This is a genomic window from Micromonospora sp. NPDC050417, from assembly GCF_044458865.1.
In the GTDB taxonomy this organism is placed as follows: Bacteria; Actinomycetota; Actinomycetes; order Mycobacteriales; family Micromonosporaceae; genus Micromonospora_G.
In genome coordinates this window covers 1-57,671 of the sequence record NZ_JBITIH010000028.1, presented here as the reverse complement: position 1 = coordinate 57,671, position 57,671 = coordinate 1, and the positions used below count along the sequence as shown (strand labels likewise).

Below are 57,671 nucleotides of genomic sequence, written 5' to 3'. Positions count from 1 at the left end.
CTGCGCGCTGGTCACCTCCCGATGGGTACCGACACCGTTTACCTTCGGTGCGCTGGTGCGTAGCTTCACAGCGTCTCCTCCCCGTCCAGCACGATGCGAGCGCGACCGTCGCCCTCGTAGTGATAGGTCAGCGTCAGTTGGTCGCCGGGCTTCACCCGGTGCCCGTCGGCGAACGCCCACCCCGCGGTGAACCAGTGGCTCCGGTCACCGCCGTCCCATGGCGCGGTCGAGAGATAGGTGGTGGGCCCGATCCGACCCTTGAAGAAGACGATGGCGGCGTTCACCACTCCGGAACGGGACACCGGCACCGTCACCGTGTTCGCGAACTTGCGTACGTCGGTGTGCAGGTCGAGGGTGTACAGCGGCACCGGCTCGGACATCCGTTCCCACTCCTGAACCTTCTCCGGACGCTCGTAGAACCCGGCGATCCGCTTGGTGTCCTCGTCCAGCATCGGCGAGAAGTCCATCCCGAACCGGTCCTGCCAGCGGTCGATGTGCTCGGGCAGGACACGGTGCCGCGCCCGCATGTCCTCCGGCATGTGGGCGAGGTAGACATAGGTTTCGAAGGACTCGGGAATGAGCCGGGCGTCCGGGGTCAGCAGCCGACGGCGGGCGTCCTGCAGGTTCTCCCAGATCACCATGTCGAGGCAGTCGTTGCCGACGATGTCGGTGGTCAGCACGGTCGCCCGCTCCGGCAGTTCCGTCGTCGTCGACCAACCACGGATCATCGTCACCCGGTCGGCGTAGCCGTTGTGCGCGATGACCTTGGAGGCGAGGTCTCCGGAGCGGGCGGGCTCAAGGGCGTACACGTGCCGGGCGCCCGCCCGGGCAGCGGCGATCGCCAGGATTCCCGAGCCGGTGCCGAGGTCCAGGACGACGTCGTCGGGAGTGACGGTCTCCTCGATCGCCTTGATGAAAAGGCCCTTGCGTAGCGGGTCTTCCAGGATGGCGATGTTCAGGTACGCCAGCCCGTACCCGCCGATCGGGAACATCAGGTCGGTGAAACCGTCCGGATCCTCCGTCGTCAGGATGCCCGTGTTCACCATGGCGGTCAGCGTGCCGATGAGTTCCTCGACGGCACGGTGACCGGTCAGCCTCGGACGCAGCCGCTGGATCCCCTCGGCCAGCGTGCGCGGCTCGTAGAACACGTCAAGCAGCGACATCGCGTGGTGACCGAACTCGAAGATTCGCCGGTCGTGGTGGATCCGTACCTGATGGGAACTGTCCACCTCGACGAGGAGTTCGGGAACGCGACGTAGCACGGTGCTGGTACCTACGGACATGTCAGTCCCCCATATTCTCTGCGTCAATTCCTTGATGGTCGTGCGCTGCGCCGCTGGCGGCCTGCACCAGTGCGTGCAGCAACGCGGGCCGGTAATCCCCCATGGAGCCCGGTTCCGACGTGTCGCCGGCGACCGCCAGACCCTCCACGGGCTCTACGACGGTGAATCCGTCGTCCCTGAGCTGCTGTACGTTGCGGCGCACCGCCGGTTTCTCCCACGTGGTGGCGTTGGTCGACGGAACGACGATCACGGGGCAGGAGAGCGCCATGAGCGTCGACGTCGCCAGGTTGTCCGCGATACCGTTCGCCAGCTTGCCCACGAGATCCGCCGTGGCCGGCAGCACGATCGCAACCTGGGCCCACTCCGCCAGCGACACGTGCGAGCGGGCGTCGGCGGGCATGTCGTCCCAGTCGACGTACACCTCGCAACCGGCCACGCGGCGGATCGAGTCCATGGTGACGAGCCGGGTGGCCATCGGAGTCAGGACAACGCGGATCTGGCGCAGCCGGAGCCGGCTCTTGAGCCACAGCAGGATGTGCGGCAGACCCAGCACCGCGACGGAGCAGGATCCGAACACCATGAGCCGGACCTCGCTCAGGTCCTGTCGCGCCCCGTTCACCGGCCGCCGTCCCCGAGCAGATCCGCCAGTTCGCGCCACCGCTCGGTCACGCTTGCCACCACCGGTGCGACGTGGGCCGCCGAGCCGACCGCGACGACGCCTTGCGCGTAGTGCTCCAGCAGCCTCTCCGCGACCAGCGCCGGGAGCCGGTCGGGGCGGAGATCCTCCGCCACGGTGGTGTAGCCGGCGAGGAAGCGGCGCACCAGGCCGGGAAGCCGGGCGCCGCCGGTGCCCACGGCAGCCGCCTCGACGAGCTCCGCGATGAAGAAGGCGAGGTCGCGGTCCGGATCGCCGACGCCGGCCTCCCGCCAACCCAGAACCACCGGACGGTCCAGCGTCACCATCAGGCCGGACGAGAACCGGCCGTGCACCAGGCAGTCGCGTCGCGTCGCCCGGCCCGCCGCTGAGGCGGCCGCCGCCAGGACCCCGCAATCGCCCTTGACCAGGTCGGCGCGTGCGGCGGCCACCTCTGCCGTGACCGGGGACGCCGCCGTCAACCAGGCCGCGTGGCGCCGGACAGGCAGGAACGACACCTCGGCCACCGGTACGGAATGCACCCGGCCGAGGAAGACGCCGAGCGCCTCGCACGCGTTCTCCCATGGTCCCGCGTCCGCGTCCGGGGGAGCCCCGAACAGGGCGTCACACAGCAGTGCGGGGGAGGGGAGCGCCTGCCAGGCCGCCAGATCAGGCTGGACAAGCTCGGGCAGTGACGCCACCGCCTCGCCACTCGGTACCGCGCCGGAGACCTGCCGCAGTTGGCCGGCGTCCAGGTAGTCGCCGGGGGCGAGGGTCTGTTCGAACCATCGATATCCGTGCGCGGAGCGCACACAGCGGCGTGCCACGAACGGGCCGTCCATCGAACGTACGGTTGTCGCCGTCGCGGCACCGGTTGTCACAGCGGCACTCCGAGCAGCGGTCGAGGCGCCTCGTACGGGCGCTCGATCGACAGGCCCTCCTGGCGGAACCGCTCGGCGACCGCTTCGACCCGGCCGGCCAGGTCCGTGACACCGCGGGAGTGGGCGGCGACGAGTCCCTCCGCCACCAGGGTGCACCGGTTCTCGCCGAAGCTCACCGTACGCCCGCGCACCTGCGGTTCGACCGCGAACGAGATGCCCGGCAGCAGCGGCTTGACGAAGCACGGCCGGTCGTCCCTGAGCCTGCCCGTGAGCTGCCCATGTATTTCCGGCACCACGGATTCGTGCTGGAGCCAGTCGACCTCGCGCAGGTAGAGCACACCGGCGTCGCGGCGGACGTAGGCGGTCGGATGGTTGGCCAGCTTGAAGTTGAAGGGGATCTTGCGGCGGTTCAGTGCGGTCGTCACGACGCGCATCACGTCCGGTGCCGCTTCCGGCCCGGCCAGTGTGAAATAGACGCGGACCATCGTCTGCTCGTCGGACTTGTGCGGGGGGCCCTCGTCGCCCACGGCCATGTACCAGCCGAGCACCGCATAGCGCCGGCACGGCGGCAGGACGACCGAGACCTCGGCGTCTACCTCGATCGGACCGTCGTGGATCATCTCGGCGGCCGTTGCCAACACCGTGATGCCGTCCTTCTCGACCAGCCAGTCACCGCCACGGACCCCACGGATGCGCCACCCCGGCACGCGGTACCCGCCGCCCGTGTTCGCCGCGTGGATCAGCTCCGTGAATTCGTAGTCCTCGTGGTCGACCAGGGCGGCGGCCACCTTGCCGCCGCCGATCAGCAGACGGGCGGCGGCGTCGTCACCGGCGTAGTAGGTCAGGTAGATCACGCGGGACAGGTAGGACACCACGGGGTAGTCCGACCGCGCCTCCATGTCGCGCGGTGGCGTGAGTCGGCCGAACCGTGGATGCGAGAAGGTGCTCTCGTCGAGGATCACCACCTCGTCGGCGATCCGCCGGACGACGTCGAGGTATACCGTCATTTCATGATCACCTTTGGGGTCGGGTCGGCGATGAGTCGCTTGCCGTACAGCAGGCACAGATGACCGACCTGGGTGAGCATCCCGAGCTGCTGCAGTCGCATCGCGGCCTGGAGTAGCAGAGCGACGCCGGCATACCGCAGGATGCGCAGTTCGGTGTCGCTGGGAATGCCCGCGAGCGTGCGGTAGGCGTTCAGGAACGTACGGGCGTTGCGCCGCGCCGCGTTCAGGACCTCGCCATTGCCGTGCCGGCGAACCGAGTCGACCAGGAACTGGCCGACCAGGTAACCGACGTCGTAACACGGGTCACCGAACCCGGCGAGCTCCCAGTCGATGAGCCGCACCGGACATTGCGCCTCCGGGCCGCGCGGAAAGAGAATGTTGTCGTCGCGGAGGTCGTAATGGACGATCGTGTCCGGCCGCCACTGCTCGTGCAGTTCACGGAATTCCGGCTCCAGCTCCTGCATGACCCGCAGATACACGTCGAAGTCGAGCCCCGCGCCGTGGGCATACTCGTACGGGGTCAATAGCGTGGATGTCGGCACCGGGGGATGGAGCAACCACTCCGGGTATTTGCGGTAGGCGTCCTGGATCGGCGCCTTGTGCAGGTCGGCGAGGGCGGCGGCCAGGTTCACCAGGTGCCTGATGTCGACCGCCGGATCGCGCTGTATCAGTTCACGCAGACTGTCGCAGTCCTTGACCACGTCCAGGGCGATGGCGCGGGTGCCGGCGCTGCGCCCGACGATCTGCGGCACCGCCTGTCGGGCCCGAGGCGTCAGCTCCAATTCCTGGAGCATGCCCAGCACGATCCGCTCGTAGTCGTTGTCCAGTTCCGTGTCAGTGTCCGGGAACTTCACGAGACGCGCCGTGCCGTCGTCGAGCTCCACCATGAGAACGACCCGCCGCGAGGCGCACCGTTCCACCCGAACTATCCGGTCCTTTGTGAGGCCCAGCATGGCCAGCACCGTGTAATCGGGCTGGAAATTCTCCACGCTGTTCCCGATTTGACGCGGTGCCGGGCGCCGACCCGGGCGCGGGGTGAAGAAACCCAGCGCCCGGGCGCGCAGAAGCTCGAGTGCCCCTGTACTTTCAGTCATGGTTTTGAATTAGCAGTGGGTCGCAGGCGTGACGACGACGGAAACGAAAGTGCCCTGGACGCCCTCGTCCGGGTTCATCCCGACCTGCTCCTCGAGGAACTTCTGGAGTTCCTCGGGGGAGACCCCGGCCAGCTCGCTGAACGACGCGTCGATCGAGTCGATCGCGGCGGCGGTGTTGGACTCGTCAGCCTGGATCTGGCTGATGAGGTCGTCGATGTTCGGGGCTGGTGCGGTCATTCCGTTCCTCCCATTCAGAGTGTCAGCCCGCGATGGGCTGGCGAAAATCATCCTGGCACGGCATCGCATGGCGAACGCGTTGGACGCAAGCGGGCCGCCGTTCCGGGACCGCCGTACACGATGATTGAGACAGCAATGTGCCACGGCGGCGCGAAAGTCGCCGTCGTGTCGCGAAGATGTGGAGAGTGGACGCGCTCGGGTGCTACACCGAATCGTCGTCGCGATGCAGAATGGACCTGTGCAATTGCTGGAGCATGGCACCGGGCTGCACCCCGAGATTGCGGTCCAGCATCCGCCAGAATTCCTGGTACGCGTTCAGGGCCGCGCCGATGTCGCCGGAACGGTAGTAGGCGCGCATCAGGTGGGCCCAAAGGCCCTCCCGCATCGGGTTCTCCGCCAGCAGGGCACGGATTTCCGGGATCAGGAGCCGGTGTTCTCCGAGGCGGAGCTGGAGCGACAGCAGGTCCTCGTGGGCCACCAGTCGGAGCTGGTTGAGGGCGTCGAGCTGTGCCCGCAGGATGTCGGCCACCGCCAGATCGGTGTGCCCGGCGTCGCCCCGCCACAGTCCCAACGCGAGTCGCAGAGTTGCCGCGGCGTTGGTGGTCGCCCCGGCGCGGGTTTCCTCGCCCGCGTGGCGTACGAGGCGCACGAACACGTCGGCGTCCAACTCCATCGGGTCGACGCGCAGGCGGTATGAACCGCCATCTGACTGCCCGCCCCGCTTGACCGACGAGAGTCTCGGCACGTTCGGATCGGCGAAGTCGAGCGCCTTGCGTACCCGGGCTACGTAAGATCGAATATTCGAACGCGCCGAGTCCGGCGGGGTGTCCCACAGCAGTTGACTCAATTGCGTCTGGGTCACAAACTGGTTTGCCCGCAACAACAAAATAGCAAGCGTACCTCGGGCCTTGTTTTCCGAGAGCCTCCGCTCGACGCCCTCGTTACGGCTCGGATCGGCGCTCCAGACCACCACGGGGCCGAGCAGGCCAAATCTTAGCGCGGGCGAGTGGCCGTCCCATACCACTGGTCTCGGAGTCCGGTCATCCGTTGACCCGAAAATTTGCACTGGTGGTGACGCAATTCCGTGTCGGCTCACGTGACTTCCCCCGTCGTCGTGTCTGCGAGCTTCGATGTAGATTGCAGCGCCGGCGCAATAGATCATACATGTCTCTTCACCTACCGGGGCGGCCCAAGCCTGCCTCGGAGCGGGCATGTAGGTTGATTTCCCCAGCTCAGCCGGTGTTTCAGGAACGTTTACTTTGTTAATTGATCTTCGTCTTCGCCCATTGTGGCTGTGAGCGTGGACTTGGCAGAAACGGCGTACGTGGGACCAGGTGGCAAATTGGACGAAAGGCCACACGGCGGGTTGGGCTGTGTGCCTCGGGAGACGGCGGATGCCGTGTGGGCTGACGGCAACCGGATCGCGGCGACAGGGGGCGGTGGCTGCGGCGATGGCGAGGCGGGTGGGCCGGGTGCCGGCGAGGGTGACGGTCGGCGTGGTCAGCATGATCGCGAACTCCCAGGTGCCGGGGCGGCGCCGTGGGTCTCCGCCCGCCGTTTCGGCGGATACGTCTGCCGATCGATGAATACCCGCCTGCGCGGTCCGTGGGCCTGAAGAGCGCGCCGCGGCCGGCAGTTCCGCTCCCAAGCTGCCGGAATGCTGCCGCCACGTGTATCGCCATCTGCCGCCCCTGCCGATGGGGCTGGTGTGTCGATCCGATCGGATTTCTCCTGCTGTCGCTGTGCTCCGCCTGACCGAACCGGTCTGACCGGCAAGCATCGAGGCGGGGACCCTGGCATATGGGGAATCCGTGCGGGTGATCGCAGTAGACATACCTTCGGATCATGACAACAAAGCCTGCCGCGAGGTCGGTCCGGCAGTCGCGCTCACTTGTATCGCGTAGCATCCGCAACGGTCTGAACGCCACCCCCGAGACCACTCGCAATGCGTACGCCATGCAATGTGACGAAATGATGTGGCATTGACATCAGTCGTTGTGCATGTTTAGCTCTTTTGTGCCGACGTCGATCAGGTCGATAGGCCGTCTCGGTCTCCGTTTCCCGAACCGTCACTCAGGCTGGTGGAACCCGTGTAGCCCGACGTCGGGCCGGCCTGCTGCCAAAAACCACCCGAGGTGAAGGAGGAACACATGCTCCGCGCTGCTGTTGCCGCATCAATCGCGTCTCTGTCGCTCCTCGTACCGAGCACCGCACACGCAAGCGAAGCCCCGCCGCAACTCGCTGTCTCGCCAGCTACCGCGTTGACGGACGGCCAGACGGTGGAATTGGATCTGGCGAACTTCACTGCGGGCCACACCGTATTTCTGGTGCAGTGTGGTTACACCGGGCCGGTCTGCGACATCGGCGCGGCCGCACTGGCGACGGTGGACGAGAACGGCAACGCCACGTCGACCTTCACCGTTCGCCGTGAGTTCACCGGATTGGCCCCCGATCAGACGCCCGCCTCAGTGAACTGTGCGGTCACCGAATGCGGCATCGTGGCGATCGACGAGAGTGACCCCACCATCGGCGCCGAGGCAGTCATCAGTTTCGCCTCCTGATCGGCACGCCGTTCCGACGCCCAGACCTGCCGGATGGCGTCATGAACCGTGCCTAGTCTCTCGACCGGGCGCCGAGACGATTCTCTCGGCGCCCGGCAGCCGGCAACTCGTCCCGCTGCTCGAAGAGGTCCGCGTGCCCAGACCAGCCCCACTCCGTCATGCGGACACGGCAGCTTCCTCGGCGGCGAGGCGCGCGGATCGGGCGGTTCCCCACTCACCGAGCGGCCCCAGGGCTTCGTTGAGCGACCTGCCGTGTTCGGTGAGGGAATACTCCACCCTCGGCGGGACCTGGCGGTACACCTCGCGGTCGACCAGCCCGTCCTCCTCCATCTCGCGCAGGTGCTGGATGAGCATCTTCTCGCTCACGCCGGGCAGGCCACGCTTCAGCTCGCCGAAACGGCGCGCGCCATAGCTGGCCAGTTCCCACAGGATGAGCGACTTCCACTTTCCCGACACCACGTCCATGGCGGCGTCGATGCCGCAGATGTACGGCCCGCGTCTCGCACCCGCTGTCATCGGATCCTCCCGAGATATCCCTGGTCCCGCCTAATACTTACCTCGAAGTGAGTATTGAACAAATTAGTAGGTACTTGTTCGACAGGGGAGTGCGGGCGGAGCATTGCCAGCGGCGCGCCAGTTCGGACCATCGGACAAAGTCGAAGGAAGACCTGATGACCTGCAACACCACGTTCCTGGGACTGGGGGCGATGGGCGGTGCGCTCGCGACGGCCTCGCTGGACGCCGACAGAACCATCATCGTGTGGAACCGCACACCTCATCGGGCAGAGCGCCTCGCCGGGCGCGGTGCCATCGTCGCCCGCACCGTCGAGGAGGCCGTCGAGGGTGACGGGGTGATCGTGGCATGCCTGCTCGATCACCGATCGGTGCACGACGTGCTCGATCCGGTCGCCGCGCGCCTGTCCGGTCGTACCCTCGTCAACGTCACGACCACGACGCCGAGCCAGGCCCGCGACCACCGCCTTCGAACAGCACCGCCCCCTGCTCGACCTCTGGGGCGAGAACAGTTACTTCGGGACCGACGCCGGCATGGCTTCCCTTTATGACCTGGCGCTCCTCGCTGGCATGTACACGATGTTCGCCGGCTTCAAGCAGGGGGCGGCGATGGTCGGGTCGGAAGGGGTGCCCGCGAGGGAGTTCGCCAGCCGGGCGGCACCGTTTCTCGCGGCCATGACCGGGTCCTTCGCAAGTGCCGCCGCCATCATCGACGCCCGGGACTACGCCGGCGAGGGCCAGCAGAGTCTGGAGTTCACCCAGGTCGCACTCGACGCGATAGTGCAGGCGAGCATCGACCAGGGGGTGAGCGTCGAGGTGCTGCGTCCCGTGCACGACCTCGTACGCCGGCAGATCGATGCCGGGCACGCATCGCAGGGCTCCGACCGTGTTTTCGAGGAACTGAGGAGCGTCCGATGACCCCCACAGCCGACCTCAGCCCGGTGACGGTGATCGGCCTTGGGCCGATGGGCCGCGCAATGGCTGCCAGGCTGATCGCAGCCGGGCATCCCGTGACGGTGTGGAACCGTACGCCGAGCCGTGCGGCGGACCTCGTCGCCGCGGGCGCCACCCTCGCGCCCACCCCGATGACCGCCGTCGCCGCGAGCGACCTGACCATTTTCAGCCTCACCGACTATCAGGCGATGTACGACATCCTCGGTCCGACGCTCGCCGACGACGAGCACCGGGATGTCCTGGCTGGCAGGGTCATCGTCAACCTCAGCTCCGACACCCCCGAACTGTCCCGTGTGGCCTCGGACTGGGCGGCGAAACACGGGGCACGCTTCCTGACCGGCGGGGTGATGGTGCCCGCTCCCGTGGTCGGAACCCCGGACGCGTACGTGTTCTACAGCGGACCCGAGGACGTGTTCGAGACCCACGAACCGGTGTTGAGGTTGATCGGTGAACCGAGGTACCTCGGCGTTGACCCGGGGCTGGCACAGCTCTTCTACCAGGCGTACCTGGACGTGTTCCTCAGCACGCTGTCGAGCCTGCTCCACGCCACGGCGCTCGTCACCTCGGCTGGTGTCCCGGCGGCGGAGTTCCTGCCCGGTGCGCTGACCTTTCTTGCCGGCGTTCCGGCGATGATCGGCGACGGGGCCGAGGAGACCGCTCGTCGGCTGGAGGCCGGTGAACATCCCGGTGACCTGAGCACTGTGTTGATGATGGGAGCGACGGCCGACCACATCCTGCGTACCAGCGAGCAGGCCGGCGTCGACCTTGAGCTACCCAGGGCCGTGAAGTCGCACTACGAGCGTGCCGTCGCCGCCGGCCACGGCACCAGCGACTGGACCGCTCTCTACGAGGTGATCAAGGCACGCGACTGACCCGAGTGGTGCTGGCGGCTCCGGTCCGTTGACCCGGCGTCGCCGGCAAACCGCTCTGGTTCGGAGGCACCGTCCTGCCGGTCCGGCCGGCCGCCGACGTGGAGCAAACGGCTGGCCGGCTTCGGCGGGGCCGGTGTGTCCTAACGAGAGTTCCGTTCCGGCGAGCGGTACGCGAGGGCCAGCCGGGCGAATCCCTCATCCAGGCTCACCGTCGGCGACCAGCAGAGTGCTTCCCGGGTCCGCCGTTGGTCGAACCAGTGCGCGGTGGACAACTGTTCGGCCAGGAAGCGCGTCATCGGTGGTTCCTCGGTCCGCCGCAGCGCCGACCAGAGGCGCTCGACCGCGGCGCCGCCTGCCTTCGCCACGCCCACCGGCACCCGTAGCCTCGGTGACGGTGCCCCCGAGGCGGCGCAGATGCGGTCGACCAGCTCGGCCACCGTCCGAGGCTCGCCGTTGGTCACCACAAAAGCCTGCCCGTGTACGGCGGCCTCGGGAGCCCGGTCCAGTGCGGCGACGATGGCGTCGGCGGCGTTGCTCACGTACGTGGTGTCGATGAGGGCGGTGCCGTTGCCGACCAGGGCCAGTCGTCCGGACCGGGCTCGCTCGACGACTCGGGCGACCAACTGGGTGTCACCCGGCCCCCAGACGAGATGCGGGCGGACCGCCACGACGGAGAAGCCCGGCGAGTCGGCCGCCAACGCGAGCAACTCGGCGCAGGCTTTGCTACGGGCGTAGTTGCCCCGGGTCCGGTCCGGATCGGCTGGGTCGGCACCGGCGCCGACCAGGGCGGTGCCGTGGTGGGCGACCGATGGCGAGGAAACCTGCACGAACCGCGTCACGCCAGCCGCCCGGGCGACGTCGAGCAGCGTGGCTGTGCCGCCGATGTTGGTCTGTTGAAACAGGGGCCACGCGCCGGTCATCGACACCTTCGCGGCCAGGTGGATCACCGCGTCGACGCCCTCCATGGCCGTGCGTACGGCGACCGGATCGGTGATGTCGCCGCGCTGCTCGTCGACCCCGGTCAGGCCGCTGGGTCGGCGCTGTAGGACGCGGACCTTGTCGCCGCGCAGCACCAGGGCGGTGGCGACGGCGCCGCCGAGCATGCCGCTGGCACCGGTGACAAGGACCTTCACCATCCGTCGAGTCTCCCGCCGGCGACCACCCGTTCCGCCCATCGGCTCAACCGGGTGCGGTCAATCTTCGAGTTGTGTCTGATGTCCGTGGGCATCGACGGGACAACCAACACGGCCACCACCGGTGGTGTGGCCACCGCGCGTACCGCGTCGGCCAGTTCCCGGCTCGCGAGCCTGGCCCGGCGTACGGGGGGCAGGGTTTCGACGATGACCACGACCTGCGCCGCACCTCGCGGTCCCACACCGACCACGGCGGCCCGCGCGACCTGCGGCAACGATTCCACCTGCTGCTCGATCCCGACCGGGGTGAGCACACCCTCCGAGGTGACGATCACATGGGCCAGCCTGCCCTGTACCCACAGCTTGCCGTCCGGGTCCAGGTAGCCGACGTCTCCGGTGCGGTGCCAGCCCGGGGTGCGGGAGCTGGCCCGCTCGGTGAGCCAGAGGGCGTCGTAGCGGTCCTTCACGTGCGCGGCCCTGACCATGATCTCGCCGGTCGGCCCGGGAGTGTCGTCGGGCTGCTCGGCGGGCACGCCGGTCGTGTCCAGGGCGGCGATCGCCACCCGCACACCGGGCAACGGCAGGCCGACGCAGACGCCGTCACCCGGTCCGGCGTGGACGATCTCGTCGAGGGTGATGTCGCTGACCGGCAGGACCTCGGTCATCCCGTACGGGGTGTGTGGCTGCGCCTTGGGCATCAGCGTCTGCGCCCGCGTGAGCAGTGCGGCGGGTACCGGCGCGCCCGCGCTGAGCAGCAGGGTGACCCCTTCCAGCGCGGTGCGCTGCCGGGCGTCCAGAGTGTCTCCGGTCTCGACCACGTTGCGCAACGCCGCTGGTGAGGCGAACACCGCCGAGGCGTCGATCGCGGCTGTCGCTTCGGCGAGGGCGGTCGCGGTCAACGTCCGCGGCGCGGTTGCCCTCATGTCCGGGATCGCCGAGGCGGCACCGAGGGCCGGCCCGAAAAGTGCGAACGGCGCGAACGCCGCCACGATTCGCGCATCGGCGCCCAGGCCGAGTTCGGACAGTGCGTCACGTATCGCGGCGAGCTGGCGGTGGGTGTAGACCGCGCCCTTCGCCGGCCCGGTGGAGCCGGAGGTGAAGAGCACCGCCGCGTCGTCGTCCGGTTCGGGCGCCGGGGGCAGCTCGCGGTCGCCAGCGCCCAGACGAGCGAGCCGGCCCAGGGTCGGCGCACCCAGTACGGCGGCGCCGGGCCCCGCCCCGAACCGCCGTCCCGGCCAGCGCAGGACCCGGGCGAGGGCGAGGGCGCGGTCGACGGCGATGAGGTGTGCGGGGGCGGCGCTGCGCAGGGCCCGGTTCATGCCGGCCAGTCCTAGCCCCGGGTCGGCTACCACGATCACGGCACCGATGCGCAGGCACGCGTAGACGGCGGCGGTCAGGTCGGCGCCGGGCGGTACGAGCAGCGCCACCCGGTCGCCGCGACGTACCCCTGAGGAGGCCAGCCCGGCCGCGATCTCCTGGATCCGACGCCACAGCAGCGACCAGCTCACCTCTCGGCCCCGGTGGGCGAGCTCGACGAGCGCGACGGACCGGTCGTCGGAGCGCTCCGCCAACGCCGCCCACAGCGGACGCCATGCCACCGTGGGTTCCGGCGTCGTCGTCGGGATCGGGGCGGGGCTGGGCCGGTCGAGGTCGGTCAGCCACTGGGTGACCGCACCGGCGACATCGGCGTCCTCGGCGAGCAGGTGGCCCGCCCCCTCGAACCGGTGCAGTTGCGCGTGTGGCAGCCGGGTACGCAGGTCCCGTAGGTGCGCGTCGCCGAAGACCGGGTCGCGCGGTCCCCACAGCAGCAGGGTCGGCACTTCCGCCAGCGTCTCCAGGCGTTGCGCGACCTCTTGCAGCGCGGGCCAGCTCGGGTGTTGTGGGCTGAGCGGGATGTCGGCGACGAACCCGCCGATCGCCGCCCGTCGGTCGGGCGTCCGGTACGGAGCGAGGTAGCCCTCCCGGACCGGCTCCGGCAGTCGTGGGTTGGCCAGCGCGAGGGTTGCCCGCAGGAACGTCGGGGTCCGGACGGTCACCGCCGGTAGTACGCCGGGCAGTCCGGCGAGTCGGATGAGCGCGGGCGCTGGCGATCCGCTCGGCTGGTGGACCGCCGTATTGGTCAGCACCACGCCGCGTAGCTGCTCCCGGTGGCGCAGCGCCCAGCCCAGCGAGATGGCCCCGCCCCAGTCGTGCCCGACCGTGATCACCGGCCCGGTCAGGTCCAGGGCGTCGGTCACCGTACCGAGGTCGGCGATCCGCTGCGCCAGTCCCCGTACCGTGCCGGTGCGCTCGGAGAACCCCATGTCGAGGTGGTCGACGGCGACCACCCGCCACGGCAGCGCGTCGGGCCGGCTGAACCGGGCCAGCAGGTGCCGCCACAGGTACGACCAGGTGGGGTTGCCGTGTACGCACAGCAGCGTGCCAACCTGCTGGGGGGTGCTGCCGGTGTCCAGCACATGCCAGGTGCGTTCCACGCCCTGGCTGTCCAGCGCGGTCACCGATCGGGACCAGGCACGATCCAGTCCGGGCAGTACGGGCGGCAGCACCTCGTGGTGACCGCTCACCACACGATTTCCAGCGCGCAGGTGTTCAGGCCGGAGCCGACTCCCATGCACAGCACCCGGTCACCGGAGCTGAGCGAGTCGGCGTGGTGCGCCAGGGTCAGTGGCAGCGACGCGGGTCCGACATTCCCCAGTAGTGGGAACGTCGCCGGAACCCGGCGCGGGTCGAGGCCGAGCCGGTCGACGACGGCGCTCGTGTGGGCCACCGACACCTGGTGCATCACGTACAGGTCCATGTTCTGCCAGTCCCACTGCCCGGCGTGGGCCCAGGTCGCCTCCGCCAGGTCGACACCCGCGTCGAGCAGACCCTTCGCGTCGGTACGCATTCTCGTGTTGTCTCCGACACACAGCTCGTGGTGCTGGGTAGCCGCGCGGCCGACACCGCCGATCAGGCGGTGGCCGCGTGGGTGTGTGTCGGCGGCGGCGAGCACCATCGCCGCCGCGCCCGAACCGAGGGTCAACGTGGCGAACTGCTCCCGGATGTCGGCCCGGGTGGCGTCGGGGAGGCGCAGGCGGTCGATCGTCGCCTGCTGGGCCTGCCGCGAACTCTCACCCGCGACGATCAGCGCGTACCGGATCTGCCCCGCGTCGATCATGTTCGCCGCGACCTGGATCCCGTTGACGAATCCGAGGCAGGCGTTGGCGATGTCGAAGTTCAAGGCCGACTGCGGCAGCTCCAGCGCGTGGTGGATGGCGACCGCCGTCGACGGCTCCAGATGCGCTCGGGACACCGATGTGTTGATCAGCAGGCCGACGTCGCGTGCGTCGACGCCGGCCTCCGACAGCGCCTTCGCCCCGGCCATCGCCGCCCCGTCGGCGAAGCTGAAGCCCTCGGGCCACCAACGCCGCTCCTGGATGCCGGCGATTCGCTGGAGCATCCCCGGGCGCAGCCGCAACCGCTGGAGGGTCTCGCTCAACTCCTCGTCGATCTGATCAGAGGTCACGATGACCGGTGCCTCCAGGGCCGTCACTGACAGTACCGCTGTGTTCGTATAGCGGTAATCAGCATTGCCGCCAGTCATCCGGCCTCCGTCCGTTGCCCCGCGCCTCGGGGCTCGAAGTTATCCACTCCGGCCTCCATCCACCAATGATCCGTTGTCTTGGCGGTGAACATCACGAGCTGTCGTCGACCTGACCCAGCCCACCGACGGGGCGTACCGGACAAAAGGTCAAAGCCTGATGTACGCGGAACGATCCCCCAGGCCGGTCCGACCGTTCACGACCAGACCGTACGGACCTGGTCCGCGATCGATAATCATCCGTACGCGTAGCGGAATTCGGTCCTTCAATCGCTGTGCTCGACGATCGTGACATCGACCGGGCCGACACGTAGGACACCGTCGTCCAACGGCCGGCAGCGGACGCCGCCCTTGCCGCGCAGCTCCCGCCAGGCTCCCGGGGCGATGGCGACGTCCATCCAGGCGCAGGGGTGTGCCCGTCGGTTGACCCGCAGCCTGACCGGTCCGTCCCCCGAGTCCAGGACCAGCACGGTGCCGACCAGGTCGTCCACGTCGATGCCGGCGACAAGGACGTTGCGTCGGACCTGGCGCAGATCGACGCCGGGTGGCAGGGACTCCCGTGCGATCACGGTGACGCTCGCGTCGCGGTGGGCCGGCTTGCCGAAGTATCGGTCGCCGACGACGCCGAGATCCGCCCGGATCCGAATCTCCTCGACGAGCTCGTTCGGCGCCGCCGGCGCCGGGCCGTCCGCCGGGCGGCCCTGGTAGCGGTGCACGGGCGAGGCCAGCAACTGGACGATCTCCGCCATGCGGCGAGTCTACGAAGCGGACTGCCGGCGCGTCGTGGAGTTCGACGAGCCGCTGCCGTGCTGCTGCCGGAACTGGTCACGGCGGGCCGGCGGAGCCGAGGACGGTCGGCGGCTCGGCCCCGTTTCTCATAGAGTGATCGCCGTCGACAGGAGACGAGCTGTGGCGGACACCGGTAACCACCCGACAGAACCCTCCTCCGCGCCCGCGGTCCGTACCCGTTGGCACTCCGCGCCCTGGTGGGTGGGGGTTTCCGGGCTGTTCACCGTCGTGGGCGTCGTCGTCGCGATCGTCGCTCTCGTCTATCAGCGACCGGACACTCCCGGCGGGTCGCAGCAGCCGTCACCGCAGGCAGCGAGTGCTTCGGCTCCCGGTCCGCCGAATCCCGCGTCCGCCGGCCCGTCCACCCCTTCGGCGTCCGGTGCGACGAGCACCGGCCCCGCCGCCGCGCCGACCGGATCGGCGTACGCGGACCCGGTGACCGAGGAGCTCAGGATGCCCGCGCCCGCTGTCGGCACGTCGACCTGGCTGGACGTGGACCCGCCACGGGTGTTCCAGGTGCCGAGTTATGTGGACGACGTCGAGGCGGGAACCCATGCCGACCTCGAGTACGACTCCTACGGCGAGTTCTCCACGTTGCACACCGGCGAGTTCGCCCGGGTCGGGTACGTGCCGGCCGGTGATGTGACGGTTGACCAGTGCCTGGCGAAGGTGGAGTTGCAGGCACTGGGACAGCACGAGAAGCCGGAGGTCGGACGCAACATCTGCGTCGTCTCCACTCAGGGGACCGTCGCGTGGATCCGGGTCACGGCCTTCACCGAGCCGCGGATTTACGGCAATCCGACCCTGCTGGTGCAGGCGACGATCTGGAAACCCGTCGGAGCCTGAGGCCGGGCCGGAACAGCCCGTCCGAAGCGTCCGGCAGAGGGCTTTTCTGTCGAAGAGGCGCGACCTTTCGGATTCACCACAATGGTGGATGGCGCCGGCAATCAGTGTGGCAAAGCGTAGCGACGCGACCACAATTGTCCACGGAATTGATTACCAAAGATGTGACATTGCCTGCCAGAATCGACCGATCGGCCATACGGGTACCGTCTACGGAATGGGGGAGACACTACCGCGCCATATTACTGATCGGTACGTTCTGGTAGAACGAATAGGTCAGGGTGGAATGGGTCGCGTCTGGCGGGCCCGGGACGAGATGCTCCAGCGCGACGTGGCGGTCAAGGAAATCGTCGCGCCACCCGGCCTGACCGACGAGTCGCGGCAGGAACTGCGCGAACGTTCACTGCGTGAGGCGCGTGCGATCGCCCGGCTCGACCACCCCAACGTGGTCCGGGTCTTCGACGTCCTGACCAGCGGTGGCGAGCCGTGGATCGTCATGGAGTACATCCCCTCCCGCTCCCTGTACGAAACGATCAGCACCGACGGGCCGCTCCCGCCCGTACGGGCAGCCGAGATCGGACTGGGCCTGCTCGGCGCACTGCGCGCGGCTCACCGGTCGGGCATCATGCACCGCGACGTGAAGCCGGCCAACGTACTGCTCGGCGTCGACGGCCGGATCGTCCTCACCGACTTCGGGCTGGCTACCGCCGTCGAGGACACGAGCCTGACCCTCAGCGGCGTGGTCCTCGGCTCACCCGCGTACGTCTCGCCGGAGCGGGCGATGTCGGGCATCGTCGGGCCGGAGGGGGACCTCTGGTCACTCGGCACCACGCTCTACGCCGCGGTGGAGGGCCGCTCGCCGTACGCGCGGCCGTCCAGTCTGATGAGCCTGACCGCGCTCGTCACCGAGCCGCCGCCGGTGGCGACACACGCCGGACCGCTGGCCCCGGTGCTGGAGGGTCTGCTCCGCAAGGACCCGGCGGCCCGGATCGACATCGCGACCGCCGAGCGGATGCTGCGCCGGATCGTCGGCGGACCCCTCGAAGAGAGACCGGCGGCCCTCACCCAGCCGACCGACGCCACGAACATCGCGCCGGCCGAGGCTACGAACACCATGTCGACCGAGGCCACGAACATCGCGCCGGCCGAGGCTACGAACATCGCGCCGGCCGAGGCCGCGAACACCGTGCCGGTGACCACCACGGACTCCGTCGGTGCCGCTGGCTCCCCGGATGAGGTGTCCGGTTCACGGACCCGCCGAACGCGACGTGGACTACTGCTCGGCACCCTCGCCGCTCTGCTGCTGGTCGGAGTCGCGGTCGCCGTACCGCTGGCCAGCCGTGGCCGCCCGAACAGCGGCGAGAGCGACTCGGCCCTGCCCAGCGGCGAACCGAGAGGTATGCAGTCGCCCCTCACGACGCCGGACGCGAACAGCACAGCGTCATCGCTGACCTGGACCGTCCACACCGACAGCACCGGATTCAGTCTGCCGGTGCCGCAGGAGTGGCAGATCCGCCGCAACGGCTCCCGGGTCGAGTTCCGGGAGCCCGACGGCGACCGCCTGCTGGAGGTCAGCCAGACGGAGGCGCCCAAGCCGGACCCCCTCGCCGAACTGACCGCCCGGGAGAAGAGCAGGCCCACGGGCGGGCAGTACCGGGACTACCGGCGGGTCGCGCTCGTCGGGGTCACCTACCACCTGGCCGCCGCCGACTGGGAGTGGACCTACACCAGCGCGGTCGGCAAGCCGGCCCACGTACGCCAGCGCACCTTCGTGACAGCGAAGCAGCGCGGCTACACCATCGCCTGGTCGACTCCCGAGTCCCTCTGGGCCAGCAACGAACGCGACTTCCAGCGGATCACCGCTGGCTTCCGGCCGGCACCGGCCCCCGGCACCACATCGCCGACGCGACCAAGTGTGAGCAGTTCGGCAACACCGAGCGCCACCCCCAACCTCCCCGGCGACCAGATCAGAGGCAAGGCGAGCGGTCGATGCCTGGACGTGGCGAACCCCGACTCACCCGACCCGGTCCGACTGCGGATCTGGGACTGCGGCGCCAGCCGTACCCGGAACCAGTCCTGGACCTTCGCCCCGGATGGCAGCATCAGACTGCTCGACAGGTGCATGGACGTGCTCGCCGCGTCGAGCGACGACGGTGCGGCGATCCAGCTCACCACCTGCAACACCACCCCCGCCCAGCGGTTCACCTTCAACGCCAACCAGCAACTGGTGAACGGCAGCAGCGGCAAGTGTCTGGACGTGGTGGCGACGGGTACGAGCAACGGCGCCCTGGTCCAGCAGTCGACCTGTGACACCGGCGTGCCCTCCCAGCGGTGGTCGAGGAGCTGATGTCCGATCGCCGCGCTCCATCCGTTCGGTCGTTGGCAAGGAGACTCTGGACGAAGGCCCAGCCTCTGGTACGTGGCCGCACCACAATTTCGGCGTCCTGACGCCGTCGTACGGTCCGGGTCCGCGCGTGCGTCGGTGCGACGGAAACCGCAGCGCGACGGGGCTCGTCCTGAACCTCGGCATGGTACAGGTCGACGGAGCCTGCCGGTCGACATTCGACATCGGCCGGTGGGTGAGTCCGCACACGTCTTCGCGGGGAGCTAGCCGTGCGGTCAATAGGGTCTGTGATTCTGGGTCCGGAAACCGGCGGCCGGCGGACCTGGTCGCCATGGGACTCCGCGCAGCCTCCGTAGCTTGACACGCACTGGGTCGACATTCCCCAACGGCCAGCTGGACCTGGAGAGTCATGTGACGACACAAGCCGTAGCGGTGCCGAACAAACTCGATGGCGCCGTCCTCAAGATTGCCGGTGTGGTCGTGCTCGGCGCGATCATGTCGATCCTCGACATCACCGTCGTCAGCGTCGCGCTGCCGACCTTCCAGAGCGAGTTCGACGCCACGTACGCCGAGGTCGCCTGGACCATGACCGGTTACACCCTGGCCCTCGCCACGGTGATCCCACTCAGCGGCTGGGCTGCCGACCGGTTCGGCACCAAGCGGCTGTACATGCTCGCGCTGCTGCTGTTCACGCTCGGCTCCGCGCTCTGCGCCACGGCCGACTCGATCGGGGAGCTCATCGGTTACCGGGTGCTTCAGGGGCTCGGCGGGGGCATGCTCATGCCGCTCGGCATGACGATCATGACCCGCGCGGCCGGCCCGGAGCGCATCGGACGGCTGATGGCGGTACTCGGCATTCCGATGCTGCTCGGCCCGATCGGCGGACCGATCCTCGGTGGCTGGCTGATCGACGCGGCGAGCTGGCACTGGATCTTCCTGATCAACGTCCCCATCGGTGCGATCGCGCTCGTGTACGCCTTCTTCGCGCTGCCGAAGGACAATGCGGAGCCGTCCGAGTCGTTCGACTTCGTGGGCATGTTGATGCTCTCGCCGGGGTTGGCGCTCTTCCTCTACGGCATCTCGTCGTTGCCCGAGACCGGCACGATCGCCACCCCGAAGGTCTGGGTCACCCTGCTGCTCGGGGCTGTCCTGGTGGCCGGCTTCGTCCTGTACTCCTTCAAGCCGAGGCACCCTCTGCTCGATCTTCGACTGTTCCGTAACCGCAACCTCACGGTGGCGTCGCTCTCGCTGTTCGTGTTCATCATCGCGTTCATGGGTGCCGGCCTGCTCTTCCCGAGCTACTTTCTCCAGGTCCGGGGTGAGTCCACCCTGCACGCCGGTCTGCTGATGGCGCCGCAGGGCATCGGGGCGATGCTGACGATGCCGATCGCCGGCGCCCTGGCCGACAAGATCCCGGTCGGACGCACCGTGCCGTTCGCGATGGCGCTCATCGCCGCCGGGTTCTTCGCGTTCACGCAGGTCGGTACGGACACCTCGTACCTGCTGCTGTGCGGTTCGCTGTTCGTGATGGGCCTGGGCATGGGCGGCACGATGATGCCGATCATGACGTCGGCACTGCGTACGCTGACCAGTCACGAGGTGGCGCGGGGCTCCACGTTGGTGAACATCCTCCAGCAGATCGGCAGCTCCATCGGTGCCGCGATCATGTCGGTGATCCTCACCAGCCAGCTGAACGGTTCGGCCCCGATCCCGGGCCTGAACGACCCGCACACCGGCGAACCGATCACCGAGGCCGGCGCGGCGATCGCCAACCAGCACGGTGCGCAGTTGCCACTGGAGCCGTCGCTCCTCCAAAGTGGCCTGGAGTTCGTGGCCGACTCGTTCGCCACGACGTTCTGGGTCGGATTCGCGCTGGTCCTGGCGACGTTCATCCCGGTCGCGTTCCTGCCCCGCAAGCGCCCGCAGACGCAGCCGCCGGTCGGCCCGGACGCTGACGGTGGTGACCGCGTGGCGGCGCCAGTGATGATCCACTGACGTTCGTCGGACTCGAACGGCATTCTGTCGGTGGCCACCGACAGAATGCCGTTCATGCCCAGCGCGAAGGATGGCTGGCAGCCGAACACGGTTCGTGGTCAGCGGGGTTTGTAGGCGACGACGAGTTCCCAGCCCCCAGGCAGGACCTGGACGTTGTCGAAGCCGACCTCGGTGAGCAGAGCGGTGTAGAAGTCGACGTCGCGGAGCCGACTGACGCAGGTGTCGACGCCGATGAGGAAGTAGGACCAGAAGAACTGCATCGCCAGCCGGTCCGGGGTGCGGAACTCCTCACAGATGAGCAGCATCCCGCCCGGCGACAGGGCCTGGTACGCCTTCTCGACCAACATGCGGGAGACGGGGCTCGGCCAGTCGTGCAGCACCCGTACGAACGCCAGTGCGTCGTAGCCGGACGGCAGGGGTTCGGCGAGGAAGTCACCGGCGACGAAGCCCAGTCGTTCCGGGCTGGCGCACTGTCTGCGGGTCTCCTCGACCAGAGGAGCGACGGCCGGCAGGTTGTAGACGTCGGCCACCAGATCCGGGGCGTCGTCGAGGACGCGCGCCACGAGCGTGCCGGCACCGCCGCCGACGTCGAGCAGGCGGCGCCGACCCGGCCACAGCCGGCCTGCGTGCCGGTGGAAGGTCTCGATGACCGGTCCGAGCCCGACGGACATGCTCCGCTCGAACGCCGTGGTCTGTTCGTCGGTCTTCGGGGGCCAGGCGAAGTCGTCGTCGGTCATGCTCACGTCGCCACGGAGGCTCTCCGCCAACCGGCCGTGCAGCCGTTGCCACGGGTACCGGTCACGGTCGCGTTCGATCGAGCCCGGACCGATCGCGGCTGCCGCCGCGTCCCGGATCCCGGCAACGGCCCGGTAGCTGGCCTCGTCGATGTTGTCGCTCCGCTCGTGCCGCTCGACCAGCCCGAGACTCTCCAGACAGTCCAGGAACTTGTAGAGCCTCAGCGGCCGTAGCTCGAAGCGGTCGGCGAGTTCGCGGAGACTGACCGGACCGGACTCCAACGCGTCGAGGAGCCCCATGGTGAGCGCTGTCTCCACCACGTCGACAGCCTTGGCCCCGTTGAACAGCAGGCTCATGAGCGCGCGCGGGGAGAGTGGTGTGGTGGTCATCGCCGGTCCTTTCGGGACACTTGCTCAAGCGCGTCCATGAACTCGTCGATTTCGTCGAGGGTGTTGTAGATGTGTGGGCCGACGCGCAGGTAGCCGCGCCAGCTACAGATCATGTTCCGCTCGGCCAGTTGGCGCTTGACCGCCTCACCATCGGGCACGTCCAGGCACACCACGCCGCCACGCCGCTGCGGGTCCACCGGGCTGACCACAGGAATGCCGGCGGCTTCGGCCCGACGGACGATCCGGTCGGTGCATGCCAGCGAGTGCGCCCGGATGGCCTCGATGCCGACACCACCCAGCAGGTCCAGGCCGACCTGGGAGATGAGCGCGGTGAGCGGGAACGGTGTCCCGCCGGCGAACCGCTGCACGCCGGGAGCCCAGCCCGTCGACGGTTGGAACGTGAACGCCCGGTCGCCCGCCTGCCAGCCGGTCGCCGCGGGTTCGAGACCGGCGAGCAGGTCGGGTCGGACGTACAGGAATGCGGTCCCGACGCCGCACATCCACTTGTGCGCACCGCCGAGGACAAAGTCGACGCCGAGGGCGGTGACGTCGAGGGGCATGATCCCGACGGTCTGGAACGCGTCGACGACCACCAGAGCACCGACATCGTGCGCGTGTTTCACCAGGCGGGCCAGGTCGATGGTGGCGCCGGAGGAGTAACTGGCGTGTGGCACGCAGACCAGCAGCGTCCGTTCGTCGATCCGCTGCAGGAGTGCCTCCTCGTCGAAGCGTGGGCCGCCGGAGCTGACCACGTCGAGACGGGCACCGTATCGGCGGAACGCGTTCCAGATGAACGGGATGGTGGGGAACTCCAGGTCCGTCGTCACCACCCGGTTGCGGGGTTCCTGATAGTTGAAACAGGAAGCGACCCGGACCAGCAGCGTACTCAGGTTGGCGTCGGTTATCACGCTTCCCGGCGGGGCGCCGATGAATGCCGACAGTCCGTCGATGTATTTCTGGAGTCCGTCGTGCCAACCGTTCCAGGCGTCGTCGCGCCACGTACGCAGCGTTTCCCAGTAACGCGTCAGAACGTGCTCCGCGTCCTGCGGAACCGCGCCGGTCGAGTTGTTGTTCAGATAGATACAGTCCCGCAGCAGGGGAAACTGATCGCGGATTGTCGTATCCGTTGCGGAGTGAGGTCGTGGGGGCTCGTTCACCTGGGCTTGCCTCGCGTTGTCGTGGTGGTGAAAACCGGGATGGTGCGGGCCGCCGCCAGATATGGCGTGCCCTCGGTGTAACCGGTGCCCGAACGGGTGCCGAGCATCCGGACAGCGATCCGGTAATGGGTCTGGCGCCACTGCATGAGTGCGCTTGCGAACTCGCCCATCCGTGTGTCGAGCAGGCGGCGGTCAGCCTCCCCGAGGTGGCCGCTGTGGCAGGCCGCACGGTATGCCTGCTCAATCGACGACTGTCCGGCCAGCACCCGTTCGCGTACCTCGGGCACCGACTGGTAGGCGGAGGAGTCCAGACGCTCTTCCTCCGGCGAACGGCACAGCGACTCCACCAGCTTGTAGGACCGGGACTGGATGGCGCTGGCCCCCTCGGTGTAGACGCGGAACGCCCGGAACGACTCCTCCTGCAGGCTCGCCATCAGCGAGAACAGTGGCGCGGCGGCGTTCAGCAGATCCCGGGCGTACGCCAGGCAGTCGGCAGCCGGCTGCGGACGTCCGCTGTTCAGGGCACCGACCGCCGCCCGCAGTTCGCCGGCCAGCAGGGCGAAGGTGGACTCGTACGCCTGGAGCACCCGGATGAAGAGGTACTCGTCGTGCACCAGGTAGACGGGGAGCATGCTGATCCGCAGGTCGCGCCGCTGCGCGGCGTTCTGCTCGGCGACCACCGAGGCGTGCAGGGCAGCCGCTGTGGCCGCTGGCTCCGGATGGTCGACCACGGCGGGCTGGCCCAGACGGGCCAGTGCCGGTGCAGCCGCCCGGACCCCGAGTCGGTAGCGCTTGACCACCCGGGCCGGCTCGGGGCGTTGTTGCGGGAGTAGGTCGGTGGTCCGGGCCTCGGCTGCCAGTTCGAAGGCAAGGGCATCGGCGATCAGGTGCAGGAAGAGCTGGTCGTGTTCTTGTCGAAGGTCGATCCGTCGGTCGTCGGCACACTCCGTACGGGGCATCCGGAGCAGGTTCAGCGCCAGGTAGCTCTGGTAGTCGTATCGTCCGTCCCACTTGTCCAGCGCGACGTCGAGGAAGTTCCGCAGGAGCATCGTGGCCGCGTCGGGCGACGGGGCGACCGTGGTGCGGATCCGGTCGAGGAGCACCAGGAGGTCGCGAGCGACGAAGTGTTTGCCGGTCCGCTGGAACTCCGCCACGACCGCCGCGTACGGAAAGGCGCCGGAGTCCGACCCGGTCGACAGCCAGTGCGTGAGCTCACGCAACGGAACCCTCGCCGGCCGGGTGGACCGGGGCGAGGTCGGCGCGCGCCCGCCACAGCTCCGGGTAGAAGCGGTGGTCGATCAGTTTGGCGAGCCAGTTCGCGGGGCTGCCGGTGGTGCCGATGACACCGTGGCTGCCGACCCGGATGGCGAGCTTGTAGTGCCGAACCCGCCAGACCGAAACCCGGTCGTCCCACTCCACCATCGCCTCGGCTAGACGGTAGGCGGGATCGGATGGTTCCCCGGAGTAGAGCTTCACCAGGTCGAGGCCGCGCGCGGTGAGGAATCCGGCGAAGGACTGCCCGAGCTTGCGGCTCGCGGCCTGGGCCTGCCGCCAGCCCGGGGACTCCGCGCCCGATCCGTTGCCGAGTGCCGGTTGAAGCGCCTGGAAAACGGCCGGAGTCAGGTGTTCCAACATCTCCAGTTGATCGGTTACGAGCCGCACGGCGAGCGTCGCCCTCGTGAGCAGGAGATCGGCCTGCGCAGGTTCGCCCGCTTCGATCCGGGCGCTCGCTTCGGTCAGTTCGGCGACGGCGAGTTTGAGCCATAGTTCGGTGGACTGGTGCGCCACCTGAAATAGCAGCTCATCGCGGTGAACCACCTCCTCGGGGCGCCGTTGCAGGTCGAGCAGTGCATCCGTGCGCATGTATCGCGCATAGTCGGTGGCGCCCTCGCCGGAAAGCGTAGGTCCTTCGTTCTTTTGCTTCACGAGCGCATCCTTTCACCGGTTCGGGCGAGTCCGGCCCGGTCCGCATGAGATCATCGCGCGCACTGTCGGTGATGACAATAGGCAATACAAAAAACTATGGGCGATGTGTGTCCAATAGTCGGCTGATCTGTGACAGTCAATAGTCGTCAGATGAATAGAGGAGGTGAGGAAGATCTCTTTGTCGAATAATTGCAGGTCAGGCTTTGTTTCTGTGTGAGGCGGCATCCGGTGATCGCGACGGCCACCTTCGGTTCGATCACCCAAAAACCACCTGATCTACGCCATTCACAATAAGCGTATGCCTGGTCCGAGATTCCGTGCCTTGTCGGACACGACCGGCTCAATCGCGGGCGCGGCCGACGCGCTGACGCCCTCCGGGGAAGTCGCGCTCTCCGGCAACCCCGGCATGACCAACGCCGAGCTTCGGAACGCGATGACCAGTACGGCACTCGACCTCGCCCCGAAGGGCGTGGACGCCCGCTCCGGGCACGGCGTCGTCCGGACGGACCTGTTGCTGAAGGCCACGGAGCGCCCTCGCAGCCGTTGGTGCAGACCGGCACCCCGACCGTCACGCCGCTGAGCGGCGACGGTGACCAGTACCTGGAGGCGGGGGAGAAGGCGACAGGCCGGCGTCTCCGCCACGATCGACGTCTCCGGTGTCGGGTTCGTCGCCGGGATGACCTTCTCCATCGACGGTACGGAATGCTCGGTCGACGGCACCTGGCGTCTCTCCATGCTGGACACCGTCGGCGGCATGGGTGGAAGCCTCGGGGCGTTCTCGCTGCACTTCACGAAGTACGAGGCCTGACCCAGGGTTCGTGCCGACCGCACCGCCCGCGCCGCCCCGAGGTCACGCACCCCGGGGCGGCGCGGTCGCCGTCTACTGGCCCACCTTCGGTCGGTAGGAAGCGATGATCACTCCGCTCTTCATGACCTTGGTGTCGACCAACTCGAACGACGCCTTGACGTCCTTGAGCGGCGTGGTCACGCTGTCGCCACCTTCCAGGACCGGGTGGATCCAGAACCGGACCTCGTCGAGCAGGCCCGCCTGAAGCAGTTGGGTGGTGACCGAGCCGTAGCCGTACTGCAGGATGTTCCTGCCGTCCTGGGCCTTGAGCCTGGTGACCTCCTCGATCAGGTCGCCCCGCAGTACCTCGGTGTTCTTCCACGTGGGGTCGGTCAGGGTCGTCGAGGCCACGTACTTCTTGACGTTGTTGAAATAGGCCGCGCCGGTGCTCGGGTCGCTCTCGTCCCGGGTCGGCCAGGCGGCGGACATGCCGTCATACGTGGCCCGGCCCATCAGCAGCGCGTCGGCCCCGTCCGTCTGCGAGCCCGCGAAGGCACCCGCCTCGTCGTCGAAGTACGGCATCGTCCAGACGGGGTTCTCGATGACGCCGTCGAGGGTGATGTAGGTCGAGTTGATGAGCTTTCGCACGGTAGTCTCCTGGTTGTCGGTGGCGCTCCGTGTTGACCCCCAGAATCTTGCCGGATCAGGCTGACGATTCGCCTCAGGCGCCCTTACGCTGCCGGTTCCCCTGGTGATTCGGGGCGGCCACCACCCGAAACCTGATGAGGCTGCGGCCAGCCGACCGAATCAAGTGACTCTCCGAAGTGGACCTTGCTAAGATCCACACATTCCCATACCCTGGCTCGCGGAAGACAGCTATTGAATGCACGCCAATGGCGTTCGCCGCTTTTGGGGGCACAATTTGCCGTACAATTTTTCCCCTGCTGGTGGCGGCATGACGACTTGGGTCGAATGCGTGCCGTCGATAACCATTGACCCGTTCCTTGTCCGCCCGTGACGATCGCTGATCAGAGCGTCGGCCGTACGCGCGACGGAATGCGGCACTTCCAATTCCTGGTGGTCGGCAACGCCGTCTCGGCGTACGGCAGCTACCTGGACATGGTGGCGCTCAACCTGTTCGCGTACGCCCTCACCGGCAGTGCGTGGCAAACCGGGCTGATCATGGCGCTGCGCCTCGCCACGGGCTTCCTCACCGGATTCGGCGCCGGCACCCTCGTCTCCCGGTTCGACCGTAAACGAATCATGGTGACCTCCGACGTCACCCAGGCGCTCGCGCTCATCGTCCTGGTGCTCGCGCCGGCGGTGACCCAGGTCTGGCTGCTGTACCTCGTCGCCGTCGTCAGCGGTGCCGGCGCCACCCTCACCAACGTCGCCCTGCGCAGCAGCATCCCCGAGATCGTCGGCCAGGACCAGCGGGTACGCGCGAACGCACTGCTCGCCACCGGCCGCTCGATCGCGATGGTGGCCGGCTTCGCCTCGGCCGGCGTACTCATCGCCACACTCGGCTACTCGGGTGCCTTCCTCATCGACGCCGGGGCGTTCCTCTTCTCGGCCGTGAACCTGGCCCGGCTGCCGATCACCACTCGCGGCAGCGAGTCGGAGTCCGGACCGGGCAGCGAGTCGGAGTCCGGACCGGGCAGCGAGTCGCAGGTGCCGGGAGTGCTCGCGGCGCAGCTCACCGCCCTGCGCTACCTGCGCCTCACACCGATCCTGCTCGCCCTGATCAGCCTGCGCGCCATCGACGCGTTCGGGTCGGCCTCCCACAATGTCGGCCTGCCGGTGCTCTCCACCGCCCTCGACCCGGAGCACCCGGCCACGTTCGTGTCCCAGTTCTGGGCCACCTGGGCGATCGGCAACATCGTCGCCCAGCGAGCCGTCGCGCGATGGGCGACCCGTACCGGGCGGAGTGTCGGCGAGCGCGCGTTCGCGCTCGGTGCCGCGCTCATGTCGATCGCGTTCATCCTCACCTTCACCGCACCACCGATGCCGCTGGCGATCCTGGTCGCCGCCATGGCCGGCATCGCGGACGGTTTCACCGAGATCGCGTACACCACCCGGTTGCAGTCCGCCCCGGACGAGCAGCGTGGACACGTCTTCGGGTTCTCCGCCATGGCGGAGAACCTCGGCTTCGGCGTCGGCATGGTGGCCTGCTCGTTCCTGCTGGAGCGGTTCTCCCCGCTGACCGTGGTCACCACGTTCCACGGACTCGCGGTGCTGCTGGCCCTGGCGATGGTGGTCGCGCTCTCGCTCCGGCGCTGGTCGAGGAAGTGAGGGACAGGATGCACGGCACCCCTGGCGACCGGAGCGTCGAGGATCGGCGGATCGCGATCGTCGGCATGGCTTTCCGGTTTCCCGGCGCGAACACGCCGGAGGCGTACTGGCACAACATCCGCACCGGTGCCACCAGCGTACGGAGGTTCGGTCCGGAGGAGTTGGCCGCCGCCGGGGTGCCCGCCGAGGTGCGTGCGTCACCCGATTTCGTGGCGGTCAGCGGGGTGCTCGACGACATCGACTCCTTCGACGCGGAGTTCTTCGGGATGAGCCCGCAGGAGGCGCGCACCGTCGACCCGCAGCACCGGCTGTTCCTGGAGACCTGCTACCACGCGCTGGAGAACGGCGGCTACGCCGCGACACCGCCCGACGTACGGGTGGGGATCTTCGCGGGCGTCGGCTACCACCTGTACCCGCTCAACACGTACCTGCGCAACAACCTGCCCGAGGCGCGCTGGGAGGGTGACTTCGCGTCCGCGTTCCAGGTGGCGGTGGGGAACTTCAACGACTTCGCGGCAACCCGGGTCGCGTACCGTCTCGGGCTCACCGGCCCGGCGATCACCGTGCAGACCGGTTGCTCGACCTCCCTGGTCGCGGTGCACCTGGCCGGGCAGGCGCTGCTCGCGGGCGACGCCGACCTGGCCCTGGCCGGCGCGTCGGCGGTGCACACCCCGCAGATCCTCGGCTACCGCCACGTCAAGGGCACGATCCTGTCCCGCTCCGGTCGGTGCCGTGCGTTCGACGCGTCGTCCGACGGCACGGTCGGCGGCAACGGGGTCGCCGCGGTGCTGCTGAAACGGTACGACCGCGCGGTCGCCGACGGCGACACCATCCACGCGGTCATCCTGGGCAGTGGCGTCAACAACGACGGCGCCTCGAAGCAGAGCTACCTCGCGCCGAGCGCGACCGGGCAGCGCGGGGCCATCCTGCGTGCGCTCGACGTGGCCGGAGTCTCGGCCGAGACCATCGGTTACCTGGAAACCCACGGCACCGGCACCTACAAGGGTGACCCGATCGAGTTCGACGGCATGACCTCGGCCTACCGGGAACGCACCGCCCGCACCGGCTACTGCGCCATCGGGTCCGCCAAGCCCGCCCTCGGCCACCTCGACGCCTGCGCCGGCATGGCCGGCCTCATCAAGGCGGTGCTGGCACTGACACACGGGGAGGTCCCGCCACTGGTCGGCTTCGAACGGCCCAACCCGGCGCTGGACCTGGCCGCCAGTCCGTTCTTCATCCCCACCGAGGCGCAACCCTGGCCCGACCTGCCCGGCCCGCGTCGTGCCGGGGTGACCTCACTGGCCGTCGGCGGCACGAACGTGCACGTGATCCTCGAAGCGCCACCGCCGGTCCCGCCCGCCCGGCGGCGACCCGAGTCAGCCGAACCCGTGACGCTGCCGCTCTCCGCACACCACCCGGAGAGCCTGCGTACGCTCGCCGGCAGGTTCCGCGACCACCTGCGCGCCGACCCCGGGCTCGACCTGGACGACCTGGTCACCACCACCGCGATCGGTCGACCACCGCTGCGGCACCGGCTCGTCGTCACCGGCGCCACCCCGGCGGCGCTCGCGGACGCCCTGGACGAACACCTCGCCGGACCGGAACGACAGCGTGCGTACCGGGTGGCGACCGCCGAACCGGTGCCAGCCGGGGGAGTCACACCGGTTTTCGTGTACGGCGGACAGGGCACCCCGTACGGCGGCTTGGCGGGTCGGCTCTACCGGCGCTACCCGCAGTTCCGCGCGGTGCTCGACCGGTGCGAGGCCCATCAGCGCCAGACCGACGGGCCCTCGCTGCTCACGCCACTGCTCGGCGAAGCCGGGGGCGACAGGGGCGGCGGTTCCGTCGCCGATCCTGTCGACGGTGCGGCGGTCTGGGAGACCGACCTGGCGCAGCCGGCGCTGTTCGCGTTCCAGACCGCGCTGACCCGGCTGTGGCGGTCGTTCGGTGTCACGCCACACGTCGTCGCCGGTCACAGCGTCGGTGAGTACGCGGCCCTGGCCGCAGCCGGCGCACTGTCGATCGAGGACGGGCTGCGGCTCACCGGAGCACGCGGCCGGCTGATGCGTGAGTACGCCGCACCGGGTGCGATGGTCGCGGTCCTCGCCGCCCGGCCGGCGGTCGACGAACTGCTCGCCACCGATCGGCGGCTCGACCTCGCCGCGATCAACGCGGCCGAGAACCACGTCGTCGCGGGGCCGGTCGACGCGGTCGTGGCAGCCTGCTCACGGCTGGACGAACGCGGGCTGCGCTGGCACCGGCTCGCGGTGAACCGCGCGTTCCACTCGGCACTGCTGGACCCGGTCCTCGCGCCGTTACGCGAGGTGTGCGCCGCCATCCCGCTCGCACCCCTGCACACGCCGATGGTCAGCAGCGTCGACGGGGCCGTGCTGCCGGTCGGGCACCGGTTGGACCCGGCGTACCTGGTCCGGCAGGCGCGCGAACCGGTCCGGTTCGACCTGGTCACGGCCGCGCTCGCGGTGGCCGGCGACGGATCGGCCACGGCCCCGGTGCTGGAACTGAGCCCGCATCCGAGCCTGGTCGGGCTGCTCCGGCCGGCGCTGCCCAGATCGTCGGTGGTCGCCGCCCAGGACCGCGGCGGCGGGCTCGACCAGCACTTCGAGGCGGTCGCCCGGCTGCATGTCCACGGTGTCGCCGTGGACTGGGCCGCCGTGCTCAAACCCGGAGCCGGCCGCCGGGTGCCGCTGCCCGCCTATCCGTTCCAACGACGGGTCCACTGGACCGGACCGCCGCTGGCCCGAACCGACCCTGGAGGCGTGATGGTTGACGTTGACACCGGCCGCGACACCGGCACGGCCACGACCGGCGAGCCCGCCGCGACGGAACTGGAGCCGGTGGTCGCACGGGTACGGGAGATCAGCGCCCGGCACCTCGGCTGCGCCCCGGCCGACATCGATACCGAGCGCCCGTTCTTCCAGTTGGGTGCCGACTCGCTCACGATGATCAACGCGCTGCGGGAGTTCGAGGGCGAGTTCGGCGTACGGATCGCCATGCGTGAACTGTTCGAGCAGGCGGACACCCCACGCAAGCTCTCCCACCTGATCCTGTCCCGGCGTGGGGTCACCGCTGCGGTGGTCGTACCCGTCGCCCCGGTAACCGAGCCGCCGGTGGTCGAGGCGCCCGCCACCGTGGTCGTACCCGAACTGCCGGAACCGGCCACGGCGCTGCGGCCTCCGGCGGTCGCCGAACCGCACGGGCCGAGGGTGACCGTGGCCCACGACTCCGGTCAGGCCGGCTCGGTCTCCACCACCGGTCAGCGGGACCACCTCGACGACCTGCGACGCCAGTACGTGGCGAAGACCCGACGCTCGAAGGAGATCGCCCAGCACTACCGGGGTGTGTTGGCGGACAGCCGTGCCGTGGTCGGGTTCCGCACCGCGACCAAGGAGATGCTGTACCCGATCGCCGCCCAGCGCGCGAAGGGCGCGTGGCTGGAGGACGTGGACGGCAACCGGTATCTCGACATCACCATGGGCTTCGGGGTGCTGCTCTTCGGCCACGAGCCGGACGACGTCAGCGAGGCGGTACGCGAGCACCTGACCCGGGGCGTCCAGCTCGGCCCACGCAGCGTCGACACCGGCGAGGCGGCGGCTCTGCTCAGCGAGCTGACCGGCATGCAACGGGTGGCGTTCGCGAACTCGGGCACGGAGGCGAACTCTGCCGCGATCCGGCTGGCCCGGGCCGCCACCGGGCGCGACACGATCGTCATGTTCCACGGCTCCTACCACGGGCACGCCGACAACGTGCTCGGCCGCTCGCTCGGCACCGGCCTAGACCGGACCACCGTTCCGGTCTCCACCGGCATCCCCGCCAGCGCCGTCGCGGACCTGGTCGTCCTCGACTACGGGGCGCCAGAAAGCCTCGACGCGATCGAGGCGCTCGGCGGGCGACTGGCCGCCGTCATCGTCGAGCCGGTGCAGAGCCGTCACCCCACTCTCCAGCCGGCCCAGTTCCTGCACCGGCTGCGCGAGATCACCCGGCGGTACGGCATCGTGCTGATGTTCGACGAGATGCTCACCGGGTTCCGACCGCACCCGCGCGGCGCCCAGGGCCTGTTCGGTGTGACCCCCGACCTCGCCACGTACGGCAAGCTGCTCGGCGGCGGATTCCCGATCGGGGCGATCGCCGGCCGCGCCGACATCATGGACGGAGTCGACGGCGGCTTCTGGCGGTACGGCGACGACAGCCGGCCCGAGCGCGAGACGACCTTCTTCGGCGGCACCTACATCCAGCACCCGGTGTCGATGGTGGCCGCCCGTGCCGTGTTGACCCGCTTGAAAGCGCAGAGCCCGCAACTACAGCAGGCGCTGAACAGCCGGACCGACCGGCTCGTCGGCACCTTGAACGCGTTCTTCGAGGAGGAGGAGTATCCGGTCCGCCTCGGTCACTTCGGCTCGCAGTTCCGCTTCGAGCACCGGGCCGACCTCGAACTGCTCTACCACCACCTGCTACTCAAGGGTGTGTACGTCTGGGAGTGGCGCAACTTCTTCCTCTCCACCGAACACACCGACGACGACGTCGACACACTGGTCGACGCGGTCCAGCGCTCGCTGCGGGAGATGCGTGCCGCCGGGTTCCTCGCCCGGCCACACCTCACCGCCGTACCCGCCCCCATCCCGCCTCCCACCACCGTCCCCGTCCCCGTCCCTGCCACCGTCCCGCCTCCCGCCGCTGGCGCGGTGCCCGCGGTGTTAGGAAGGGGCCCTTCCTCTACCGAATCCGATAACAAGGGGCCCTTCCTTCCCCGGGGGGCGCCGGAGTTCAGCGTGTACTTCTTCGGGGACTATCCGGGGAACGGGGAGGGCGTCGACCCGTACGAGTCGATCGTCGACACGGCCCGGTACGCGGACCAGCACGGATTCCACGCGCTCTGGATACCCGAGCGGCACTTCCACTCGTTCGGCGGAGTGTTTCCCAACCCGGTGGTGCTCGCCGCCGCGCTGGCCCGCGAGACGAGTCGTGTCCGGCTGCACGCCGGGTCGGTGGTCCTGCCGCTGCACGACCCGATCAGGGTCGCCGAGGAGTGGTCCATGGTGGACCGGCTCTCCGGCGGACGGGTCGGCATCGGTTGCGCTCCGGGCTGGCACGCGGGCGACTTCGTGCTCGCCCCGGAGAACTTCGGCACGCACCGCGAGGTGATGTACGACCACCTCGACCAGGTACGGCGCCTCTGGCGGGGGGAGCCGGTACGGCGCACTTCCGGCAACGGCGACACCATCGAGGTACGCACCCTGCCCCGCCCCGTACAGGCGGTGCCACCGATGTTCGTGGCGGTCGTCGGCAACCCGGAGTCGTACCAGCGCGCGGCCGAGCACGACCTCGGCGTCGTCACGAACCTGATGAGCCAGTCGGTGGAGCAGTTGGCCGACAACATCGTGCGGTACCGCAAGACCCGGGCGGCGCACGGACTCGACCCGCAGGGCGGGCGGGTGGTCGTACTCGTGCACACCTACCTTGGCGAGGACGCGCGGCGCGCCCGGTCCGAGGCGTTCGCGCCGCTGCGGACGTACATGCGCTCCTCGCTGTCGCTGTTCGGGCAGATGACCAACAGCCTCGGTTTCCAGGTCGACCTCGACGGCGCCCGCGAGGAGGACCTGGATTATGTGTTCCAGCGCGCCTATGACCGGTACTGCGAGTCCCGTGCGCTGATCGGCTCGCCCGAGGAGGGCGCCAGGCTGATCGACGCGCTCGCGGCGGCGGGGGTCGACGAGGTGGCCGCATTGGTCGACTTCGGGGTACGCCCCGAGCAGTTGCGCGCCGGCCTGCCACAGCTCGACCGCCTGCGCGCCCGCTACCACGAAGCCGCTCCCGTCCCGGCCACGCCGGCCGGTTCGGTACCGGCTGCGCCGGCCGTGGGGGTGGCGCTCCCGGACCGGTCCGGGCCGTTGTCGCACGGGCAGGCGCGGATGTGGTTCCTCGAACGGCTGAACCCGGGCCAGGGCGCGTACAACGAACCGACCGCCGTACGCCTCGACGGGCGGTTGGACCTGCGGGCGCTGCGTACCGCGCTCGAACGGCTGGTGGCGCGCCACGCCGCGCTGCGTACGGTGTTCCGGGAGCGGGACGGCGAGCCGGTGCAGACCGTACTGGGCCGGGGCACGGTGGACTTCGCGGTCGAGGAGCACTTCGGCCAGGACGAGGACGCGGTCGTACGGGTGGCGCTGGCCGCCGAGATCCGGCGCCCCTTCGACCTGGCCACCGGCCCGCTGTTCGTCAGCCGGCTGCTCCGCTGGTCGGACGAGCGGCACGTGCTGGTCCTCTCGTTCCACCACATCGTGGTCGACGCGACCTCCGCGACCGTGCTGGCCCGGGACCTGTCGGCGTTGTACCGGGCGGAGCTGACCGGGCAACCGGCCGACCTGCCCGACGTGCCCCGGGACTGTTTGGACCTGGCCCGGGAAGAGATGGCCCGTGGCAACGGTGCGCACCACGACGCCGGCCTGGACTACTGGCGTGCGCGGCTGACCGGCGACCTGCCGGTGCTGGACCTGCCGACCGACCGCCCGCGCCCGACCGTGCAGACCGGCAACGGCGCGTCGGTGCGGCGCCGGCTCGACCCGGAGCTCTCCGAGCGGCTGCGCCGCCTCGGCGGTGAGCACCGGGCCACGCTGTTCATGACCATGCTGGCCGGGTACGCCGCGACGCTGCGGCGGTTCACCCGTACCGACGACCTGGTCGTGGGTACGCCGGTGTCGAACCGGCCGGCCGGCGCGGAGCAGGTGGTCGGGTTCTTCCTCAACACGGTCGCGCTGCGACTGGACCTGGCCGGCGACCCTACCTTCGCGGAGCTGCTCGGCCGGGTGCGCGACACCGCACTGGACGCGTACGACCATGCGGACGTCCCGCTCGACGCGGTCGTCCGCGCGGTCCAGCCGGTACGGGACACCGGTCGGAACCCGATCTTCCAGACGATGATCGAGTTCGAGAACGACGACGCGTTCCCGTTCGACCTGCCCGGGGTGGACGCGCACACGCTCGATCACCGGGGCGAGCGCGCCCTGGCCGACCTCAGTTTCTACGTGACGAACCACCCGGACGGAATCTCCTGCCGGCTGGAGTACCACACCGACCTGTTCGACGGCAGCAGCATCGAGCGGCTGTTGTCGTACCTGGTGGCGATCCTCTCGGCAGCCGTCCTCCAGCCCCGTACGCCGATCTCGGCACTGGTCGGGATTCTTCCCGAGGACCGGGACACGTTGGCGCGTTGGGGCACCGGCCGTCGCCGTGAACCGCCGCAGGGCTGCCTCCACGATGCCGTACGGCGCTGGGCGGTCGAGACGCCGCAGAGTGTGGCGCTGATCGGCGGCGGCAGCGTGTTGACGTACCGGCAACTCGACGATCGGGCCCAGGTGCTCGCGGACCGGTTGGCCCAACGCGGTGTCGGCGCGGGCGAGATCGTGGCGCTGTGGTTGCCCCGGTCACCGGAGTTCGTCGTCGCCACGCTGGCGGTGCTGCGTACCGGTGCGGCGTACATGCCGCTGGATCCGCTGCTCAATGCCAGGCAGGTTCGTTTCATGATCTCCGACAGCGGTGCCCGGGTGGTGCTGACCACGGAGGGCAACGCACCGACAGACCTGCCCGAGGGGGTCCGCCCGCTCCACGTCGACGTGGAGGTCGACGAGACAATGGTCGGTGGCACCCTGACCCGGGTGGCGGACGACCCGGACGCTGCCTGCTACGTCATCTACACCTCCGGTTCGACCGGCACACCGAAGGGTGCGGTGATCACCCATCGCAGTGTGCTGAACCTTTCCCGGTGGTATCACGACACGTTGGAGCTGACCAGCGCGGACCGCAGCGCCGCCGTCTGCGGGCAGAGTTTCGACGCCTCCATGCTGGAGATATGGCCGACCTTCATCGCCGGTGGCAGCCTCGCCATCGCCGACGACGCGGTGCGCCTGGACTCGATGGCGCTCGCCCGCTGGATGCGTGTCTCCGGGGTGACCGTGGCGATGCTGCCCACGCCGATCGGCGAAGGGCTGCTCTCGCTGCCCGTCGCGGCCCAGCCACGACTGCGCCACCTGGCCGTCGGCGGCCAGCAGCTCCGGGTACGCCCACGGCCCGAGCTGCCGTACGTCGTCCACAACGTGTACGGGCCGACCGAGACGACGGTGGTCGTGGTGGTGGACGTGGTGGCCGACGCGTCGAGTGCGCCGGACGGTCCGATCCCGATCGGCCGACCGTTGGACAACATCCACGTCGAGGTACGCGACCAGCACGGCAACCTGGCACCGCTGGGCGCCGTGGGGGAGCTGTTCATCGGTGGTGCCGGGGTGGGGCGCGGATACCTGAACCGCCCGGAGTTGACCGAGGACCGGTTCGTGGACGATCCGGGCGGCGGGCCGGGCGCCTGCTTCTACCGCAGCGGTGACCTGGTCCGGTGGACCCCCGACGGGGTGCTGGTCTTCCTCGGCCGCGCCGACGACCAGGTCAAGATCCGGGGCAACCGGGTCGAGCCGGGGGAGTCGTCGGCGGTTCTGCGTGGGCTGGACCTGGTCGCCGACGGGATCGTGGTGGCCCGCCGGGACCACAACGGGGACGCGTACCTCGCCGGATTTGTGGTGCCCGCGTCGGGCGTACCGCACGAGGGGATCGCCGAGCGGCTCGTGGCGGCGATGTCCGACAAGCTTCCCGACGTGCTGGTGCCTCGGGCATGGGCGGTCCTGCCGGTGCTGCCGCAGACCGGCAACAACAAGTTCGACCAGGCCAACCTGCCCGAGCCGACGATCCGGACCGCCGTGCCCAGCCCTGTCCTGCCCAGCCCTGTCCGGCCCGCACAGGCGCTCCCGCTCCCGCCCCCGACCCAAGCTCCTGCTCCTGCTCCGGTGCCTCCGGCCGACGACATCGACAGAACGGTACGTGCGCTCTGGGCAGCCGAACTCGACCATGAACCGGAGACGATCGAAGAGAGTTCCTCCTTCTTCGCCCTCGGCGGTCACTCGATCAACGCCCTGCGCCTGCTCAACCGGATACACGAGGCGACCGGCGTCGAGTATCCGGCGCTGGACTTCTTCCGCGCGCCGACCGTCGCCGCCATGGTCGGGCGGCTGCGTGAGCACGCCACCGGGGTCGTGAACAGCCACACCGGGCGGGTACGGGGCGCGCTGTGACCTTCGAGGAGTTGCTGGAGTACGTCGCCGTCCGCGACGTACGGCTCACCGGTGTCGACGGCACACTGCGCTACGACGCCCCGGCCGACGCGGCGACCCCGGAGCTGGTGGCGGCGCTGCGTTCGTACAAGGGTGAACTGTTGCGGTGGCTCGCCGTCCCGGCCGGCGAGCGTGAGGTGACGCGGGCACCGCTGTCGGCCCAACAGAACCGGATGATGGAGAACGTCGAGCGGACCGGGAACTCCAGCGGCTGGAATGTCGGACTGCGACTGGAACTGGTCGGCGAGCTGGACGTCGCCGCGTTGGACGCCGCGGTCGACGGGCTGCTTGCCCGGCACCACGCGCTGCGGGCCCGGCTGGCACCCGACGACGACATCTGGACCCAGCGGATCCTCGCCCACCAACGGGTTCCGCTGCCCGTCATCGACCTCACCACACTCGCCCCCGACCAGGCACGCCGGCGGGCCGAGCAGGCGTGCCGGGCGGTGGTGGAACCGGCGTTCGGACTGGCGGACGAGGCGCCGGTGCGGTACGCGCTGATCCGTCTCGACCCGGGCGAGTCCTGGCTGGTCCTGGTCGTGCACCACATCGCCTGTGATGGCTGGGCGATCTCGGTGCTGCTCCGTGACCTGGCCGCCGGTTACCGCAGCGCGCACGCCGGGGGTACGGCCGACTTCGGCCCGCCCGCGGCGCAGTGCACCGGCTACGCCCACTGGCAGCGGGAGCAGTGGGACGAGTCGACCCGACGCCGGCGGCTCGCCCACTGGGCGGAGCACCTCGGTGAGGGGCCTCTCACCCTGGACCTGGCGTTCGACGGTCCCGCCCCGGACCGGCCCACCGGGCGCGCCGCCACCCACCGGTTCGAGATCCCCGACGAGGTACGGCGCGCGACGGAGGCGTTCGCACAGGCGCGGGGCGCCACCGTTGGCGCGGTGACGGCCGCCGCGATGGCACTCCTGCTCGCCCGGATCAGTGGGCAGCCCGACGTCACGCTCTCGGTGCCCCACGCGAACCGCTCACCCCGGGCGTACGAGGAGGCGGTCACGGTGATGACGACGGCGCTTCCGCTGCGGGTCCGTACGACCGCTGCGGCGACGTTCGCCGCACTCGTCGACCAGACCGCGGCCAGCCTCTTCGCCGGGATCGACAACCTGTTGCCGACCGCCTGGATCTACGGGCAGTTTCTGGGGCCGGCGGGCGGGGGGATGCCGTCCGGTGTGATGGTGAGCTTCGCGTTCCAGAACACCCTGGACATGCGGCTGGACCTGCCGGGCCTGGCCGTTCGGGTGCACGACGTGCCGACCGACGCGGAGCGGGGTGCGCTGATGTTCGGTCTGGTGCCCGGACGGGACCGGCTCGACGGCTACCTGGAGTACCCGTTGGACCGGCTCACCGACGAGACCGCGCGCCGCTGGACGGCCCGGTACGTCGACCTGCTCGCCGATGCCTGCCGGCATCCCGACCGTCCTCTCGGCGACGCCTGTCCGCATCCCGATGGTCCTCTCCGTGACGCCGCGCGTCCCGACCGGACGGGTCGGGATCCTGTGTGGAACGTGGCGTGAACCGGGGCGGTGCCGCGACCTTTTGTCGGGTGGCCGAGGGTCCGTCGCGACCTTTTGTCGCTGCGGATAAAAGTGAGGCTCTTCCTGTCGAAAGTTGTAGACACGTCGATGTTAAGTCCGTTAGGGTCGGGCAACATCAAATTGTTTCGTCGAGGTAACCGGCGGCGCGGTTAGCTCACCGACCGAGGGCCACAGCTCGGCCGGGGAAAGTGGCGTTTCCCCAGGTCAGCGGTGCCGGCAGGTCGAACCGGCGCGTCGGCGCGCGCCACGCCCGCAGCCACGTCGACCCTCTACACCTTTTGATGCCCGGTCGGCCCGTGTCCGGCCACCAACCCCCACCCATCGTCCCTGTCTGTCCCAGACCTCAGGTCTGTCTGTCCACAGTGCTCTGCCGGGTGGCGACGCCAGTCGGTTCCAGCAGCGTGGGTCGGGCGTACCTGTGGTCCGCTGCCATGTCATCCATCGATCCTCGCGAACGCCGCTGCGGGAACGTCGGAAGTTCAAGGAAGACTCGCGAAAGGTATGCTCGACATGCCATCTTTCCCTGTACGACGCGGTTCACCGCGTCGTTTGCGACTACTCACCCGGCTCGCCACGAGCCGGCCAAGCCGGCCGTTGACGGTGCTCGCGGCAGCGGCCCTCATGTTGGTCAGCTCCACTCTGGCCGCGGTTCCGGTGAACGCGCGCCCGGTGGACAACAGCACCGGCAGCGCCTCCTCGGCAGGACAACTCCAGGCCCAGGTGCTCACCTGGACGGCAGGCAACGACTTCCAGACCTACCGTTCCGTCCCCACCACCGCCGTCGCCGGGCCGACCACCCTCGTCTTCGAGAACAGCGCCGCGACCGGCAACACCACCGGCATGCAGCACACGCTGACGTTCGACACCGGTAACCCCGCGTACAACCGCGATGTCGACGTGAACATCCTGGCTGACCCGTTCGACGCCAACCAGGGCCGGTGGACCGTCGACGTGGTGCTCACGCCCGGCACCTACCGCTACTTCTGCGCGATCCCCGGGCACGGAGCGATGACCGGTCTGCTCGTCGTCAGCGGCGGTGGCCAGGACACCACCCCGCCGACGGTGACGGCGCAGGTGTCCGGCGAGCGCAACGGCGATGGCGCGTACGTGGGTGCCGCGACGGTCACCCTGTCGGCCAGCGACACCGGGTCGGGCGTCGGCCGGGTGGAGTACTCGCTCGACGGCGGTCCGTACGGAACGTACTCGGCCCCGGTCACCGTCAACGCCCCCGGCGAGCACACGGTGAACTACCGGGCCACCGACGTGGCGGGTAACACCTCGCCCGTCCAGTCCGTGAACTTCCGCGTGGCGCAGCCGGCGCCCCAGGACACCACCCCGCCGACGGTGACCGCCGCGGTGACCGGTGACCGGGACGGCAACGGTGCCTACGTCGGCATGGCGACCGTGACGGTCTCCGCCACCGACACCGGCTCCGGCGTCGCGCGGGTCGAGTACGCGCTCGACGGTCAGGCGTACGCGGCGTACACCGCACCCGTCATGGTCCACACCACGGGCCAGCACACGGTCAGCTACCGGGCCACCGACGTGGCGGGCAACACCTCCGCTCCGCAGTCGGTCGCCTTTCAGGTCGTCGCCGTTCCGAACCCGGACACCACCGCGCCGACGGTGACCGCCGCGGTGACCGGTGACCGGGACGAGAACGGCGCCTACATCGACGACGCCACCGTCACCCTCACCGCCACCGACGCCGACTCCGGTGTCGACCGGGTGGAGTTCTCCCTCGACGGGCAGGCGTACGCCGCGTACACCGCACCGGTCCTGGTGAACCAGCCGGGCCAGCACACGGTCAGCTACCGGGCCACCGACCGGGCGGGTAACACCTCGACCCCGCGGTCGGTCGCCTTCCAGGTGGTGGCGACTCCGGCTCCGGACACCACCCCGCCGACGGTGACCGCCGGTGTGACCGGCGACCGCAACGGCAACGGCGCCTATGTCGGTGCGGCGACGGTCACCATCTCCGCCACCGACACCGGCTCCGGCGTGGACCGGGTGGAGTTCTCCGTCGACGGGCAGGCGTACGCCGCGTACACCGCACCGGTGACGGTGAACGCCGTCGGCCAGCACACGGTCAGCTACCGGGCCACCGACCGGGCGGGTAACACCTCGACCCCGCAGTCGGTCGCCTTCCAGGTTGTCGCCGTTCCGGACCCGGACACCACCGCCCCGACGGTGACCGCGGCCGTGACCGGTAACCGCGACGGCAACGGTGCCTACATCGGCGCCGCCACGGTGACCCTCACCGCCACCGACGCCGGATCGGGCGTCGCCCGGGTCGAGTTCTCGCTCGACGGACGGCCGTACGCGGAGTACACCGCCCCGGTGACGGTCAACCAGAACGGCCAGCACACCGTTTCGTACCGGGCCACCGACGTCGCCGGCAACACCTCGACCTCGCAGTCGGTCGCGTTCACCGTTGCCGCACCCGCCAACTCCGACACCACCGCACCCACGGTGAACGCGGCGATCACCGGGCAGCAGAACGGGAGCTGGGCGTACGTCGGCAGCGCCACCGTCATGCTGACCGCGACCGACGCCGGTTCCGGTGTCCTACGGGTCGAGTACGCCCTCGACGGCCACGGTTACGTGCTCTACACCGGGCCGCTCACGGTGAACACCCCCGGGTCGCACACGTTCAGCTACCGGGCCACCGACCGGGCGGGCAACATCTCGGGCACCGCCTCGGCCACCTTCACGGTCGTGGAGAGCGTGCCGGTGAAGCCGACCTGCAAGGTGACCGACACCCGGCCGACGGTCTGGATCGGTACGTTGAACAGCGGTGTGGCGAACCGGGTGGTCGAGGCTGGTTGCTCGATCAACGACCTGATCGAGGACGAGCGGACCTGGCCGAACCACACCGAGTTCGTGCAGCACGTCCGGGCGGTCGCCGAGCGCCTGCTGCTCAAGGCTGTGATCCGCCAGCGTGAGCACGGCGACCTGGTGCGCACCGCGAGCGATTCGGGTGTCGGCAAGGCCGACGACAAGCAGGGCTACCAGGTGCTGCTGGACCGCTCGGGTGCCTCGTTCGGCCTGTGGGAGCAGGTCGGCGCGGGCGGCTTCACCCGTAACTCCGACGGTTCGATCACCAGCCGTTCGGTTGACGGTCTCGGGATGCTCTGGTTCCCCGTCCGCGAGTACGGCGACTTCTCGCTGAAGCTCCAGTGGCGGGACGACGCTCCCGGTGACGGGCGCGCCAACAGCGGCGTCTTCGTTCGTTCGCCGCAGGTGCACCAGCACCCGGACGAGTCCCGTCCGGAGTGGGTGGCGATCAAGTACGGCCACGAGTTGCAGATCTACGACGGCCCCGCGGGTGACCAGTACAAGAGCGGATCGGTGTACGGCTTCGACCGGGTCGATCTCGACGGTGCGCAGGTCACTCCGAAGGGCACCTGGAACGACTACGAGATCCGCGTCGTCGGCCAGCACTACTCCGTGTTCCGCAACGGTGAGCTGATCAACGAGTACGTCAACGCGCCCGAGGCCGTCTTCGACCCGCCCCGCGCCGACGATCCCGGTGGCGCCGGACGGCAGAACGCGACCGGCTACATCGGTCTGCAGAACCACAGCGCCGCTGACCGGATCAGTTTCCGCAACATCAGGATCGCCCCGCTCACGCCGTGACGCCGGCACGGCGCGTCGTCTGACCCCTTCCACCCGCGGTGAGCGCGGTTGGCCGAGCGATTGGATACGACATTGGGCAAGTCAACGATGGACAGATTCTCTCCGGGAGGTGGCCGATGACCTCGGTGACCGAGTCGCCGGGCGAACGCCCGGCGGCCCCGGCCCGGTTCCTCGGATCGAGTGCCGGCCGAGCGCTGATGGTGGTCGTGGTCCTGCTGGCGACGATCGGCGGCGCGGGTGGGCTGGCGCTCGCCCGTGACTCGGGCGCGCGTTCGGCCGAGCGGCCCGAGGGCTGCGTCGCACCCGACCGGCGGGTGCAGTTGTACGCGGTGGAACTGCCCCGGGACCCGGCGACCAACCAGATCCGGCTCGGGTACGGGCTGACGCCGCAGACGGCGTCGTACCCCGGCCCGACGATGGAAATGATCGAGGGCGAGTGCCTCGCGATCACGCTGCACAACCAGGTGCCGGTGGCCACCCTGGAGCAGTTGCGCACCGACCCCACCCATCCGCTCGGGGTCTCGTTGCACGCGCACGGCATCAAGTACACCCAGCAGTCCGACGGCACGGTGCACAGCGGCTCGTACGTGCCGCCGGGCGCGTCGCGTACGTACACCTGGTTTGCCAAGCCCCGGGACAGTCGTGGTTCGCAGGGCACGGCGGGCTACTGGTGGTACCACGACCACACGGTCGGCGGGCCGCACGGGACCCAGGGTCTCGGCGCGGGACTGTTCGGCGGGCTCGTGGTGCGCCGGCAGGGGGACGTCCGGCCGGACCGGACCTACGTGACCGCCTTCGGTGACCGCCAGACGATCAACCTGCGGCGCAGCCAGGACGCGGACAAGTGCGACGAGGCGAACCCGCAGCCCGGCCCGACCTGCATGATCGCCAAGATCGGCGAGCGGATCGAGTTCATCGTCATCGGCATCGGTAACGACATGCACACGTTCCACCTGCACGGGCACTCCTGGGCGGACACCCGGACGGGCATGGTCGAGGGGGCCAACAAGGCTCTGATCGACTCGATCCCGATCATCGACAACCGGACCCTCGGCCCTGGTGACAGCTTCGGCGTTCAGGTCCTTGCCGGTGACTCGGTGGGACCTGGTCACTGGATGCTGCACTGCCACATGCAGTTCCACTCCGACCAGGGCATGTCGACGATGCTGCACGTGCTCGACGAGAACGGGGCGATGCCGCCGCACGGCGGCCCGGTTCCGACCGCGCCGGCAGGGTCCGGCTCGGCGACGGCCGGCGACGCGGCGGCCACCCACAACAACCATCGCTGAGTCATGGCGATCTGACCCCATTGAACCCGCACACCACCAGAAGGACTTTCGTACCCTCTCAAGGAGGAGAAATGGCCCAAGAACGCCATTTCCAGATGTCCCGAATGGTCGGACGGCTCCGTCCCGACCCTGCCAACCCTCCACCTCCCGCCCCGGCCGGTGTTCTCCGGTCGCGTGGCCGGGGCGCCGGACCGATCCGTCGCGCGGTCGCGCTGGCGTCGAGCGCCGCTCTGGTGTTCGGCCTGCTGACCACGCCCGCCTCGGCCGCCCCGGACCAGGGCGTGGCCCAGGCGTCGCCGACCTGGGGCAACCAGGTGGTGAACGTCCTGGTCTTCCACGGTCCGGCGGCCTCGCAGGACGACCCGGTCGTCAAGGCCGTCAACACCATCAGGAAGCTGGGTAGCGAGAACGGCTTCTACGTCCACGACTCCGACGACCCGTCGGTCTTCACCCCGGACAACCTGGCCCGCTACCGCAGCGTGGTGTTCCTGTCGGCCAACGGGGTGACGCTGAACGACGCGCAGGAGGCGGCGTTCCAGGCGTACGTCAAGGGCGGCGGCGGCTTCGTCGGCATCCACGACGCGGCCCGCGCGCAGCCCGGCTCGGAGTGGTTCACCGGTCTGATCGGGACCCGCCCGGCGGCGAGTCTGCCGAACGCGGAGAAGATCGAGAGCGTCACGGCGAGCGGCAACAACCCGCCGAACGAGATCGTGCAGAACCTGATCGACGGCGCGACCGGCACCAAGTGGTTGACCCAGTCGCGGACCGGCTGGGTGACCGCGAAGCTCGGCGCGCCGAAGGCGGTGGCGCAGTACGCGCTGACCTCGGCGAACGACTTCCAGGGCCGTGACCCGAGGGACTGGACCCTGCAGGGGTCCGCGGACGGCAACAACTGGACGAACCTGGACACCCGCAGCGGCGAGACCTTCTCGCAGCGGTTCCAGACCAGGCAGTTCACGTTCACCAACACCCAGGCGTACCAGTACTACCGGCTCAACATCACCGCGAACAGCGGTGAGCCGCTGATCCAGTTGGCCGAGCTGTGGCTGATCGGGCCCGACGCCGGGCCGGCACCGGAGAACACGGTGCAGCAGGCGGTCGTGGACCTGGTCGACCGGCAGCACCCGGCCAACAAGGGACTGCCGTTGAACTGGACCCGGTCGGACCAGTGGATGAACTGGGATCCGAGCCCGGTCGGACGGGTCCACACGATCGCCCAGGTGAAGGAGAACACCTACAACGCGGGGCTCGGGGGCAACGGCGCGTTCCACCCGATCTCGTGGTGCCGTGACTACGACGGCGGGCGGTCGTTCTACACCGGCATGGGCCGCACCGAGGCCAGCTACACCACGGACGCGCAGTTCCGCAGCCACCTGCTCGGGGCGCTTCAGTGGACGACCGGTACGGTCCGTGGCGACTGCCAGGCGACCATCGCGTCGAACTACCGCGTCGAGCGGTTGACCACCACGAACCAGTCCGGTCAGCTCGACCAGATCGGCGAGCCGCACGGCCTGACCGTCGCCCCCGACGGCAAGGTCTTCTACATCGGCAAGGCCGCCTGCGCGACCGGGGCGGTTGCCGACTGGAACAACCCGAACGTGGGTCTGGGCTGCGGCACGATTCACCAGTGGGACCCGAAGACCAAGCAGGTCAAGCTCCTCACCACGCTGAAGGTGATGGGCAACCGGGGCAGCGGCAGCGAACTGGTGAAGAACGAGGAGGGCCTGGTCGGCATCACCCTCGACCCGAAGTTCGCGGAGAACGGGTGGTTCTACGTCTACTGGATGCCGCACGAGTCGATCGACCGGGTGAAGCGGATCGGTCAGCGTACGGTCTCGCGGTTCACGTACAACGCCGCGCAGGCGACGATCGACCAGAACACCCGCAAGGACCTGCTGCACTGGGACACCCAGATCCACAGCTGCTGCCACGCGGGCGGTGGCATGACGTTCGACGAGTCCGGCAACCTCTACATCGGTAGCGGTGACAGCAACTCTTCCGGTGGTTCGGACGGTTACTCGGGCAACAACTGGACCCAGGCGTACGAGGGCACCTCGTTCCAGGACGCCCGCCGTACCTCGGGCAACACGAACGACCTCAACGGCAAGATCATCCGTATCCACCCGGAGGCGGACGGGACCTACACGATCCCCGAGGGCAACCTCTTCACCGGTCAGGAGGAGGGCGGCGGCAAGAGCCGTCCGGAGATCTACGTGATGGGCGTGCGCAACATCGCCCGGATCGCCTGGGACCCGGTGAACGACTGGCTCACCGCCGCGTGGGTCGGCCCGGACGCGGGTGCGCCGAGCCCGGAGCTGGGCCCGGCGAAGTACGAGACCGCGACGATCATCACGTCGGCGGGCAACCAGGGTTGGCCGTACTGCATGGGTAACGGGCAGCCGTACCGTGATCGCAGCAGCACCGACGCCACGGTCCTGACCGGCTGGTACGACTGCGACAACCTGAAGAACGAGTCGCCGCGCAACACCGGTCTGGTCAACATCCCGCCGGCCCGGGACAACATGATCTGGTACTCGCCGCAGGGTGGTGGGCCGGTCTTCCCGACCCGCACCGACGGCAGTGGCCTGCCGAGCTACAAGGCGGAGGAGGCCACCTTCACCCAGCCGTACCTGAGCGGTGGCGGCCAGGCGATCATGGACGGCCCGACGTACCAGCGCTCCAAGGTCGACGTCAACAGCGGCGTCGCGTGGCCGGCGTACTGGGACAACAAGTGGTTCATCGGTGACCAGTCCAACTCCAACAACCGGATCGCGGTCACCGTCGATCCGAGCAAGGTCGCGCAAGCCGGGGCCCCGGCCTTCGCCGAGGATCTGCGCAGCATCATCCCCGGCGGTAGCGGCACCACCCAGCTCCAGTCGTGGATGGACGCGAAGTTCGGCCCCGACGGTGCGCTCTACATGCTCGACTACGCCGGTGGCTTCTTCAGCCTGCACGCGAACCAGAAGCTGATCCGGATCACCTACCAGGGTGGTCAGGCGACCCCGAACCCGAGCCTGGCCACGGCCCGGTCGGTCACGCCGAGCCAGCCGCGGACCGTCGCGTTCTCGGCGAACCGGGTCGGTGGCGTGGCGTGGGAGTGGGACTTCGGCGACGGCAGCAAGCCCTCGACCCAGGCTCACCCGACGCACATCTACAAGCGGTACGGCACCTTCCAGGCAACGGTGAAGGTGACCTACGCCAACGGTGAGGTTGTCACCGGGAAGGTCGACGTCAACGCCGGCTGCACCGCGGCCGACGCCCGGCCGACGGTCTGGCTGCTCGACGCCGACACCGGGGTCGCCAATCGGCAGGCCGGCGGTGGCTGCACGATCAACGACCTGATCGACGACGAGAGCACCTGGCCGAACAAGGGTGCGTTCGTCAGCCACCTCGACGATGTGCTCGCCGAGCTGAGCGCGGCACACATCATCGACAACCGTGAGGTGACGAAGCTGCGCCGGGCGGGTTCGCAGTCCCCGATCGGCCTGGCCGCCGGGTACAAGCCGATCTTCGACGGGTCGGCGTACTCGCTCGCGGGTTGGCGTCAGGCGCCCAGCGGGTCGTTCTCGCTGCGTCCCGACGGTTCGATCCGCAGCTCCGGCGGGCTCGGCATGCTGTGGTACGCGGACCAGGAGCTTGCCGACTACTCGATCAAGATGCAGTTCCGGGACATCTCCCCGGAGGGCTTCCGGGCGAACAGCGGTCTCTTCGTACGCTTCCCGGACCCGCGCATCCCGCTGGAGCAGCGTCCGGCCGGCAGTTGTGGCACGGTGGGTTCGGCCCGCAGCTCCCAGGCATGGGTCGCGATCTACTGCGGCCACGAGATCCAGATCTACGACGGTGAGACGGGTGAGACGCAGAAGACCGGCTCGGTCTACAACTTCTCGCCGAACACCCTGGACAAGGCCGGGGTGACCCCGAAGAACCAGTGGAACGACTACGAGATCCGCGTGGTCGGCCAGCACTACACGATGATCCGCAACGGTGTGGTGATCAGCGAGTTCGACAACACGCCGGGCAAGCAGTCGTCCCGCCAGGGTGACCCGCCCACCGACCTGCGGCAGTTCCTCAGCGGTTACGTCGGGTTGCAGAACCACGGCAACAACGACCTGATCGAGTTCCGCAACGTGCGGGTGCGCGAACTCTGACCGACCGGTGCCGGGTACGGGCGCGATGCCCGTACCCGGCACTGTGCCGGGCTCGACGCACCAGGCCGGCGGCCGGTGCGGGGTCGGGCCAGGCGAATGCGAGAACCGTCCGTTTCTTTGGCAAATCGGACGTACCCTGAGGGCCAGGTACGGCGCTGGAGGGGGCCGGCATGGCAGCGATGGGTGATGGCCGCTCGCCGGCCGGCCGGTACGGAGACCGCGGGGCCGGTCCGTCCCGCCTGTCCCTGATCATGATCCTGACGTTGGCGGTCGGCTCGATCCTGGGTGCCGTGTACGTCACCGGCCGGGCGGTCGGTACGCCTGAGCAAACGCACCACCCGGTGGCTGCCCCGACCTCGCTGGACGCGTCCCGCGTCGCCACCGCCGCACCTTCGTCGGACGCCGATCCGGGAACGACACAGCCCCCGCCACCGGCGCCGTCCTCGGCCGCCCCCGCGACCTCCGATCCGGGCCCGGACCCCGCCGCCGACCCTGCCCGGTCGACGCCCGAGGGAAGTGGCCCCTACGGCAGCCGGATCAGCACCGGCTCCCGCGACGTGGCGCTCACCTTCGATGACGGCCCGAACCCGGAATTCACCCCGAAGGTCCTCGCCGAACTGGAGCGTCACCAGGTCAAGGCGACCTTCTGCCTGGTCGGTGAGCTGGCTGCGGCGTACCCGGAACTGGTCCGGGCGATCGCCGCCGCCGGCCATACCCTCTGCAACCATTCCTGGTCCCACGACCCGACCCTGGGCAGCCGGACGAAAACAGCCATCCGGGCCGACCTGACCCGTACCAACGCCGCCATTCGGGCCGCGGTTCCGGACGCCGAGATCGCCTACTACCGCCAACCGTACGGCGGGTGGACGGCCACGTCGGTGGCGACCGCGTGGGAACTCGGCATGACACCGGTGCACTGGGACGTGGACTCGCTGGACTACAACCGACCCGGTGCGGGCCGTATCGCGTCGATCGTCACCGGGCGCGTGGGCGCCGGCTCCGTCGTGTTGATGCACGACGCTGGCGGCAACCGGCAACAAACCGTCGACGCGCTCCGGACGATCCTGCCCGACCTGCTTCGGAGGTTCAGCGTGACGGCCCTGCCGACCGGGCCACCCCGGACTCCCGCCGACCGGTAGTCCGTCGTACGGCAGCAGCTTCCAGGGTCGACGATGTCAGGACAGCAGTTCGCGGACCCGGGGGATGACCTGTCGAAGCGGGTGGCACGCAGAGCGGTCAGGTTGGTGGCGATCTTCCGTGCCACGGTCTCCGGTGACCCGACGTAGAGCGCGCCCTGCGGCCCGATCTCGTACCGGAAGGACTCCTTTGTCGGTACGGCGAATCCCCGGGTCCTGCTGACCTTCCGGATGACCTCCAGATAGCGGGGCCAGAACTCGTCGAGGGCCTGCTCGTCGGTGGCGGCGACGTGTCCGGGGGAGTGCACCCCGATCGGTCGGGTGGGCTGTCCGAGCTGCTCCAATGCCTGGTGGAAGAGCTGGGAGAAGGGCGCGAACCGGGTGGGGGATCCGCCGATGATCGCGAGCATCAGGGAGTAGCCGTACCGCGCGGCGCGGATGACCGACTGGGGGCTGCCGCCGACGCCGATCCACGCCGGGAAGGAGCCGGACTCGGGGTACGGCACCACGTCACGCCGACCTGGTCGGCGAGAACGCCTTCCTCGCGAGCCGAGGTGGGGCGGACGTGCCGTCGGTCATGCTTGTTCCTCCCCGGCGTGCGCGGTGACCGGCTGCGGGTGGAGGTGTTCCTGCAACGCCCGCAGGATGTCGGCGAGCGCGTCGAACTGCTCGGGCGTCAGTGCGTCGCCGAAGTGTTGTTTGATGGCCCGCAGATGGGGTGCGGTGGCGGCCCGGAAGATCTGTGCCCCGTCGTCGGTGAGCGAGATCTCGGAACCTCGGTTGTCCGTGGCGCACTCGTCTCGACGGACCAGCCCTCGCCGCTCCATCCGACGCAGGTGGTGGGAGAGCCGACTCCGTTCCCAGTCGATGCTCGCCGCGAGCTCCGATGACCGCAGCCGCGTGCCGTCTGTCTCGCTCAGAGCGAGCAGCACCTGGTAGTCGGCCGGCGAGAGGTTCGAGTCCCGGGCCAGTTGTGCTCCCATCAGCTTGCGAAGATCATCTGTCGTGTCGATCAACGCTCGCCATGTCGCCAGCTCCCTGGTTGTCATCCGCCGCCGGGCTGCCGTGGCCGTGGCTTCGTCGTCCCGCATGCTCCGCTCCCCATCCGCTTGACGCCTCAAGGTTAGCCCACTTGTTGACGCGTCAACATTGACGCGTCCATCACAATCGCGGCGGGCACGCGCGGGAGGGCGACATCCCGTGTCGCCGGAACATGGAGGCGCGGAACCGAGTGGCTCTTGGTCGCGAATGCTCGGCCAGCTACGGGCGGGTCTTCCGGAGACTGTTCCCGGGAGACCCGCCGTTCGCGTACCCGGAGCCGGTCAGGCGGCGGGCGCGTTGACCAGACGCCAGGCCGCGCGTCGTGCCGCCTGCTGGCGTGGGTCGGCGACCGGTGCCGCCGCCAGCAACCGCTGGGTGTACGGATGCGTCGGCGAATGCAACACCGTGCCCGTCTCGCCCTGCTCTACCACCCGACCGTGGTGCATCACCACGACCCGGTCGGCGAGTTGCCGCACCACGGCGAGATCGTGGCTGATGAACAGGCAGGCGAAGTCGAACTGCTGCTGAAGTGACCGAAGCAGTTCCAGGATCCGCGCCTGCACCGAGACGTCCAGTGCGCTGGTCGGCTCGTCGGCGATCAGGATCGCCGGGTTCAGTGCGATCGCACGGGCGATCGCCACCCGTTGGCGCTGGCCACCGGAGAACTCGTACGGGTAGCGGTCGCGCCGGGACGCACCGAGCTGGACCGCCTCAAGTAGTTCGTCCACCCGTCGCCGCAGTGCCGGCCCACGCAGTTGGCTGTGCAGCATCAGCGGCTCGCCGATGCTGTCGGCGACGGTCAGGCGGGGATTCAACGACGAGGCGGGGTCCTGGAAGACGATCCCGATCCGGGATCGGATCTGGCGCAGTGCTCGGCTGTGCCGTCTCGGGTGCCGGGCCGCCTGGCCGATATCGGTGCCCGCGACCAGCACCGTGCCGGAGGTCACCGGCACGAGTCCGGCCAGGGCGCGGCCGATGGTCGACTTGCCGGAGCCGGACTCACCGACCAGGCCGAGCAACTCCGCCCGGTGGATGTGCAGTGAGACCTGGTCGACGGCGCGGACCCGATCGCCGGCCCGCCGACCGGGATAGTCGACGGTGAGTTCGCGCAGGAGCACCACCGGAGCCGGCGCGTTCTCAGCCGGCGTGGGAGTTCGCGCCGGCTGCTCGGACACGGTGGCCCGGGGCGACGGCACCCCCGTTGCGGGAAGCCGCAGTTCGTCGAGCCGGGGTACGGCGCGCAGCAGGGTACGGGTGTACTCGTGCTCCGGCGCGTCGAACAGTCGGGACACCGGGGCCTGTTCGACCACCTCGCCGGCACGCAGCACCACCACGTCGTCGGCGATGTCGGCGACCACACCCATGTCGTGGGTGATCAGCAGGATCGACATGTCGAGTCGGGCGCGCAGGTCGCGGAGCAGGTCGAGGATGCCCGCCTGCACGGTCACGTCCAGGGCGGTGGTGGGCTCGTCGGCGATCAGCAGCACCGGGTCGCAACTGATCGCCATCGCGATCATCGCCCGTTGCAACTGCCCACCGGAGAGTTCGTGTGGGTAGGACCGGGCCACCCGGCCCGGGTCGTCGAGACCGACCAGCCCGAGCAGTTCCCGGACCCGCGCGGTGAGCGCCGCCCGGTCCAGGTCCCGGTGTGCGCGGATCGCCTCCCCGATCTGGTCGCCGATGGTGAAGACCGGGTTCAGCGCGGTCATCGGTTCCTGGAAGATGGTGCCGATCCGGCCGCCCCGCACGGTCCGCAGCAGCCCCGGCTCGGCTCCGGTCAGCCGTACCCCGTCGAGGACGATGCTGCCGCTCACCCGCGCGTTGTACGGCAGCAACCCCAGGGCTGCCATGGCGGTGACGCTCTTGCCCGAGCCGGACTCGCCGACCAGGGCGAGGACGTGCCCGCGACGCAGCTCGAAAGCCACGTCGCGGGTCGCCTCGTGCGTCACGCCGTCCACCTCGAAGGAGATGGTGAGGTTCTCCACCGTCAGCAGCGGCGGCGTATCGGACACGGTCATCCCTGCTTCAGCGATACCTTCAGGTAGTTCGGGTACGCGGGGAAGGCCGCGACGAAGAAGTTCTCCACGTTCGAACCGCGCAGGAACGAGTTCTTCGTGTAGGTCAGCGGAACCACCGGGGAGTCCTGGAGGATCCGCTTGTCCGCCTGCGCCCACAGCGCCTGCGCCTTGGCCGGATCGGTCTCGGCGGTGGCCTGGCTGATCAGGGCGTCCACCTCGGGCTGGGAGTAGCGGGACAGGTTGGATCCCCCGCCGCCGATCTCGCTCGACGCGAAGAGCGGCTGGATGTTGCCGTTCGCGCTCGGGAAGTCCGGCTGCCAGCTGCTGACCGTCAGGTCGTAGTCGCCCCGGTCGCCGGTGATCTCGTCGATGACCGTGGTCTCGTCGGCGGGCTTGATCGTGACGGTGATGCCGGCCCGCTGCAACCCCTGCTGGATCGCCTGCGCCTGGGAGAGGTGCACCTGGTCGTTCTCGGAGAGCAGGACCAGGTTCAGGTTCGTCTGACCGGCCTCGGTGAGCAACTGCTTGGCCTTCGCCGGGTCACCGGACGGGTCGGTCGGGTAGAGGTCGTACTCGACCCGACCGGCGATGCCCGGCGTGATCAGGGTGCTGGCCAGCGCGCCACCGATCGCACCGCCCGAGCTGACCTGGTAGGCCCTCTTGTCGACCGCGTACTGGATCGCCTGGCGCACCTTGAGGTCCTTGAGCGCGTCACGTCGGGTGTTGATCGCCAGGTACGAGAGCGCGCCCGGGTCGGAGGTGACCAGGCGCTGCTTCGCCGCCGGGTTCTGCTCGATCTGGACGAGCTGGGCAGGCGGGACGAAGCCGGCGCCGAAGGCGAACTTGTCGTCGCCGGCGTCGGCGATCAGCCGCTGCGCGGCGACGGTGGTGTCCTGGCCGAGCTGGAAGACCACCTGGTCCGGGCCGGCGGTGCGCACCGGGTCGGTCGCCGGGTCCCAGTTCGGGTTCCGCTTCAGCTTCACCGAGGTGCCCTGCTGGTACGACTCCACCTGGTAGGGGCCGGAGGCGAGCGGGTTCTGGTTGTAGAGCTTCGGGTCGTCCTTCGCCTTCGGTACGGGCGTGAACGCCGGCATCGATGCGATCCAGGGCCAGTCCCCGTACGCGGTCTTGAGGTGGAAGACGATGGTCTTGGCGTCCGGGGTCTGCACCGAGGCGAGCTCTGCGCCGGCGTACGGCCCCTTGTAGTCGGTGGCGCCGTCGAGCAGGTTCTTGTGGTAGCCGAGGCCGCCGGAGAGCTCGGGCGCGAAGGAGCGCTCGATGCCGTACTTCACGTCGGCCGAGGTGATCTCCGTGCCGTCGGCGTACTTGAGCCCGTCCTTGAGCGTGTAGGTCCAGGTCTTGCCGCTGTCGCTGCTGCGACCGGTGTCCGTGGCGAGGTCCGGCACGACCTGCGCCGGCTTGCCCGGCTGGACATCCCAGGTGGTGAGCCGGCGCAGTACCAGGCCGAGGGTGGTGATGGCCAGGTTCTGGCTCTTCGCCGGGTCGAAGTTGATGTCGGTGGCCGCGCTGAGGATGGTCAGCGTGCCGCCCTTCGCGGTGCCGGTGGTCGACCCGCCGGCGTTCGGTGCCGCCGTCGGGTTCGCGTTGCAGGCCGTCAACGCGAGCAACACGCTCAACGTCGCCCCGCCCAGGGCCAGGGATCTTCTCACAGGGGGTTCCTTTCGATGGTGGGCGCGACGCGCCCCCGGGTGGTTGTCGGATCCGCCTGGGCGGCGTCCGAGTCGGGGCCGGCGCGTGTCAGCGCGTCACCCTCGGATCGAGAACCCCGTACACGAGATCCACGAGGAAGTTGGCGAATATCACCAGGAACGCGGAGAAGAGGGTGATCCCGACGATCAGCGGCAGGTCGACGTTGCCGACCGCGTCGAGCAGCAGGGCGCCGAGGCCCTGCATGCTGAACACCCGTTCGCTGATCACCGCACCGCCGAGCAGCGTGCCGAGGTCGAGGCCGAAGACCGTGACCACCGGGATGAGTACGTTGCGCAGCGCGTGCCGGCCGACCACCCGACGCTCCCGCAGTCCCTTGGCGCGGGCGGTGCGGATGTAGTCCTCGCTGAGCACCTCCAGCATCTGCGCCCGGGTCAGCCGTGCGTAGACCGCCGCCGAGAGCAGTGCGAGTACGCACCAGGGCAGCACCAGGTGCCAGGCCCAGCCCACCGGGTCCTCGGTCAGTGGCACGTACCCGCCGACCGGCACCATGTTGAGCGTGAAGCCGAAGAGCAGGATGCCCAGCAGCGCGGCCAGGTAGCTCGGCGTGGAGACACCGATGGTGGCGAGGGACATCGCCGCCCGATCGATCATCGTTCCGCGCCGGACGGCGGCGAACACTCCGGCCGCCACACCGATGACCAGCCAGAGCAGCGCCGCGCCGACAGCGATGGAGAAGGTGACGGGCGCCCGCTCCACGATCAGGTCGGTGACCGAGGCGTTGAGCCGGAACGAGTAGCCGAAGCAGGGCGCGGCGCACTCCACGGCGGCGGCCCCGGAGCCGAAGTGGCGGCCCGCGAAGATTCCGCCGAGGAAGTCGAGATACTGCTGCAACCAGGGCTTGTCGTACCCCATGAAGGCGCTCGCGTCGGCGAGCCGCTGCGGGGTGCAGGGCTTGCCGCAGGAGAGTTGGGCGGGGTCCGCAGGCAGCAGGTAGAAGACCGCGTACGTCAGCACGCTGATGACCAGCAGGGTGCCGACCATGCCGAGCAACCGTAGGGCGACGTGTCGCAGGGTTTTCATCGCCGTACCCCTCGGGTGCGTGGGTCCAGTGCGTCGCGCAGCCCGTCGCCGAGCAGGTTGAAGGCGAGCGTGGTGAGGAAGAGGGCCATGCCCGGGAAGACCAGGAACATCGGGTCGGTCTGCACCCAGGAGATGGCGTCGCCGATCGAACGTCCCCACGCCGGCGTCGGTGGCGGCACCCCAACCCCGAGGAAGGAGAGCGCCGCCTCCGCGCCGATCATCCCGGGGATCATCATCGTGGTGTAGACGATGACCGTGGACCACAGGTTCGGCAGCAGTTGACGTCTGAGGAGGTGTCCCGGGGGTGCGCCGAGCGCGGTGGCGGCGACGACGAAGGTGCGTCGTTTCAGGGCCATCGTCTGGCCACGTACGACCCGGGCGATCGACGGCCAGCCGAAGAGCCCGATGACCAGGATGACGAGGAGTTGCTTGGGGAAGCTGGCCGGTGCGATCGCGCCGAGCGCGATGACGAAGATCAGCCAGGGGAAACCGAGCAGTACGTCGATGATCCGGCTCAGCACCCGGTCGTACCAGCCACCGAAGAAGCCGGCGGTGACACCGGAGACGACCCCGATCAGCACCGACAGTACGGTCGCGCCGATTCCGACCAGGAAGGACGTACGGGCGCCGTACACCACGATGGCGAAGAGGTCCCGTCCGGTCATCGGCTCCACGCCGAACCAGTGCTCGGCGCTGATCCCACCACCGACGCCGATCGGTGCGCCGGAATCGGAGACCGCCGAGAGGTCGTAGGTGAAGGGGTCCTGCCCCTCGATGGCGCAGAGTAGCGGTGCCGCGACGGCTACCACCAGGAAGAACAGGGCCGTCACGGCACCGGCCATTGCCCAGCGGTCGCCCAGCAGGCGGCGGAGCGGGTGCCGGACCGTCCGCGTTACCGCGAGGTCGGGCGGGGTGAGTGGGGCGTCGACGGACACTGTTCCTCTTCGAAGGTCGTGGAGCGCAGGTGCCGGCTAGCTGCGGGGGCTGGTTCGGCGATGCTGCACGAGCACGACAACCTCCGGACGAAACCGACGTGACGGGTGGGCGCTTGTGGCGCTCACCCGTTCTGCGCCGCCCATCGTAGGGACGTTCTAGATCATCCGCGACGGTCCGATGTTCGCCGACCCGACGGCCAGTTGGCGTGTCGGCTCTCTGGGTGGCGCCGGTCAGGCTGGCTGCCGGAGGTACATGACCACAGGTCAGGGTGGTTGTGGTGAGTGTGGCGGGGGCTGTCGTGTGGCCCGTGTTGCAGTGACGATAGTCGATCGATGTCGCTCCAGGAAGAGACCTACAACACATATCGCTTTAGTAGGAATTAGCGTGCTCCGTAGGATCCGTGACGAACCTGTGACGAGATGTCACGGGTTGTTGCCGAACTTCGGTGGGGTGGCGGGTTGCCGGAGCACGCGGGCTCCCGACCGGGGCTGCCGCCCACTGGTCCCGGATCGTGCCGTGACACGCGTACGGGTTCTCTCGATCGTTAGCTTCCGTGTACCGTCCGAAGTGGCGGCCGGTCGAGGGTAGAGGCCCGGCTTGCCGCCGCCCAGTCCTCTACCGGGAGGCACCGGTGGCCCGCACCACTGATCCATCCTTGTACGACGACACCCACGCTCGCGACAAGGCGCTCTACCTGACGTGGCTCGCGGAGGCGTACCTCGACGCCAACGAACCGGAGCAGGCGTGCGTCACCGCCGGTCGCGCCATGAGCCTCTCGTTCGGTGTCGGGTCAGTCCGGCCAACGAAACGGCTCGACCTGTTCCTCGGCCGCCTCGCTCCCTACGCGGCACTGCCGTGCGTCGGCGACCTGCGCGCCGTAGCTACGGAGTGGGTCCAGCAGCGCCGACTGATTGCCGAAGCCAAGCCAGGCACTCGGTAGACCCAGCGACGATCGGGGTGGCGATGACCTGCGGGTTGCTCCAGGGGTGGCGGGCCAGCAGGTGTGCTTCCAGGGCGTCGTATCGGTCGGCCGTGGTGTAGAGCAGCAGCCGCCACTCCTCCCCGGTGCCCTGCTCGCCGAGGTGCCAGAACACGCTGACGACTGGACCGATCACCTGGGCGTTGCCGGCCAGCCGTGCCGCCACGGCGGACTGTGCGAGGTCGATGGCGGCGGCACGCGTTTCGGTCGCCGTGGCCACCTGGAGGTAGTCGCTCATCGCCGGAGCTTAACGTCGTCTGCGGACGGATCGGGTGAGATGGCGGGCGCTGATCAGCTATCGCTCGCGCTGACCAGGGGCGACGCTGCTGGAGGGCGCGACGACCTTTCAGTTCCAGGTCGTGCGGGGTCGCCGTGCCCACCCCGATCGTGCGGGGACGTGGTCGGCCGGCTTGCTCGTACCACGTCCCCGCACCCCCTGACGTGAGGTGGGCGATGAACAGCACGCGACGGAAGTGGTTCCTGAACCCCGACGACTCGGCACCGGTCGACCCGCCGGCTACGCCGCCGGCACCGGTGCCCATGCCGCCGCCGGTGGTGGTGGACCGGTCGCCCCGGGAGCTGGTGACGCTCGCGGTGGGCGCGGCGACGATCGACGGCTCCCGCCGGTACGGTGCCCGGTCGGCCATGCCCCGTCGGAACTCCGGGCGGTGGTCGGCATGACCAGTGACGCCGAGCGGATGGTGCGGGAGGCGCTGCGGGTGACCGCCGAGCACGCCGACGGCGGTCGGTTTGCCGTGGTGGTGCACCGTATTGCGCCGGCCGGTCACCTGCGCGTGATGCGGGATGACGGCTCTGTTGCGGACGTGTACCTCGTGTGAGTGGTGGTGGTTGGCGGCTACGCGGCGAAAGGGGCAGCCGAGTGGGGGGGGGGGGGGGCGGGCCCCCCCCCCCCCCCCCCCCCCCCCCCCCCGCCGCACCCCCCCCCCCCCCCCCCCCCCCCCCCCCGCCCCCCCCCCCCCCCGCGCGCGCCCCCCCCCCACGAGCGCCCCAACT

The 57,671-nt window shown here is 69.3% G+C and carries 42 protein-coding genes and 1 pseudogene (1 of these 43 running past the window's edge); 18 read left to right on the top strand and 25 right to left on the bottom strand.

What is annotated here, in order from left to right:
- From ACIBF5_RS28600 to ACIBF5_RS28565, 8 genes are all read right to left on the bottom strand, one after another.
- Positions 1–15, bottom strand: partial view of a YcaO-like family protein gene (locus ACIBF5_RS28600; protein WP_396815994.1) — the 5' portion only. Its footprint begins 1,287 nt before the window's first position; only the first 15 of its 1,302 coding nucleotides appear in the window; it begins with the start codon at positions 13–15; its stop codon lies off the left edge, out of view.
- Between the two features lie 50 nt (positions 16–65).
- Positions 66–1,283 carry a 50S ribosomal protein L11 methyltransferase gene (locus ACIBF5_RS28595; RefSeq protein WP_396815993.1) on the bottom strand — a complete coding sequence of 406 codons (1,218 nt, stop codon included), beginning with the start codon at positions 1,281–1,283 and terminating at the stop codon, positions 66–68.
- 1 nt (position 1,284) lies between these two features.
- Entirely contained in the window at positions 1,285–1,863 is a 579-nt protein-coding gene (locus ACIBF5_RS28590; RefSeq protein WP_396815992.1) for a flavoprotein, read from the bottom strand.
- Between the two features lie 35 nt (positions 1,864–1,898).
- The gene (locus ACIBF5_RS28585; protein WP_396815991.1) at positions 1,899–2,759 is read right to left on the bottom strand and encodes a phosphotransferase; all 861 of its coding nucleotides are present in this window, start codon (positions 2,757–2,759) and stop codon (positions 1,899–1,901) included.
- A 35-nt stretch (positions 2,760–2,794) separates the two neighbouring features.
- Positions 2,795–3,805 (bottom strand): T3SS effector HopA1 family protein, encoded by a 1,011-nt coding sequence (locus ACIBF5_RS28580; RefSeq protein WP_396815990.1) that lies wholly within the window; start codon positions 3,803–3,805, stop codon positions 2,795–2,797.
- Entirely contained in the window at positions 3,802–4,758 is a 957-nt protein-coding gene (locus ACIBF5_RS28575) for a phosphotransferase family protein (protein WP_396815989.1), read from the bottom strand. The genes ACIBF5_RS28580 and ACIBF5_RS28575 overlap by 4 nt, the downstream gene beginning before the upstream one ends.
- Positions 4,759–4,908: 150 nt before the next feature.
- Complete coding sequence (gene tvaA, locus ACIBF5_RS28570; RefSeq protein ID WP_396815988.1) at positions 4,909–5,136, bottom strand: thioviridamide family RiPP peptide; 228 nt, start codon at positions 5,134–5,136, stop codon at positions 4,909–4,911.
- Between the two features lie 202 nt (positions 5,137–5,338).
- A complete protein-coding gene (locus ACIBF5_RS28565) occupies positions 5,339–6,109 on the bottom strand; it encodes a BTAD domain-containing putative transcriptional regulator (protein ID WP_396815987.1) in 771 nt (256 codons plus the stop codon).
- 1,177 nt (positions 6,110–7,286) lie between these two features.
- On the opposite strand from ACIBF5_RS28565, the gene ACIBF5_RS28560 reads away from it, so the two are divergent.
- Complete coding sequence (locus tag ACIBF5_RS28560) at positions 7,287–7,697, top strand: enediyne antibiotic chromoprotein (protein WP_396815986.1); 411 nt, start codon at positions 7,287–7,289, stop codon at positions 7,695–7,697.
- Positions 7,698–7,853: 156 nt separating this feature from the next.
- On the opposite strand, the gene ACIBF5_RS28555 is transcribed toward ACIBF5_RS28560, so the two are convergent.
- Positions 7,854–8,213, bottom strand: coding sequence for a winged helix-turn-helix transcriptional regulator (locus ACIBF5_RS28555; RefSeq protein ID WP_396815985.1), 360 nt, complete (start codon positions 8,211–8,213; stop codon positions 7,854–7,856).
- 155 nt (positions 8,214–8,368) lie between these two features.
- On the opposite strand from ACIBF5_RS28555, the gene ACIBF5_RS28550 reads away from it, so the two are divergent.
- Genes ACIBF5_RS28550 through ACIBF5_RS28540 form a run of 3 tightly spaced genes read left to right on the top strand, consistent with a single transcriptional unit; the run spans position 8,369 to position 10,036 of the window.
- Positions 8,369–8,761 (top strand): NAD(P)-binding domain-containing protein, encoded by a 393-nt coding sequence (locus tag ACIBF5_RS28550; RefSeq protein ID WP_396815984.1) that lies wholly within the window; start codon positions 8,369–8,371, stop codon positions 8,759–8,761.
- Positions 8,745–9,128 carry a hypothetical protein gene (locus ACIBF5_RS28545; protein ID WP_396815983.1) on the top strand — a complete coding sequence of 128 codons (384 nt, stop codon included), beginning with the start codon at positions 8,745–8,747 and terminating at the stop codon, positions 9,126–9,128. Before ACIBF5_RS28550 ends, ACIBF5_RS28545 begins: the two co-directional genes overlap by 17 nt.
- Positions 9,125–10,036, top strand: a complete 912-nt coding sequence (locus ACIBF5_RS28540) for an NAD(P)-dependent oxidoreductase (protein ID WP_396815982.1) — start codon at positions 9,125–9,127, stop codon at positions 10,034–10,036. The genes ACIBF5_RS28545 and ACIBF5_RS28540 overlap by 4 nt, the downstream gene beginning before the upstream one ends.
- A 140-nt stretch (positions 10,037–10,176) precedes the next feature.
- Here ACIBF5_RS28540 and ACIBF5_RS28535 read toward each other — a convergent pair whose 3' ends face one another.
- The 4 genes from ACIBF5_RS28535 to ACIBF5_RS28520 all read right to left on the bottom strand — a co-directional run bounded on the left by ACIBF5_RS28535 (position 10,177) and on the right by ACIBF5_RS28520 (position 15,498).
- The gene (locus ACIBF5_RS28535; RefSeq protein ID WP_396815981.1) at positions 10,177–11,172 is read right to left on the bottom strand and encodes an NAD-dependent epimerase/dehydratase family protein; all 996 of its coding nucleotides are present in this window, start codon (positions 11,170–11,172) and stop codon (positions 10,177–10,179) included.
- Entirely contained in the window at positions 11,166–13,733 is a 2,568-nt protein-coding gene (locus tag ACIBF5_RS28530) for an alpha/beta fold hydrolase (RefSeq protein WP_396815980.1), read from the bottom strand. Before ACIBF5_RS28530 ends, ACIBF5_RS28535 begins: the two co-directional genes overlap by 7 nt.
- The gene (locus ACIBF5_RS28525) at positions 13,730–14,674 is read right to left on the bottom strand and encodes a 3-oxoacyl-ACP synthase III (protein ID WP_396815979.1); all 945 of its coding nucleotides are present in this window, start codon (positions 14,672–14,674) and stop codon (positions 13,730–13,732) included. The genes ACIBF5_RS28530 and ACIBF5_RS28525 overlap by 4 nt, the downstream gene beginning before the upstream one ends.
- A 341-nt stretch (positions 14,675–15,015) precedes the next feature.
- Positions 15,016–15,498 carry a molybdenum cofactor biosysynthesis protein gene (locus ACIBF5_RS28520; protein ID WP_396815978.1) on the bottom strand — a complete coding sequence of 161 codons (483 nt, stop codon included), beginning with the start codon at positions 15,496–15,498 and terminating at the stop codon, positions 15,016–15,018.
- Between the two features lie 160 nt (positions 15,499–15,658).
- On the opposite strand from ACIBF5_RS28520, the gene ACIBF5_RS28515 reads away from it, so the two are divergent.
- The 3 genes from ACIBF5_RS28515 (at position 15,659) to ACIBF5_RS28505 (ending at position 20,720) form a co-directional block, all read left to right on the top strand.
- On the top strand, positions 15,659–16,384 hold the full coding sequence (locus ACIBF5_RS28515; RefSeq protein WP_396815977.1) for a hypothetical protein: 726 nt from the start codon (positions 15,659–15,661) through the stop codon (positions 16,382–16,384).
- A gap of 214 nt (positions 16,385–16,598) precedes the next feature.
- Positions 16,599–18,728, top strand: coding sequence for a ricin-type beta-trefoil lectin domain protein (locus ACIBF5_RS28510; RefSeq protein ID WP_396815976.1), 2,130 nt, complete (start codon positions 16,599–16,601; stop codon positions 18,726–18,728).
- Between the two features lie 408 nt (positions 18,729–19,136).
- The gene (locus ACIBF5_RS28505) at positions 19,137–20,720 is read left to right on the top strand and encodes a DHA2 family efflux MFS transporter permease subunit (RefSeq protein ID WP_396815975.1); all 1,584 of its coding nucleotides are present in this window, start codon (positions 19,137–19,139) and stop codon (positions 20,718–20,720) included.
- A gap of 98 nt (positions 20,721–20,818) precedes the next feature.
- Here the strand turns inward: ACIBF5_RS28505 and ACIBF5_RS28500 are convergent, their stop codons facing one another.
- The 4 genes from ACIBF5_RS28500 to ACIBF5_RS28485 are packed head-to-tail and all read right to left on the bottom strand — an operon-like array spanning position 20,819 to position 24,864.
- The gene (locus ACIBF5_RS28500) at positions 20,819–21,844 is read right to left on the bottom strand and encodes a methyltransferase (RefSeq protein WP_396815974.1); all 1,026 of its coding nucleotides are present in this window, start codon (positions 21,842–21,844) and stop codon (positions 20,819–20,821) included.
- A complete protein-coding gene (locus tag ACIBF5_RS28495; protein ID WP_396815973.1) occupies positions 21,841–23,001 on the bottom strand; it encodes an aminotransferase class V-fold PLP-dependent enzyme in 1,161 nt (386 codons plus the stop codon). The genes ACIBF5_RS28500 and ACIBF5_RS28495 overlap by 4 nt, the downstream gene beginning before the upstream one ends.
- On the bottom strand, positions 22,998–24,221 hold the full coding sequence (locus ACIBF5_RS28490) for a hypothetical protein (protein WP_396815972.1): 1,224 nt from the start codon (positions 24,219–24,221) through the stop codon (positions 22,998–23,000). The genes ACIBF5_RS28495 and ACIBF5_RS28490 overlap by 4 nt, the downstream gene beginning before the upstream one ends.
- Positions 24,214–24,864 (bottom strand): tryptophan 2,3-dioxygenase family protein, encoded by a 651-nt coding sequence (locus ACIBF5_RS28485; RefSeq protein WP_396815971.1) that lies wholly within the window; start codon positions 24,862–24,864, stop codon positions 24,214–24,216. The genes ACIBF5_RS28490 and ACIBF5_RS28485 overlap by 8 nt, the downstream gene beginning before the upstream one ends.
- A gap of 652 nt (positions 24,865–25,516) precedes the next feature.
- Here ACIBF5_RS28485 and ACIBF5_RS28480 point away from each other — a divergent pair.
- Positions 25,517–25,735: a hypothetical protein gene (locus tag ACIBF5_RS28480; protein WP_396815970.1), complete on the top strand. Its 219-nt coding sequence runs from the start codon at positions 25,517–25,519 to the stop codon at positions 25,733–25,735.
- Positions 25,736–25,807: 72 nt separating this feature from the next.
- Here the strand turns inward: ACIBF5_RS28480 and ACIBF5_RS28475 are convergent, their stop codons facing one another.
- Positions 25,808–26,362: a dihydrofolate reductase family protein gene (locus tag ACIBF5_RS28475; protein ID WP_396815969.1), complete on the bottom strand. Its 555-nt coding sequence runs from the start codon at positions 26,360–26,362 to the stop codon at positions 25,808–25,810.
- Between the two features lie 366 nt (positions 26,363–26,728).
- Here ACIBF5_RS28475 and ACIBF5_RS28470 point away from each other — a divergent pair, with 366 nt between their 5' ends.
- The 7 genes from ACIBF5_RS28470 (at position 26,729) to ACIBF5_RS28440 (ending at position 48,935) form a co-directional block, all read left to right on the top strand.
- Positions 26,729–28,006 carry an MFS transporter gene (locus ACIBF5_RS28470; RefSeq protein ID WP_396815968.1) on the top strand — a complete coding sequence of 426 codons (1,278 nt, stop codon included), beginning with the start codon at positions 26,729–26,731 and terminating at the stop codon, positions 28,004–28,006.
- An 8-nt stretch (positions 28,007–28,014) separates the two neighbouring features.
- Entirely contained in the window at positions 28,015–37,137 is a 9,123-nt protein-coding gene (locus tag ACIBF5_RS28465) for a MupA/Atu3671 family FMN-dependent luciferase-like monooxygenase (protein WP_396815967.1), read from the top strand.
- Positions 37,134–38,699 (top strand): condensation domain-containing protein, encoded by a 1,566-nt coding sequence (locus tag ACIBF5_RS28460; RefSeq protein ID WP_396815966.1) that lies wholly within the window; start codon positions 37,134–37,136, stop codon positions 38,697–38,699. Before ACIBF5_RS28465 ends, ACIBF5_RS28460 begins: the two co-directional genes overlap by 4 nt.
- Positions 38,700–39,230: 531 nt before the next feature.
- Positions 39,231–42,359: an OmpL47-type beta-barrel domain-containing protein gene (locus ACIBF5_RS28455; RefSeq protein ID WP_396815965.1), complete on the top strand. Its 3,129-nt coding sequence runs from the start codon at positions 39,231–39,233 to the stop codon at positions 42,357–42,359.
- A gap of 116 nt (positions 42,360–42,475) precedes the next feature.
- Positions 42,476–43,648 carry a multicopper oxidase domain-containing protein gene (locus tag ACIBF5_RS28450; protein ID WP_396815964.1) on the top strand — a complete coding sequence of 391 codons (1,173 nt, stop codon included), beginning with the start codon at positions 42,476–42,478 and terminating at the stop codon, positions 43,646–43,648.
- A gap of 71 nt (positions 43,649–43,719) precedes the next feature.
- On the top strand, positions 43,720–47,796 hold the full coding sequence (locus ACIBF5_RS28445; RefSeq protein WP_396815963.1) for a ThuA domain-containing protein: 4,077 nt from the start codon (positions 43,720–43,722) through the stop codon (positions 47,794–47,796).
- Between the two features lie 170 nt (positions 47,797–47,966).
- Positions 47,967–48,935: a polysaccharide deacetylase family protein gene (locus ACIBF5_RS28440; RefSeq protein ID WP_396815962.1), complete on the top strand. Its 969-nt coding sequence runs from the start codon at positions 47,967–47,969 to the stop codon at positions 48,933–48,935.
- 107 nt (positions 48,936–49,042) lie between these two features.
- On the opposite strand, the pseudogene ACIBF5_RS28435 reads toward ACIBF5_RS28440, so the two are convergent.
- The 6 genes and pseudogenes from ACIBF5_RS28435 to ACIBF5_RS28410 form a co-directional block, all read right to left on the bottom strand.
- Positions 49,043–49,441 (bottom strand): annotated as a pseudogene (locus tag ACIBF5_RS28435) (LLM class flavin-dependent oxidoreductase); the annotation flags it as partial.
- Positions 49,442–49,507: 66 nt separating this feature from the next.
- On the bottom strand, positions 49,508–50,023 hold the full coding sequence (locus tag ACIBF5_RS28430; protein WP_396815961.1) for a MarR family winged helix-turn-helix transcriptional regulator: 516 nt from the start codon (positions 50,021–50,023) through the stop codon (positions 49,508–49,510).
- Between the two features lie 231 nt (positions 50,024–50,254).
- Positions 50,255–51,991 carry an ABC transporter ATP-binding protein gene (locus ACIBF5_RS28425; RefSeq protein WP_396815960.1) on the bottom strand — a complete coding sequence of 579 codons (1,737 nt, stop codon included), beginning with the start codon at positions 51,989–51,991 and terminating at the stop codon, positions 50,255–50,257.
- Positions 51,988–53,661 (bottom strand): ABC transporter substrate-binding protein, encoded by a 1,674-nt coding sequence (locus ACIBF5_RS28420; protein WP_396815959.1) that lies wholly within the window; start codon positions 53,659–53,661, stop codon positions 51,988–51,990. The genes ACIBF5_RS28425 and ACIBF5_RS28420 overlap by 4 nt, the downstream gene beginning before the upstream one ends.
- An 88-nt stretch (positions 53,662–53,749) precedes the next feature.
- Positions 53,750–54,742: an ABC transporter permease gene (locus ACIBF5_RS28415; protein ID WP_396815958.1), complete on the bottom strand. Its 993-nt coding sequence runs from the start codon at positions 54,740–54,742 to the stop codon at positions 53,750–53,752.
- Positions 54,739–55,677: an ABC transporter permease gene (locus ACIBF5_RS28410; protein ID WP_396815957.1), complete on the bottom strand. Its 939-nt coding sequence runs from the start codon at positions 55,675–55,677 to the stop codon at positions 54,739–54,741. The genes ACIBF5_RS28415 and ACIBF5_RS28410 overlap by 4 nt, the downstream gene beginning before the upstream one ends.
- A gap of 632 nt (positions 55,678–56,309) precedes the next feature.
- Between ACIBF5_RS28410 and ACIBF5_RS28405 the strand changes: the two genes are divergently transcribed.
- The gene (locus tag ACIBF5_RS28405; protein ID WP_396815956.1) at positions 56,310–56,618 is read left to right on the top strand and encodes a hypothetical protein; all 309 of its coding nucleotides are present in this window, start codon (positions 56,310–56,312) and stop codon (positions 56,616–56,618) included.
- Here the strand turns inward: ACIBF5_RS28405 and cutA are convergent.
- A complete protein-coding gene (gene cutA / locus ACIBF5_RS28400; protein ID WP_396815955.1) occupies positions 56,560–56,895 on the bottom strand; it encodes a divalent-cation tolerance protein CutA in 336 nt (111 codons plus the stop codon). The two genes, ACIBF5_RS28405 and cutA, sit on opposite strands and share 59 nt — an antisense overlap.
- A gap of 215 nt (positions 56,896–57,110) precedes the next feature.
- Between cutA and ACIBF5_RS28395 the strand changes: the two genes are divergently transcribed.
- Complete coding sequence (locus ACIBF5_RS28395) at positions 57,111–57,338, top strand: hypothetical protein (RefSeq protein WP_396815954.1); 228 nt, start codon at positions 57,111–57,113, stop codon at positions 57,336–57,338.
- The gene (locus tag ACIBF5_RS28390) at positions 57,335–57,496 is read left to right on the top strand and encodes a hypothetical protein (protein ID WP_396815953.1); all 162 of its coding nucleotides are present in this window, start codon (positions 57,335–57,337) and stop codon (positions 57,494–57,496) included. The genes ACIBF5_RS28395 and ACIBF5_RS28390 overlap by 4 nt, the downstream gene beginning before the upstream one ends.
- Positions 57,497–57,671: the final 175 nt, after the last annotated feature.

Coding starts and splice junctions, on each gene's coding strand:
- ACIBF5_RS28595 (WP_396815993.1), bottom strand. CDS start 1,283: ATGTCCGTAGGTACCAGCACCGTGCTACGTCGCGTTCCCGAACTCCTC.
- ACIBF5_RS28590 (WP_396815992.1), bottom strand. CDS start 1,863: ATGGTGTTCGGATCCTGCTCCGTCGCGGTGCTGGGTCTGCCGCACATC.
- ACIBF5_RS28585 (WP_396815991.1), bottom strand. CDS start 2,759: ATGGACGGCCCGTTCGTGGCACGCCGCTGTGTGCGCTCCGCGCACGGA.
- ACIBF5_RS28580 (WP_396815990.1), bottom strand. CDS start 3,805: ATGACGGTATACCTCGACGTCGTCCGGCGGATCGCCGACGAGGTGGTG.
- ACIBF5_RS28575 (WP_396815989.1), bottom strand. CDS start 4,758: ATGCTGGGCCTCACAAAGGACCGGATAGTTCGGGTGGAACGGTGCGCC.
- tvaA (WP_396815988.1), bottom strand. CDS start 5,136: ATGACCGCACCAGCCCCGAACATCGACGACCTCATCAGCCAGATCCAG.
- ACIBF5_RS28560 (WP_396815986.1), top strand. CDS start 7,287: ATGCTCCGCGCTGCTGTTGCCGCATCAATCGCGTCTCTGTCGCTCCTC.
- ACIBF5_RS28555 (WP_396815985.1), bottom strand. CDS start 8,213: ATGACAGCGGGTGCGAGACGCGGGCCGTACATCTGCGGCATCGACGCC.
- ACIBF5_RS28550 (WP_396815984.1), top strand. CDS start 8,369: ATGACCTGCAACACCACGTTCCTGGGACTGGGGGCGATGGGCGGTGCG.
- ACIBF5_RS28545 (WP_396815983.1), top strand. CDS start 8,745: ATGGCTTCCCTTTATGACCTGGCGCTCCTCGCTGGCATGTACACGATG.
- ACIBF5_RS28540 (WP_396815982.1), top strand. CDS start 9,125: ATGACCCCCACAGCCGACCTCAGCCCGGTGACGGTGATCGGCCTTGGG.
- ACIBF5_RS28535 (WP_396815981.1), bottom strand. CDS start 11,172: ATGGTGAAGGTCCTTGTCACCGGTGCCAGCGGCATGCTCGGCGGCGCC.
- ACIBF5_RS28520 (WP_396815978.1), bottom strand. CDS start 15,498: ATGGCGGAGATCGTCCAGTTGCTGGCCTCGCCCGTGCACCGCTACCAG.
- ACIBF5_RS28510 (WP_396815976.1), top strand. CDS start 16,599: ATGGGGGAGACACTACCGCGCCATATTACTGATCGGTACGTTCTGGTA.
- ACIBF5_RS28500 (WP_396815974.1), bottom strand. CDS start 21,844: ATGACCACCACACCACTCTCCCCGCGCGCGCTCATGAGCCTGCTGTTC.
- ACIBF5_RS28485 (WP_396815971.1), bottom strand. CDS start 24,864: ATGCGCACGGATGCACTGCTCGACCTGCAACGGCGCCCCGAGGAGGTG.
- ACIBF5_RS28465 (WP_396815967.1), top strand. CDS start 28,015: ATGCACGGCACCCCTGGCGACCGGAGCGTCGAGGATCGGCGGATCGCG.
- ACIBF5_RS28455 (WP_396815965.1), top strand. CDS start 39,231: ATGCCATCTTTCCCTGTACGACGCGGTTCACCGCGTCGTTTGCGACTA.
- ACIBF5_RS28450 (WP_396815964.1), top strand. CDS start 42,476: ATGACCTCGGTGACCGAGTCGCCGGGCGAACGCCCGGCGGCCCCGGCC.
- ACIBF5_RS28445 (WP_396815963.1), top strand. CDS start 43,720: ATGGCCCAAGAACGCCATTTCCAGATGTCCCGAATGGTCGGACGGCTC.
- ACIBF5_RS28440 (WP_396815962.1), top strand. CDS start 47,967: ATGGCAGCGATGGGTGATGGCCGCTCGCCGGCCGGCCGGTACGGAGAC.
- ACIBF5_RS28430 (WP_396815961.1), bottom strand. CDS start 50,023: ATGCGGGACGACGAAGCCACGGCCACGGCAGCCCGGCGGCGGATGACA.
- ACIBF5_RS28425 (WP_396815960.1), bottom strand. CDS start 51,991: ATGACCGTGTCCGATACGCCGCCGCTGCTGACGGTGGAGAACCTCACC.
- ACIBF5_RS28415 (WP_396815958.1), bottom strand. CDS start 54,742: ATGAAAACCCTGCGACACGTCGCCCTACGGTTGCTCGGCATGGTCGGC.
- cutA (WP_396815955.1), bottom strand. CDS start 56,895: ATGAGCGACTACCTCCAGGTGGCCACGGCGACCGAAACGCGTGCCGCC.
- ACIBF5_RS28395 (WP_396815954.1), top strand. CDS start 57,111: ATGAACAGCACGCGACGGAAGTGGTTCCTGAACCCCGACGACTCGGCA.
- ACIBF5_RS28390 (WP_396815953.1), top strand. CDS start 57,335: ATGACCAGTGACGCCGAGCGGATGGTGCGGGAGGCGCTGCGGGTGACC.